Source organism: uncultured Amaricoccus sp., from assembly GCF_937891315.1.
Lineage (GTDB): Bacteria > Pseudomonadota > Alphaproteobacteria > Rhodobacterales > Rhodobacteraceae > Amaricoccus.
Window position 1 is genome coordinate 1 of record NZ_CALAGI010000053.1, and the last position, 51,089, is coordinate 51,089.

Below are 51,089 nucleotides of genomic sequence, written 5' to 3' on the forward strand. Positions count from 1 at the left end.
CGAAGTGCGACCGCGTGCTGGCCGGACACGCCAGGACCGGGGTGGCGGTGGCCGAACTGTGCTTCAATACCGCGATGACCGGCTATCAGGAGATCATGACCGACCCGTCCTATGCCGGGCAGATCGTGACCTTCACCTTTCCGCATGTCGGCAATGTCGGCGTGAACTCCGAGGACGACGAGACCGCCGATCCCTTCGCCGCGGGCATGGTGGTCAAATGGGACCCGACCGAGCCCTCGAACTGGCGGGCGACCGGTGACCTGCCGGACTGGCTGTCGCGACGGGGCCGAATCGGCGTCGGTGGCGTCGATACCCGGCGGCTGACCCGGGCGATCCGGTTGCAGGGCGCGCCGCATGTGGCGATTGCGCACGATCCCGATGGCCATTTCGATCTCGATGCGCTGCGGGCGAAAGCGCGCGCCTTTCCGGGCCTGAAGGGCATGGATCTGGCGCGGGATGTCACTTGCGCCCAGAGCTATCGCTGGGACGAAATGCGCTGGGCCTGGCCCGCGGGCTATGTCCGGCGCGAGCGGCCGGGGCGGCGGGTGGTCGCGATCGACTACGGTGCCAAGCGCAACATCCTGCGCTGCCTCGCGAGCGCCGGCTGCGACGTCACCGTGCTGCCGGCGACCGCGACGGCCGAGGATGTGTTCGCGCATGATCCCGAGGGACTGTTCCTGTCGAACGGGCCCGGCGATCCGGCCGCGACCGGCGAATACGCCGTGCCGATGATCCGCGAGGTGCTGGAGCGGTCCGACATGCCGATCTTCGGCATCTGCCTCGGCCATCAGATGCTGGCCCTCGCGGTCGGCGCGCGGACGATCAAGATGAACCACGGCCATCACGGGGCGAACCATCCGGTGAAGGAACTGGCCACCGGCAAGGTCGAGATCACCTCGATGAACCATGGCTTCACCGTGGACAGCCAGACCTTGCCGCCGGGGGTGATCGAGACGCATGTCTCGCTGTTCGACGGATCGAACTGCGGCATCGCGCTCGCCGACCGGCCGGTCTTCTCGGTGCAGCACCATCCGGAGGCCAGTCCGGGACCACAGGACAGCTTCTACCTCTTCGAAAGGTTTGTCGGCTCGATGCGCGACGGCGCGAGGCGCGAGAGTCAAGACTGACGAGACATTAATGGTTACATTTCAATAACCTTAAACTTTTCTTAAACTGAACGTACAAAGCTCGCATCAGTTGTATGCGAGTTTTTCATGGCCCGTGTTCTGCCATTCGTTCCCACCGTTTTCGCGAAGGCGGCGATTCCACGCCCCCAACGCGCCCTACTCGGCGATGTCCTCGTCAAAGCCGGGGCGCTCGACGCCCGGCGCCTCGCCCAGGCGCTGGAACAGCAGCGCGCGCAGGACCAGCGGCTCGGTCATATCCTCGTGGTCAACGGTGCGATCTCGGCCGAGGATCTCGGCGCGGCGCTGTCGCATCAGTCGGGGCTCGGGCGGATCGACCTCGCGGCGAGCCCGGTCGACAGCGCGCTGCTCGCCGATCTCGATCCCTACCGTTGCCTCGAACTCGAAGCCGTGCCGTGGCGCCAGATCGGCGGCGCCCGGGTGGTGGCGATCAGCAATCCCGACAGCGCCACCGCCGCCGAGGCGCTATGCGGGGCCGGCGCCGAGAACGTCGCCTTTGCCATCGCCTCGCCCGACGACATCCGGCGCGCGATCAGCGATGGTTTCAGGCGGCGGCTGCGCGACGACGCCCGCGATCGCTGCCCCGAGAGCCTCAGCTGCCGCGGCTGGGGACAGGCGAGCCGGCGCTGGCGGCTGCTCGGCGCGGGCTGCGTCGCGCTACTCGGCATCGCCTGTGCGCCGCTGCTCGCGCTTCAGGCGCTGATGGCCTGGATCCTGCTCGCCAACGCGATGACCATGGGCCTGCGACTCGTCGCCTTGTTCGCGCGGGTCAAGTCGGGGCGCCGCGTCATCGCCGGCGACGCGGCGCGGCTCGCGGACTACAAGAAGCTGCCCTGCGTCTCGATCCTGGTGCCGCTCCTGCGCGAGGAGAAAGTGGCGCAGAAGCTGATGGAGGGGCTCGCGGCGCTCGACTATCCCGCCGCGCTGCTCGACATCAAGCTGGTGCTCGAGGAGCATGACACCGTCACCCGCGCCGCGATCGAGCGGATGGGTCTGCCGGCGAATATGGAGATCATCAGTGTGCCGGCGGACGGGCTGCGCACCAAGCCGCGCGCGATGAACTATGCCCTGCCCTTCTGCCGGGGCGAGATCGTCGGGGTCTACGACGCCGAGGATCGCCCCGAAGCCTCGCAGATCCGTATGGTGGTCGAGCGGCTGCGCGACGCGCCGCCGGACGTCGCCTGCGTTCAGGGTTACCTCGATTTCTACAATTCCGACCGCAACTGGCTCGCTCGCTGCTTCACCCTGGAATATGCGATCTGGTTCCGGGTGATCCTGATGGGGGTGCAGCGGCTGCGCCTGCCGATCCCGCTCGGCGGCACGACGGTCTTTTTCCGGCGCCGGGTGCTGGACCAGATCGGCGGATGGGACGCGCATAACGTCACCGAGGATGCCGATCTCGGCATGCGCCTGGCGCGGTTCGGCTATCGTTGCGAAATGATCCCGACCACGACGCTGGAGGAGGCGAATTTCCGCGCCATGCCCTGGATCAAGCAGCGGTCGCGCTGGCTGAAGGGCTATGCGATCACCTGGGCCACGCATATGCGCGATCCCCGCCAGCTGTTGCGCGATCTCGGGGTGCGCGGCTTTGTCGGCTTTCAGGTGCTGTTTCTCGGGGCGCTGACCTCCTATCTGTCGCTGCCGCTGTTCTGGCTGCTCTGGGCGGGGACGGCGGGTTTTGATTTCGCCTTCTGGGAGACCTTTCCGGACGGGCTGCGCCGCGCCTTCTTCGCCTCAATGCTGCTCGGGCAGGCGGTGATGCTGACGATCGCCTTCATCGCGGCGCGGGATTCGGGACGGCGCGGGCTCTGGCCCTGGATGTTCGCCTTGCCCTTCTACTGGCCGATGGGCGCGGTCGCGGCCTATCGCGCGATCGCCGAGATCTTCTACGCGCCCTTCTACTGGCACAAGACCGAGCATGGGATCGCCACCCGCGAAGACGGGGACCGCGAAAGCGGGCACCGCGACCCGGCCACCTGACGCCCGTTCAACGCTCGGCCTCGATCTTCAGCCGGGTCTCGAAGGCCCGGCTGATATGCTGGCGGATGGCGGCGTCCGCCGCTTGACCGTCGCGGGCCTCGATCGCCCGCACGATCGCCTCGTGCTCCTCCACCGCCAGGACGCCGCGACCTTCGGCGGCGAGCGAGGTGGTCGCGATCAGCGCCATCGTGCGATGCACCATGTCGAGTTGTTGAACCAGATAGCGATTGTGGCTCGCCATGTGGATCTGGCGGTGAAAGCGCTTGTTTGCCCGGGCGAGCAGGTCCGGCCGGCCGACGAGGTCGCCGTCCTTGCGCACCATGTCCCAGAGCACGCGAACCTCCTCGGGCGCCGCGTGCTGGGCGGCGAGCCGCGCCGCGAGCCCTTCCAGCTCGGCCCGCACGACATAGAGCTCGCCCAGCTGATCGTGGTCGAGGCTCGATACGACGAGGCTGCGGCCGTCCCGCGCCAGCACGCCCTGGGTCTCCAGCCGCTGCAGCGCCTCTCGGATCGGCGTGCGCGACACGCCGAAACGCTCGGCGAGCTCGGATTCCACCAGCCGGTCGCCAGGCCGGAAATCGCCCTGATCGATGGCTTCGAGAACGAGATAGAAGGCGTCCTTCTGGTTCAGCGTGCTGGCGGCCATCGACATCTTCCAAGGGGCGGCTCGCCGCGACCCTAGCCCGCGCCGGGCCTGGAATCGAGGGGTGCCGCGCGCGCCATTTCTGGTCGCGAGCGCGCCGGGCCTGCCCGACTTGCCGGCGTCGGCCCGCGACGGTAGATTGCCGCCATGCCGCGCACCGCTTTCGCCCATGTCGAGACCTGGGTCTTCGACCTCGACAACACGCTTTATCCGCCCGAGATCCGGTTGTTCGACCAGATCGAGGCGCGGATGACCGCCTATGTGATGCGGGTGCTCGGCGTCGAGCGCGACCATGCCAATACGCTGCGCCAGGATTATTGGCGCAACCACGGCACAACGCTCGCCGGGCTGATGCGCGAGCACGGGCTCGAGCCCGAACCCTATCTGGCGGAGGTGCATGACATCGACCTCTCCATGGTGCCCGAGGCGCCGGAGCTTCGCGCCGCGATCGGCCGGCTGCCAGGGCGGCGGGTGGTCTATACCAACGGCTCGCGCGAGCATGCGCGGCGGGTGACGCGGGCGCTCGGGCTCGAAGGCGCCTTCGACGCGCTCTACGGCTTCGAGGACGCCGGCCATGTGCCGAAGCCCCACGCCGCCGCCTTCGCCGCCGTCTTCACGCTCGACGGGCTGGATGGACGGCGCGCCGCGATGTTCGAGGACGATCCGCGCAATCTCGCGGTGCCGCACGGACTAGGCATGCGCACAGTGCTCGTCGGCGACGCCGAGAACGCGCCGCATGTCCAATACCGGACCGACGACCTCGTCGGGTTCCTCGGGCGGATCGGCGGCTGAGGATGGAGCGGATCGAGACCGATATCCTGATCGCCGGTGGCGGCGTCGCGGGCCTCGGCGCCGCGGCCGCGCTCGCCGCGCGGGGCTTCGACGTGACCTGTGTCGATCCGGTGCCGCCGGTGACGAGCGCCGAGGCGGAAGGCTCCGACCTGCGCTCCACCGCCTTCCTCGGTCCCGCCGTCGCGCTCCTGACCGCCGCCGGGCTTTGGCAACGGCTGGCACCGCATGCCGCGCCGCTGCGGCTGATGCGGATCGCGGACGCCGGCGGCGCCGAGATGGCGATCCGCGAGACGGCGGATTTCACGCCGGAGGAAGTCGGGGCGGAGGTGTTCGGCTGGAACCTGCCCAACTGGCTGCTGCGGCGCGAGATGGTGGCGCATATCGCCGAGTTGCCGAACGCGCGGCTGATCGCGCCGGCCGCGGTGGCGCAGGTGACGCCGCGCGCGCGCGAGGCGCTGGCGCGACTGTCGGACGGGCGGATGGCGCGGGCGACGTTGGTGATCGCCGCCGACGGCCGCGACAGCGGCCTGCGCGCGGCGGCCGGGATCGGCGTCCGGCGCTGGGGCTATGGCCAGAAGGCGCTGGTCTTCACCGTCACCCACGGCCTTCCGCACGACGGGATCTCGACCGAGATCCACCGGACGGGCGGGCCCTTCACGCTGGTGCCCCTGCCCGACCGCGACGGAACGCACCGTTCGGCCGTGGTCTGGATGGAGACGGGGCCGAAGGCGGCCGATCTGGCGGCGCTGGGGTCGCAGGCGTTCGACGCGGCGCTGAACGCGCGGGCCTGCGGCGCGCTGGGCGAGTTGCGGCTTGAAGGCCCGCGCCGGCTCTGGCCGATCGTCAGCCAGGTGGCGGACCGACTCGACGGGCCGCGGCTGGCGCTCGTCGCCGAGGCCGCGCATGTGATCCCGCCGATCGGGGCGCAGGGGCTGAACATGAGCCTCGCCGATATCGGCGCGCTGACCGATCTCGCCGCCGAGGCGCGCGACGCGGGCCACGATTTCGGCGGGCCGGAGATGCTCGGCCGCTACCATCGCGCGCGGCACGCCGAAGTCGCGGCGCGCGTGCTGGCGGTGGACGCGCTGAACCGCGCCGCGATGGCCGAGCCGATGATGCTGCGCGATCTGCGCCGCGCGGGGCTGCGGCTCCTGAGCGGCGCGCCGCCGCTTCGGCGAGCTGCGATGCGGCTGGGGCTCGGCGCGTCGATGGCGGACCAGATCGGAAGCCGATCCGGCGGAGCCGGCTCGTCCACTCCAGAGTCTTGATTTAGCGCAATATCTTAACCACCAGACGATTCCATCTGGTTGGATATTGCTCTAGATCGGCGGGCCGGCGGCTTTTTCCTCCGACAGCATCACGTTCGATTCGACAGCGCCGACGCCGGGCAGCGTCATGACGCGGCGGCGCAGGATGCGCTCGAAATCGGCGAGGTCGCGAGCCACGACCTTCAGCCGGTAGTCGTAGACGCCAAGGACATGCTGGACCAGCTGCACCTCGGGGATCGCCTGGACCGCGCGCTCGAAGGCCTCGAGATCGAGCCGGCCGCGAGCGGCGAGCTTGACCCCGAGAAACACCACCACCGCGAAGCCGAGCTTCTCGCGATCGAGCACCAGCCGCCGGCCGCGGATCACCCCCGCCTCCTCCAGCCGGCGGACGCGGCGCCAGGCGGCGGGCTGACTGAGGCCGACGGCGAGGCCGACGTCCTTGGCGCTCAGCCCGCCGTCGGCGATCAGCGCGCGCAGGATGGCGCGGTCGGTATCGTCGAGATCCATCACAACGGCAGTCGATCGGAATTCTTGAGCTCCGAGACCAGCATCAGCGCGTCGATCTCGGCGATATGCGGCAGGGCGAGGATGCGCTCGCGATAGATCTGGCGATAATGCGCGAGGTCGCGGGCGACGACATCCATGCGGATATCGACGCGGCCGAGCAGCGTCTCGATGGCGATCACCTCGGGCAGCGCGCGGGCGGCGGCGAGGAAGGCGTCGAAGGCATGGGTCGCCGTCTTGTCGAGCGTGACGCGCAGGAACACCCGAACCTCGTAGCCAAGGGCGCGCAGATCGATGTCGATCCGGCGCCCGAGGATGACGCCCGCCCGCTCCAGCCGCTCGACCCGGCGGGCGCAAGGGCCAGGCGAGAGGCCGCAGCGTGACGCAAGCTCGGACACCGGCAGGTCGGGATCGTCCTGCAGGAGCCGGAGGACGCGGCGGTCAGTGTCGTCGAGGCTTTGCATGGATCTTGCGATTATCGCATCATCCACGCATTAAAAAGGCGAAATGTTGCGAATATCACTACTTCGTAACGATGGCGCGCCGTGTCTCCGTCCGTATGCTCCGCCAACCAAAACGGAGGGGAAAACCCAATGCGGGTCTATTACGATCGTGATTGCGACATTAACCTGATCAAGGACAAGAAGGTCGCCATCGTCGGCTATGGCAGCCAGGGCCACGCCCATGCGCTGAACCTGCGGGATTCCGGCGTCAGGAACGTCGCCGTCGCACTGCGCGAGGGCTCGCCGTCGGCGAAGAAGGCCGAGGCCGAGGGGCTGGAGGTCAAGGGCATCGCCGAGGCGGCGGCCTGGGCCGACGTCATCATGATGACCATGCCCGACGAGCTGCAGGCCGAAACCTACAGGAAATACATCCACGACAACCTGCGCGAAGGCGCGGCGATCGCCTTCGCCCATGGCCTCAACATCCACTTCGGCCTGATCGAGCCGAAGAAGGGCGTCGATGTCATCATGATGGCGCCGAAGGGCCCGGGCCACACGGTGCGCGGCGAATTCGTCAAGGGCGGCGGCGTGCCCTGCCTCGTCGCGGTCGAGAACGACGCCTCCGGCAACGCCATGGAGATCGCCAAGAGCTACTGCTCGGGCATCGGCGGCGGCCGGTCGGGCATCATCGAGACCAACTTCCGCCAGGAATGCGAGACCGACCTGTTCGGCGAGCAGGCGGTGCTCTGCGGCGGCCTCGTCGAACTGATCCGCATGGGATTCGAGACCCTGGTCGAGGCCGGATACGAGCCGGAAATGGCGTATTTCGAATGCCTGCACGAGGTGAAGCTGATCGTGGACCTGATCTACGAAGGCGGCATCGCCAACATGAACTACTCGATCTCGAACACGGCGGAATACGGCGAATACGTCTCCGGCCCGCGCATCCTGCCCTATGACGAGACCAAGGCGCGGATGAAGGCGGTGCTGCGCGACATCCAGACCGGCAAGTTCGTTCGCGACTTCATGCAGGAGAACGCGGTCGGCCAGCCGTTCTTCAAGGCGACCCGGCGGCTCAACGACGAGCACCAGATCGAGAAGATCGGCGAGAAGCTGCGCGGCATGATGCCCTGGATCAGCGCCGGCAAGATGGTGGACAAGAGCCGGAACTGATCCGGGCGCCCTTCCGCGTTCCGCGGCGGCGAAATCGGTCGCGACCGCCCCACCCGGGACGGTCGCGCAAGCCGCGGGACGCCGGCGAGTCGCGCCGTCGCCTCGCACGCGCTGGAGCAATATCCAACCGGACGGAATCGTTCGGTGATTGAGATACCGCGGAAAATCAAAATGCCGGAGCGGGCGAGCCGGCTCGGGCTCCGCTCTGGAAAGGTGCCATGGTGACCTTGGAGGACCTCAGGGCGATGGTTCTGGCGCTGCCGGACACGGTGGAGAGCACCTCCTGGGACGCCATCTCCTTCAAGGTGAACGGCAAGGTCATCCTCTATTGGCGCCCCGCGCTTGATTGCGCGATCTTCAAGGTGCCGATCGAGGAGCGGGACTTCCTGATCGAAGTCGATCCCGAGACGTTCTTCACCACCGACCATCACCGCCCGCACGGTCTGGTTCTCGCCCGGCCGGAGCGGCTGGACCCGGGCTGGGCACGGGCGAATATCGAGCGGGTGTGGCGGGCCCAGGCGAAGAAATCCACCCTGAAGGCCTATGAAACCTCGCGGGGTGGATGAGCTGGCGCGGGCCCTCGCCGCGGTTTTGGAACCGGCTCGACCGGCACCTGACCGACGAGGAGGAACGGGTGGCGCCGGTGATCCCGTCGCACCCCGGCGCCGGGCTTGACCGAGGCCGGCGCATCCTCCTCCGAAATCCCGCACCATTGACCATCGACATCCCGACGGTGAGGGGCTAGAGAGCGCGGCGACCCCGCATCGAGAACCCGGCATGCAGAACATCATCCTGACCATCCACCTGATCCTGGCGCTGGCGCTGATCGTGGTGGTGCTGCTGCAACGCTCGGAGGGCGGCGGCCTCGGGATCGGCGGCGGCGGTGGCGGCGGCATCATGACCGGGCGCGGCGCCGCGACCGCGCTCGCCAAGACCACCTGGCTGCTCGGCACGGCCTTCGTCATCACCAGCATCACGCTGACCATCCTCGCCGCGCGTGACGGGGGCGGCGGATCCGTGCTCGACCGCCTGGGAATCGACGCGCCGCTCGGCGATACCGAACTGCCCGGCATCGACACGCTCGCCCCTGCGCCCGCGCCGGCCCCCGCGACCAGTGGCGACGGTCCCGCGACTCCACCGCCGGCGCAGTGACATCCGGCAACTTCTGGCGGCAACTTCTGGTTGCCATTGACCGGTGAGCTACAGGATATAGCGCGGATGGCCTTGCCGCCCGCGCAAAGTTCCCGTATAGATTGAATCCCGTGAAGCCTCGGCTTTCAGTGACTCAGAATTGAACCAAGGCGCGGGGACAGCACGGCATGGCGCGTTACGTTTTCATCACCGGCGGCGTGGTTTCATCGCTCGGCAAGGGTCTGGCTTCGGCCGCGCTCGGCGCACTGCTGCAGGCGCGAGGCTACTCGGTGCGGCTGCGCAAGCTCGATCCGTATCTCAATGTCGACCCCGGGACCATGTCGCCTTTCGAGCATGGCGAGGTCTTCGTCACCGACGACGGCGCCGAGACCGACCTCGACCTCGGCCATTACGAGCGTTTCACCGGCGTCGCGGCGCGGCGCACGGATTCGGTCTCGGCCGGGCGGATCTATTCCAACGTGCTGGAGAAGGAACGCCGCGGCGACTACCTCGGCAAGACCATCCAGGTGATCCCGCACGTCACCAACGAGATCAAGGCCTTCCTCGACATCGGCGCCGACGAGGTCGATTTCATGCTCTGCGAGATCGGCGGCACGGTCGGCGATATCGAGGGCCTGCCGTTCTTCGAGGCGATCCGCCAGTACGGCCAGGACAAGCCGCGGGGGATGTGCATCTACATGCATCTCACCCTGCTGCCCTTCATCGCGGCCAGCGGCGAGCTCAAGACCAAGCCGACCCAGCATTCGGTCAAGGAATTGCGCGCCATCGGCATCGCGCCCGACGTGCTGGTCTGCCGCTCCGAGATGCCGATCCCGCAGAAGGAACGCGACAAGCTGGCGCTGTTCTGCAACGTCCGGCCGGAGGCGGTGATCGCGGCGCAGGATCTGAAGTCGATCTACGAGGCGCCGCTCGCCTACCACGCGGAAGGGCTGGACCAGGCGGTACTCGATGCCTTCGGCATCTCGCCGGCGCCGAAGCCCAATCTCGCCAAATGGGAGGACGTGGTCGACCGGATCCACAATCCCGAAGGCACGGTGAAGATCGGCATCGTCGGCAAGTACACCCAGCTCGAGGATGCCTACAAATCGATCGCCGAGGCGCTGACCCATGGCGGGATCGCCAATCGGGTGCGGGTCGAGACCCAGTGGCTCGACAGCGAACTCTTCGAGAAGGACGAGGAGATCGCACCGCTGCTCGAAGGCTACCACGCGATCCTGGTGCCGGGCGGCTTCGGCGTGCGCGGCACCGAGGGGATGGTCCACGCCGCCCGTTTCGCCCGCCACCGCAAGGTGCCCTATCTCGGCATCTGCCTCGGCATGCAGATGGCGGTGATCGAGGCCTCGCGCGACCTGCTCGGCCTTGTCAACGCCGGGTCGGAGGAATTCGACCACGAGGCCGGGGCCCGACGCTTCACCCCGGTGATCTATCACCTCAAGGAATGGGTCGAGGGCAATCGCACGATCCAGCGTCAGGTCACCGACGACAAGGGCGGCACCATGCGCCTCGGCGCCTATGACGCGGTGCTGGCCGGCGGCAGTCAGGTCGCGGACATCTACGGCGGCACCACGATCTCGGAGCGGCACCGGCATCGCTACGAAGTCAATCTCGCCTATCGCGACAAGCTCGAGGGCTGCGGGTTGCGCTTTTCGGGCCTGTCGCCGGACGGACGGCTACCGGAGATCGTCGAGATTCCGGGACATCCCTGGTATATCGGTGTGCAGTTTCACCCCGAATTGAAGTCGAAACCCTTCGCGCCGCATCCCCTGTTCGCCGATTTCATTCGGGCGGCGCTGGAACAATCGCGGCTGGTCTGATAAGCGAGGAACGACGCTCCCGCATCCATTGTGGCGCGCAAGGCATTGTTCAGAGGCGACATAGTGGCGAGGTCGGAATGATCGCGGAACTGATCCGGCGGCTGACCGTGCCGACCGACATGTCGCCGCTGTCGCACACCGACAGCCGCCTCGCCTACGCCGCGCTGATGGTGCGGCTGGCGCGCAGCGACGATCAGTATAGCGACCGCGAGCGGGCCCGGATCGACGCGCTTCTCGGCGAGCACTTTGGCCTGCCAACCGCCGCCGCCCAGGCGCTGCGCCATGAGGCCGAGGTCACGGAGGAAGCGGCGCCGGACACGGTGCAGTTCACCCGCCTGATCAAGCAGGCCGTGCCCTACGACGAGCGCGCGGCGGTGATCGAGGCGCTCTGGCGCCTCGCCACCGCCGATGGGATCGACGCCGACGAGCGCGCCTTCCTGCGCCTCGTCGCGAATCTGCTCGGCGTCTCCGACAAGGACAGCGGTCTTGCCCGCCAGCGCGCCGAGCGCGACCGCTAGGGGCGCCCGGAGACTGATCTTCCCAACCTGCCGCCCGACGGCGTGAACGCCGCGGGCACGGCGAAATCGGTCTTGCTCAACAGTTCCTTAGCTCACCCGCTCCACCCTCTGCTTCACCCCGACACCTGGGCGCCGCTCCGCCGTTTTGCGCGGAAAACGGCCATCACTCGTAATGCGATGGACGCCGTGTGGACATTCGGGACGAGTTCACCCTTTCTCGGGGAGGGATCAACGGGGTTGAGGGACGGGATGCGGGAAATGGGAGGGCTGGTCAGAGCCATATTGCCGAAATCACTGCTACTCGGGATTCGGGCGCGCCGTGAAATTCGGGATGGAGAACCGGCGCTGCGGCTGCTTCCGGCACTGCTCGGGGACGGTGGAACCTTCGTCGATATTGGCGGCAACCTCGGGCTTTACTCCTCTCATGCCTGCCGCTACGCGAGCGATGTCCATATCTTCGAGCCCAATCCCGACCTGTCGGAAAAGTTGCGGAGCGCCTTCGGCGACCGCGCGCGCGTCCATGAGATCGCGCTATCCGATCAGGCGGGGCGGGTGACGTTTCGTATCCCCCGACGCAATCGCCGCGATCTGCACCGGCGTGGCAGCATCGAGCCCTGCGACGCGGCGGAATTCGACGAGGTGCGGACGCTGGAGGTCAACCGCCGGCCGCTCGACGATTTCGCCTTCCCCGAGATCGCGGCGATCAAGATCGATGTCGCGGGACACGAACTCTCGGTGCTGCGCGGCGCCGAGGGCACGCTGTCGCGGCTTAGCCCGGCGATCATTGTCGAGGTCGAGGAATTTCGCCAGCCCGGCCGCTTCGCGCGGATCCGGGGCTTTCTGCGCGACCGCGGGTACGACGGCTTTCAGGTGCTGCGCGACGAATTGCGCCCCCTTGGCGCGCTCGCACCCGAGCGGGATCCGCGGCGCATGACCAACTTCCTCTTCGCCCATCCGCGGCGGAAGTACGGTCTGGCCGCGGGATCGTAGGGCGGACATCCGCGGATCCGGACCCTGCCCGGACCGAAGGGTCAGAAATCCAGGCTGATCTGGCGGGTGACGCCGAGCATGACGCCGAACTGGTCAGCGGATCCACGTTCGGTGATCGGTGAGCCGGCGGCCTCGCCGACGAGGCGGTCGTAGGTCGCCGCCGCCTGCAGGCCCCAGCGCGAGGTGAAGGCATATTCGGCGTTGAGCACCACCCCGACCGAGGCGAGGCCGCCGGTCGGATCGTAGGGTGCCATGCCGGACGCGACCGACTCCTCGCCGGTCACGCCGAAATAGGTCGACATGAAGCGCTGATCACCGAACTGCAAGCGTGGTCCCATATTCAGGATCAGCGAGTCGCTCGGGCGGCTGATCGCATCGGCGCCAAGTGTTCCGGTCCAGGAATTGTAGCCGAGCACCGCGTAGCGCACGCTGCCGAAGGCCCGCCAGGATTCCTGCTCGTAGCCCGCGCCGAAGCCGAGTTCGAGCGCGCGATCGACATTCTCGAGCCCTTGGATTTCCTTGTAGCTCGACGAAGTGCGGGGACGGATGTAGCGAGCGGAGCCGACCAGTCCGAAGCCTTGGGTGAAGCCCACCGAGCGGGTCGAACCGAATTCAAGCCCGCCGGGGAGCCGGAGAAAGTCGACCCGCAAATCCACGGCCGGGCCGAATCGCCGGTCCGTCGCGCCGAAATAGGCAGGCTTGTTCCGGACACCGAGCATGATGGTGCCGATGAAATCGCGGCCGTCCACCTCGGCGACCTCGGGCTTCGACTTCGACTCCTCCTCCTCCTGCGCCGCCGCGGGAGAGGCCCCGAGTGGTCCCGCGCAGAGCAGCGCCGCCGCGAGGAGCGCGAAGGATCGAAGGGGAGCGGACATGCGTTGCCTGACGTCAACGGCGATGGGGTCGAGCCTATGCCGGTTGTGGTTAATTGTCTGTTTAGAGATCGCCCCCGCGATGGCAACCCTCGCCGTGCGCCGCGCGATCACGGTGGCGAAATTTCGTAATATCGTCACGGAGTTCCGCCGCGCATGCCCCGGTCACGCCTGTGCGATCAGCACATCGCGCACCGCGCCGAGATCGACATCGCGGGCGACGAAGGCCGCCCCGACGCCGCGGGTGAGGACGAAGACCAGCTTGCCGTCGCGCACCTTCTTGTCCTGGCCCATCAACCCGATCAGCGCGTCCGCGCCCGGCAGATCGCCGGAAATATCGCACAGCCGGTGACGCATGCCCATGGCGGCGAAATGCCTTGCGACCCGCGTCGGCGCCTCGGGCGGGCAGAGGTTCAGCGCAGCGCTGAGCTCGAAGGCGAGCTGGCATCCGATCGACACCGCCTCGCCATGCAGAAGCCGGTCGGAATAACCGGTCGCCGCCTCCAGCGCATGGCCGAAGGTATGGCCGAGATTGAGCAGCGCGCGGTCGCCCTGCTCGGTCTCGTCGCGGACCACGATCTCGGCCTTCATCTCGCATGAACGGCGGACGGCGTGGAGCCGCGCCTCCGCGTCGCCGGCCGCGAGCCGCGGGCCGTTCTGTTCGAGCCAGGCGAAGAATGCCGCGTCGCCAAGCAGACCATATTTCGCGACCTCCGCGTAGCCGGCGAGCAGGTCGCGCTCCGGCAGGCTGTCGAGCAGCGCGGTGTCGGCGAGCACGAGGCGCGGCTGGTGAAAGGCGCCGACCAGATTCTTGCCAAGCGGCGAATTGATGCCGGTCTTGCCGCCAACCGAACTGTCGACCTGCGCGAGCAGCGTGGTCGGGATCTGCACGAAGCCGACGCCGCGGCGGAGGATGGCGGCCGCGAAGCCGGCGAGATCGCCGATCACCCCGCCACCGAAGGCGATGACCATGTCGTCGCGCGCGACCTCGCGCGCGATCAGCCATTCGACGCAACGCTCCAGCCCCTGCCAGCCCTTGGTGCCCTCGCCCGGAGCGAGCTCCAGCGCGGCGGCGTCGATCCCGGCCGCGCCGAGCGAGGCGGTCAGGCTCGGAAGATGCAGCGCGGCGACCCGGCTCTCGGTGACGATCGCGACCCGCGGCCGGCGCAGGAGCGGCGCGATCTCGGCACCGGCGCGCGCGAGCAGGCCGGCGCCGACGCGGATGTCATAGGCGCGCGAGCCCAAGGGGACGGCGACAGTCTCGCCGGCGGTGGTCAGGGTCATCGCGCCTCCAGCGTCGGTTGCCGGCCCGCTTGCGTGGCGTCCCAGGCGTGGACGGCCTCGACGATCGCGCGGGCCATGGCTTCGTGGCTGGCGCCGCGCTGGCTGTCAACGACCACGTCGGCCGACGCATAGATCGGATAGCGCCGGTCGAGCAGGTCGGACAGCACCGCGCGCGGATCCGGCGCCTGCAGGAGCGGGCGGCCGGGGCGGTCCCGCACCCGATCCCAGAGCAGCGCGAGGTCGGCGCGCAGCCAGACCGACGTGCCATGGACCGCGATCTCCTCCCGGGTGCGTGGCTCGAGGAAGGCGCCGCCGCCGGTGGCGAGCACGCCCGGCCGCTCGGCCAGCAGGCGGGAGATCACCCGCCGCTCGCCGTCGCGAAACGCCGCTTCGCCGAGACGGGCGAAGATCTCCGGCACTGTCATGCCGGCGGCGCGTTCGATCTCGGCGTCGGAATCGGTGAAATCGACCTCCAGCAGCTGCGCGAGGCGCTTGCCGACGCTGGTCTTGCCGGCGCCCATCAGTCCTACGAGGACCAGTGTCCGGGTCAGACGCGGCGCGCAGGTCACGGGCAGGGGTGCGGGTCGCTCGATCATGCCAATTGCTGCGCCGGTCCGGGCAAGGTATGGTCGTGATCGGGCGATCACGGCTTGGGCACGTGATTGAACAGCACAAGACACGGCGGTCAAGCCGGCACGGACAAGAGCAGGGCGATATGCGAATTTTGATGAGGGCTGTCCTTTTTCTCGTTGTAGTGGCCGGCGTCGGCCTCGTGGGCTATGCGATCTTTTCGGATCTGCCGGCCCCGACCCGGGAAGTCGTGCTGCCGATCGAGGCGAAGTGACGCGAGACGGCGCGCGGGCCGGCGCCCTCCTGCTCGGGCTGGCGCTCTGCGCTCAGCCGCTGGCGGCGGCCGAGCCGCGCAGTGCGATCCCGTGGCTGTCGGAGAGCATCGTGCTGATCGCGGCGCCGCCGCCGGCGCGGGGTGGCGCGACGCCGCCCGCCGCCGGCGACCCCGACGCGATTACCGTGACGCCGCTCGGTGAGGTCAGCCGCGACGCGGTCGGGCTGCTCGCCCCCGCCGCTACCGGATTCGCGCGCAACCTCTGGGGCCCGGCGACCGCGCCCGAGGTGCGCGACCTGATCCTCGAGGACGGCGGCGCAGGCGTGCCGGAAGCGATCGCGCTCTTCAAGCGGCTGATGCTGGCCGAGGCGGATCCGCCCGAGGGGTCGGACGCCGGCTCGACGGTGCTTGTCGCGCGCGTCGACCGCCTGTTGGAGATGGGCGCGCTCGACGAGGCAAATGCGATGATCGGGGTGGCCGGACCGGATTCGGCCGAGCTCTACCGCCGCTGGTTCGACATCGGCCTGCTGCTCGACCAGGCAAAGCCGCCATGCCAGGCGCTGCGCGAGAATCCGACGCTGTCCCCTACCCTGCCCGCCCGGGTCTTCTGCCTCGCACGGGGCGGCGACTGGAGCGCGGCCGAGATCACGCTGACGCTCGGCAAGGGAGTCGGCTCGATCACGCCGGAGCAGGAGCGGCTGCTCGCGCGCTTCCTCGACCCGGATCTCTTCGAGGGCGAGGAGGATCCGCCGGTGCCCGATCCGCTGACGCCGCTCGACTTCCTGCTGCGCGAGGCGGTCGGGCTGCCGCGGCCGCCGGGCGCGCTGCCGCTCGCCTTCCTGCGCGGCGATCTCGGCGAGCATGTGCCGATGCGAACGCGGGTCGAGGCGGCGGAGCGGCTGTGGCTGTCCGGCGCGCTCGACCATGGCGAGCTCTTCGCCGCCTACCGCTCCGGAGCGCCGGCGGCGTCGGGCGGCGTCTGGGACCGGGCCAAGGCCGCGCAGGATCTCGACACGGCGCTTGGGACGGGCGCCGACATCGGGCCGGCGCTGGCGGCGGCCGACGCCGCCTTCTCGGCCAGGGGCTTGCGCGTGGCGCTCGCGCGGGAATACGGCGGGCGGCTCGCCGCGCTCCCCCCGACCGCCGGGACGCGCGAGACGCTGGTCGAACTCCTGCTCCTCGCGGGTGACATCCGCGCGGCCCGCTCCGCGGCGGGACCGCGGCCGGAGGCGCGAACCGCGGCGCTGCTCGCCATCGCCGGCGACGGGGCCTTGCCGGCGAGCGCCGATGATGACCGCCTGCGCGCGGCGATCGAGGGGCTGCGCATCCGGACGCCGTCGGACGAGCGCGAACAGCGCCTCGCGACCGACGTGGCGGAGGGGCGGCAGGGCGAGGCGGTTCTCGCCGCGCTCGAACTCGTCACCCAGGGCGCGGCGGTCGATCCGCCGGCGCTGCGCGCCGCGCTCTTCACGCTGCGCGAGGCCGGACAGGCGCCGGCCGCGCGGGCGATCGCGCTGCAGACCCTGCTGCCGGGCGACGCGGGTTGAGCGCGCCCGCCGCGAGCTGGCTGCCGCGGTTTCTGGAGGCGATCCAGGCCGAGCGCGACGCCGCGCGCAACACTATCCTGTCCTATTCCCGCGATCTCAACGATTTCTCCGGGTTTCTTGGCGAGTTGGCGCAGGATTTCACCACCGCCGGCCGGGCGGAGATCGAAGCCTATCTCGTCGATCAGCACGACCGGGGTATGGCGCAGGCGACGCGCGCGCGGCGGCTATCCGCGATCCGCCAGCTCTATCGCTTCGCCTTCCTCGAAGGCTGGCGGACCGACGATCCCGGCGCGCTCATCAAGGGACCGAAGCGCGTCCGCGCCTTGCCCGGCACACTGACCGAGGAGGAGGTCGACCGCTTGCTCGGCGCCGCCGAGAGTTTCGCCGCGAACGAGGCGGAACGGCGGCGCGACAGCTGTCTTCTGCAGTTACTCTATGCCACCGGCCTGCGGGTCAGCGAACTCGTCTCGCTGCCAGCGGCGGCGGTCCGCGGCGACCCGCGGATGATCCTGGTGCGCGGCAAGGGCGGGCGCGAGCGGATGGTGCCGCTCAGCGCCCCGGCGCGCGACGCCCTGGTGCTGTGGCTCGCCGCGCGCGACGCGGCCGAAGCGGCGGCGGCGCGGGCCGGCAAGCCGCGCTCGACCTTCCTCTTTCCCGCGCGTGGCCGGCGCGGTCACATGACGCGGGAGCGCTTCTTTCTCCTGATCAAGGATCTCGCCCGGGGCGCCGGCCTCGACGCCGCCAAGGTCTCGCCTCACACTTTGCGCCACGCCTTCGCGACGCATCTGCTAGCGCATGGCGCGGATTTGCGCGTCATCCAGACGCTGCTCGGCCATGCCAGCATCGCGACGACCGAGATCTATACCCATGTGCTCGATGCCCGCCTGCGCGAGCTGGTGCTGTCAAAGCACCCGCTCGCCGACGAAAACACCCTGCTGGAGGAAAAGGCGCCCTGACGCCGCGCGCCGGTGTCAGGCGCGGGCGGCGCGCATGCGGCCCGCCGCGAGCAGGCCGCCGAGGCCGGCGCAGAGCAAAAGGCCGGTCGCCGGCAACGGGATCGGCGCGACCTGGGCGACGGTCAGGTCGTCGATGCCGAAACCGTCGTTGACGTTGCTGGTCATCGTCACCGTCGCCTGATCGACGAAGCCGTCCAGCAGGATGCGCACGAGGTTGATCGCGCCGTTCGCCTGCCGCGCGATGTGCGTCGTCGCCTCGGTGCCGCCAGCGGCGACCGTGACGGTGAAGTCGGTGCCGCGAATGTCGCCGACGTCGGTCAGGAAATAGCTCATCCGGTCGAACTTGCCAAAGCCGCTGTCGGCGTCGACGGTCCAGACCATCTGCTTCAGGTCGTTGCTGTCGAGCCAGTTCTTGCCGCCCGCGCTCATGTTCTGGCGGCCCCATTTCGCGGTGAAATCGGCCGCGCTGCTCAGCTCGGTATCTCGCACCTGCAGCCCCTCGCCACCGTTGATCGCGGTGCGGCCGCCGCCCGGCTCCGGGCTGACGCCATTGATCTTCCCCGCGCTGGTCTGGACCGCGTTCTCCGTGCCGTGCCGGCCATCCCAGCTCGGGAAGCTCTCGAAATCCTCGGCCTTGCGCCAGGCGGCCCCGGCCACGTGCGCCTCGTAGGCCGACCGCGCGGCGTCGGCCGCGTCGAGATCGAAGCTGTCGAAGGCGATCGAAACGGTCGCCGCGGCGGAGGGAAGCGCCCCGGCGAGAGTGACGCCAAGGGCGCCGAGCGCGACGATTGAAACGCGGAACATGACCTATCTCCTGCTGCTCGTTGAGCGAGCATATACATCAGGAGGAGTATTGGTGCAACTTTAATCAACCTAAGGAAGATCTGCCCGGCGAGAACCGCGCCCCGGTGCTGCGATCATGTGAAAGCCTGGCCGCTCGGCCGCGTGCCCTACCGCGACCTGAAGAGCCCGCCGAGGATGCCACGCACCAGGCGCTGCCCCTCGCGCGTGCTCAGCTGTTTCACCACGCCGCGCGCCAGATCGGCGCCGAGCGAGGACTGGCGCGCCGACGCGGGGGCATGACCCGCCGGCTCGTAACGCCGGCCGATGCCGGGGGCGGCGGCGGACTTGCCGCCCTGCGCCGCCTTCAGCATTTCCTCCGCCATCGCCGCTTCCTTCGCCTGCTTGTCGGCGCGGCCAGACAGGATCTCGGCGGCCGATTCCCGATCGACGGCGGTTTCGTATTTGCCCGCGACCGGCGAGGCGGCGAGGGTCTCTGCGCGCTCGGCCGCGGTGATCGGGCCGAGGCGCGATTCCGGCGGGCGGATCAGCGTTCGGCTGACCATCGCGGGAACGCCCTTCTCTTCAAGCAGCGAGACCACCGCCTCACCGGTGCCGACCTCGCGGATCGCGGTCTCGGTGTCGAAATCCGGATTCGGGCGGAAGGTCTGGGCCGCGGCCTTCAGCGCCTTGGCGTCGCGTGGGGTGAAGGCGCGCAGCGCGTGCTGGACCCGGTTGCCGAGTTGGCCCAGCACCTCGGCCGGAACGTCGTCCGGGTTCTGGGTGATGAAGAACACGCCGACGCCCTTGGAGCGGATCAGCCGCACCACCTGCGCCACCTTGTCGACCAGCGCCTTCGGCGCGTCGCCGAACAGCAGATGCGCCTCGTCAAAGAAGAAGACCATCACCGGCTTGTCCGGATCGCCGACCTCGGGAAGTTCCTCGAACAGCTCGGACAGCAGCCAGAGCAGGAATATCGCATAGAGCCGGGGCGCCTGGATCAGCTTGTCGGCCATCAGAATATTGACCCGACCCATGCCGCCATCGACCGCCATCAGATCCTTGAGATCGAGCCGCGGCTCGCCCATGAAGCCGGCCGCGCCCTGGTTCTCGAGCACCAGCAGCGCGCGCTGGATCGCGCCGAGCGAGGCGATGGCGATATTGCCGTAGGTCCGGCCGACCTCGGCGGCATTGTCGCCGAGCCAGACCAGCATCGCCTGCAGGTCCTTCAGATCGAGCAGCGCCAACCCCTGCTCGTCGGCCACGCGGAAGGCGATGTTGAGCACGCCTTCCTGCGCCTCGGTCAGTTCCATTATCCGAGCGAGGAGCAGCGGTCCCATCTCGCTGATCGTGGCGCGAACCGGGTGACCCTCCTTGCCGAAAAGATCCCAGATCACCACCGGATAGGCGCGATAGGCGAAGTCGGCCATGCCGACCTGGGCCGCCCGCTTGCGCAAGCTCTCGTCCATCTTGCCGGTGGGATCGCCCGGCCGCGACAGGCCGGAAACGTCGCCCTTCACATCCTGGACGAAGACCGGAACACCGGCGGCGGACAAGCCCTCGACCAGCACCTGAAGGGTGACAGTCTTGCCGGTGCCGGTGGCGCCGGTGATCAGCCCGTGACGGTTGGCATAGCGCAGGAGAAGCTCGCGCGGCTCGGCATAGTCCTTGCCACCGCCTCCGACCAGGATCGTGCCCTCGCCCATGTTTGGTCCTCGGTGAAAGCGTTGATTTCGAACCGGATATTAATGGTTGTCCTTCAGAGTGCAATGCGTCCCGGAGGTCTTCGGATCGTCGGGCGCACGACTTCCTCCCTGTTGGACTGGCCGCGGAGCTTGCTCCGCGGCCTTTTTTATTTACCGTTTAGGTTACCGCGTGTTGCGCGGCGTACTTGACCGTTTTTCTTATCCGCGCTAGCCTCGATGCCAGAGTGATCGGCCAGTCCGATTTTCGGCCAGTCCGACAGGGAAAGCGCGCAAGCGGGGAAAGGGGTGCCGAAAGGCGCCCTTTTCACCTTCAAGGCGCTCCCGACCGGCGAAACCGCCACACGCTCGATTGACCTCCGCGCCGTTGACAGGCCGAGCGACTAGTGACAAGCCCCGGCGGACGCAATCAAAGGGGAATGCGAGCAGAAAATGCAGTTTGATCGTCTTCGTGTGATCCTCGCCGCGACCATGGGCCTCGGCCTCGCCGCGGCCGCGTTCGCCCAGGAAGCCCCGGCGCCCGCCGCGACCCCGGAAGCCGCCCCTGAAACCGCTCCCGCGACCCCGGCCACCGAGGCGCCCGCGACACCGTCCGCCACCGCGGCGGAGCCCGGCGCGGCCGCGCCCACCGACGGCAACCCGGCCGCGCCGGAGGTGACGGAGTTCGTGCGCGACACGTTCGGCGACTGGCAGGTACGCTGCTTCACCCAGACCGACGAATGTTTCATGTATCAACTGGCGGTCGATACCGGCAAGAACCCGGTGGCCGAGGTGAGTGTCCTGAAACTGCCGGCGGGCGGCGAGGCGGCGGCCGGCATGACCGTGGTGAGCCCGCTCGGCACGCTGCTCACCTCCGGCGTCGTGGTCCAGGTCGATACCGACGAGGCGCGCCAGTATCCGTTCAACTGGTGCAGCCAAGCGGGTTGCTTCTCGCGCTTCGGTCTGACCGGACAGTCGATCACCTCGATGAAGCGCGGCAAGGCCGGGAAGATGACGCTGATCTCGGTCGCCGCGCCGCAAAACCCGATCTCGCTCAACCTGTCGCTGACCGGCTTCACAGACGCCTTCGACTCGCTGAAGACTCCTCCCGGTCGCACCGCGCCGCCCGCCCCGGCGCCGACGCTTGCCCCGAAGACCCTGCCGTCGCTCGCGCCCCGGAACTGATCGCTTTCCCGGATCGCGCCCAGCGTGATCCGGGATTTGGCCGTCGACTGACTATTGTCGTCTGGCTATCTCCGCCGCCTCACTCGAAGGCGCGCAAGACCAGCACCGCGTTCAGCCCGCCGAACGCGAAGGCGTTTGACATCACCGCGCCGACCCGCCGCTCGCGCGCGACGTTCGGCACCACGTCGAGATCGCATTCGGGATCCGGCGTGTCATGATTGATCGTCGGCGCGATCACCCCCTCGCGCAGCGCCATGACGCAGGCGAGCAGTTCGACCGCGCCGGTTCCGCCGATCAGATGTCCGTGCATCGATTTGGTCGAGGAAATCATCAGCGCGTCCGCCGCCGTACCGAAGACCTCCCGCACGGCGGCGCATTCGGTGCGGTCGTTCGCCGTGGTGCCGGTGCCATGGGCGTTGATGTAGCCGATGGCCTCCGGTGTCAGCCCCGCGTCGCGCAGCGCGCCGCGCATCGCCCGGACCGCGCCCATCTTGTTCGGCGTCACGATGTCGGACGCGTCGGACGTCATGGCAAAGCCCGAAATCTCGGCCAGAATCTCAGCGCCCCGCGCACGCGCATGCTCGTATTCCTCGAAGACGAAGACCGCCGCGCCCTCGCCCTGTACCATGCCGTTGCGGTTGAGCGAAAACGGGCGGCAGCCGTCCTTCGACATCACCCGAAGCCCCTCCCAGGCCTTGATGCCGCCGAAGCAGAGCATGCTCTCGCTTCCCCCGGTCAGCACCACGTCCGCCTGGCCGGCCCGGATCAGGTTCAACGCCTGTCCCATCGCATGGTTCGACGAGGCGCAGGCGGTCGCCACGGTATAGGTCGGCCCCTGAAGGTCGTGCGCCATGGAGACATGGCTGGCGGCGGCGTTGTTCATCAATCGCGGCACCACGAAGGGATGCACCCGATTCTTGCCCTCCTGATAGACCAGCCGGTAGTTCTCGTCCTGGGTCTGAAGCCCGCCGCCCGACGTGCCGAGCACCACCCCCGACCGCTCGGACAGTTCCTCGGTGATCTCGAGCCCCGATTGCGCCATCGCCTCGCGCGCGGCGAGCAGGGCGAACTGGGTGAAGGGATCATAGAGCACCAGCTCCTGCCGGCCGAAATGCTCCTCCGGCGCATAGCCCCGGATCTGGCCGCCGATGGCGATCGACAGCCGGTCCACGTCCTGGAACTCCAGAGGCCCGATGCCCGAGCGCCCCTCGCGCATCGCCGCCATGATTTCCGGCGCGCCGCGCCCGAGCGCGCAGATCGCGCCCTGACCAGTCAGGACAACGCGTCGCATCGTCACCGCTAGTGCTTGGTTGCGATCAGTTTCTCGACCGCGTCGACGATGCTGGCGACGCTGCTGACATCGAAGTCGGACTCCCGCGGCTCGTTCGCATTGAACGGAACCTGGATGTCGAAGGCCTCCTCGATCGAGAAGATCGTCTCGACCAGCCCGAGGGAATCGATGCCGAGTTCCTCCAGCGTCGCCTCCATCCGGACGGCGCCGGGCTCGATCAGGGACTGTTCGGCAAGGATCGCGACGACCTTGTCCCTGACGGAGTCTTTGACGTTTCCGGACATGCTGCCCTCCGCGATCAATCCGAGGGAAGCTCTAATCGCTCCCACCCGGATTGGAAACCGATTTCTGCGCCGAATCCAGCTTGGCAAGCAGCCGCGGTAACCGCCGCAGCGCCTTGAACATGCCGATGAACTCGTCGCGCCGCACCCCGGGATAACCCATCATGATCCGGCCGTCCGGCACATGGCCCGAGACCGCGGCGTTGCCCGTGATGATGACATTCGAGCCCAGAACCGCGTGGTCGGCGATCGAGGCGCGCCCGCCGAGCACCGAGCGGTCGCCGATCACCGCCGAGCCGGCGATCCCGGTATGGCCGCAGAGCAGGCAGCCCTTTCCCACCCGCACGTTGTGGCCGACCATCACCAGATTGTCGATCTTGGTGCCATCGCCGATCAACGTGTCGGCGATGGTGCCGCGGTCGATACAGGCATTCGCACCGATCTCGACATCGTCGCCGATCATCACCGCGCCGAGCGAATTGATCCGCACATAGGCGGCGCGCTCGCGCGGGGTGATGTTGCCGGTGGCGCGCGCCTCGTCCACCACGCCGGGCGTCGGGCTGACATAGGAAAAGCCGTCGCCACCGATCACCGCGCCGGGCTGGGCGATGAAGCCATCGCCGATCCGCACCCGCGCGCCGATCCAGACCCGCGCCTGGATGAGGGCGCCGGTTCCGATCACCACGTCCTCGGCGATCACCACATGGCTGAAGATCCGCGCGCCGGCGCCGATCCGGACATTCGCACCGATGACGACGAAGGGGCCGATGCGCGCATCCTCGCCGATCTCGGCGGTCGCGTCGATCACGGCGCTCGGATGGATGCCGGGGGCGAGGCGTGGCGGCGTGTCGAAGGCGCGCGTGACACCGGCGAGGACATAGCGCGGCCGGGGCGCGATAATCGCCGCCTCGAGTCCGAAGCCGCGCCAGTCGGCCCCCTCCCACAGGATCGCCGCCCGCGCCTTGCCGACCTTGAGCCCCTCGGCGAAGGCCGGGGCCATGGCGAGGGCGATCTGATCAGGCCGCGCCACCGCCGGCTCCGCCGCGCCGGAGACGCCGAGATCGAGCGCGCCCTCGGCCTCGGCCCCCAGCGCCTCGGCCAGTTCCGCGACGGTGATCATCCCCTGCCCTCCCGCGAGATTTCCGCCGTCGCTATAGCCGAGCTTTCGCGGGAGCGCAAAACCGCCGCACCGCCTGGATCGCCCGCCTAGCCCCGCGCCTCGGGCAGGGTCACGCCGGCGGCTTCCAGCGCACCGAGCACCTCGGCGTCGCGGCCATAGACGTCGTCGCGATACCGGACCACGCCCGCGTCATCGACGAAGGCGGTGCGATAGACGATATGAACCGGGATCGGGTTGTCCAAGGTCACCGTCCGCTCCGACTTCGCCGCGACCCAGGCGTCGAACCGCGCCTCCGGATCGTCGACCTGTCCGCGCAGCAGCAGCGCCGCCAGCTCGTCCGGATCCTCTACCCTGACGCAGCCGTTCGAGAAGGCGCGCGCGTCCTTGGCGAAAAGCTCGCGATGCGGCGTGTCATGAAGATAGATCGAGAAGTCGTTCGGGAAGATGAACTTCACCTTGCCGAGCGCGTTGCCGTCGCTCGGGCTCTGCCGGATGCGAAACGGGAAGCTGCCCTCCAGCGCGGCGAAGTCCACCAGCGCCGGATTGATCACGGTCCCCGCCGGCGTCATCAGCTGCATGTTGCTGCGCGCCAGAACCCCCGGATCCTTGCGCAATTTCGGCAGATAGACGCGCTTGGCGATACTGCTCGGCACGTGCCAGCTCGGGTTGATGACCATGTAGCTCATCACGTCCGAGAATTCGGCGGTCTGGGTCTTGTGGGCTTCGCCGACCACCGCCTTGGTGCGCCAGACCGGGGCGTCGCCCTCGTAGACCACCACCGAATAGTCCGGGATATTGACGATCACGTAGCGCGAGCCGAAGCCCGCGCCCTGCCAGCGCATGCGTTCGAGATTGACCAGCACCTGCGACAGGCGATCGCGGGCGCTGGTATTGATCTCGCTCAGCGTATGCTGGCCAACCGCGCCGTCCTCGTTCAGGCCATGGTCGCGCTGGAAGGCCCGCACCGACCCGACAAGGCTCCGGTCGAACATCGCCTGCGCGACTTCGCCGCTCGGCGCGCCATAGCCGAGCCGTGCCAGCCGGGCGCGCAGCGCCGCGACCCGCGGACCCGTCTCGCCCTCGTGCAGCGTCGGACCGGACGCGACCGCCGGTCCCCAGGCGTCGGACAGCGCCAGCGCCTCCAGCCGCCCACGTTCGGCGATCAGCGCGCCATAGCGCGGGTCACGCGGCGCAAGCTCGACCAGCACCGCGTCGAGCGGCTGGTCCTGGAGCTTGGCGAGCAAGGCCTCGGCCGGCGGCCGGCTGGGCCGCACGGCGATTTCGGGATCGATCTTCGAGGGCCGCAGCACCCCGGCGCCGAGATCGCCGCCATAAAGCAGGTAGGCGCGGGTCGCGGCCACTTCGGCACGTCCCGGCGGCGTCCCCTCCGCCGAGAAGAGCACGGCGAGGCCAGCGGCGTCATAGCGGGCGGACGGCAGACCCTGACCGGCGCTCGCCTCCAGCGCCGCGATCAGCACTCGCGGACTCGCCGAGCCGGCGGCTGTCCAATAGGGCTGGAAGTCGCGGTCGGCATAGAAGCCTTCGACAGCGACCCGATCGGCATCGCTCAGGCCGCCCATCTCGGCGCGGAGCGCGGCGCGAAAGGCGGCGGCCTCCGCGGAGAGCACCGGCTCCGGCGCGGGCGGCGCGGCGTAGGGCGGCGTTTCGACCAGCGGCGCGAGCCCTGGCGCGGCGTTCGTCGCCACCACGGCGATGCCGTCGGTGGTCTGGGCGAGCGCCTCGGAACCGGAAGAGGATACACCACCGGCCAGTCCGCCAGCCAAGAGGGCACAGAAAATCCGCGATGTTCTCTGAAAACGCATGCCTGCCTCTTGCCTCGATTATGTTTTGTCGATGAGGGTACCCCGCCCGCGCCTCCGATACAAGCGAGCGGCCACGCCGGGCGAAAAGCCCGTTCAAACCCAGACAGTTTAACAAAAAATTATCGGCGTCTTTCCGCCGAGCGAAGCGGGCGCCCCGCGCGGCCGGCGGACGCCGCGCTTGGAAATTCGCGAGGCCTGTGGCATCAAAAGGGGAAGGGGCACAGGCAAAAATGCTCCGCGGGCAGATATCGAGGCAGTGAACCATGGAAACGGACGATTTTCGACCGACTCGTCGGGCCGTGCTGGGCGTATTCGCCAGCCTTTGCGCGGTCACCGCGGCGCCGGTCTATGCCAAGGCGCCGGGCTTCCTGCGCCGGGCGGGCGACATGCGGCAGATCCGCATGTACAGCCAGCGCACCGGCGAATCGATCAACACGATCTATTACGTCGACGGGAAGTACATCCCGGAGGCGATCACCGAGATCAGCTATTTCATGCGGGACTGGCGCCAGAACGAAGTCCGCAAGTATGATCCCGACAATATCGACAATCTCGCCGCCACGCTCGTCATGATGGAAACATCCGAGCCCTACCTGATGATCTCGGGCTACCGTACGCCCAAGACCAACCGGATGCTGCGCGGCGCGGCCAGCAATTCCTTCCATCTGCGGGCGATGGCGGCCGACATCCGGCTGAAGAGCCGCGATGTCCGCACGATCCAGCGGGCCGGCGTCGCCTGCGGCGGCGGCGGAGTCGGCTACTACGGCCGCTCGAACTTCGTCCATCTCGACTGTGGTCCGATCCGCACCTGGAACGGCTGATCCCGGGCCGGGCTTAACGCCCGCCGAAGAACTGGGCATCCCGGGTTCCGCCCCGGGCGCCCCCCAAGGCCAATCAGGCGCGGATCGCGCCGTCGCCCTCCACCAGATACTTGAAGCTGGTCAGTTGCTCCGCCCCCACCGGCCCGCGGGCGTGGAGCTTGCCGGTGGCGATGCCGATCTCGGCGCCCATGCCGAACTCGCCGCCATCGGCGAACTGGGTCGAGGCGTTGCGCATCAGGATCGCACTGTCCAGCCGCTCGAAGAAGCGCGCGGCCACCGCGTCGTCCTCGGTCAGCACGCAGTCGGTATGGTTCGAGCCATAGCGGCGGATATGGGCGATCGCCCCGTCGACGCCTTCGACCAGCCGCGCCGCGACGATCATGTCGAGATATTCGCGGCCCCAGTCCGCGTCATCGGCCGGCACCACGCCGGGCAACCCCTGCAGCGCATCGTCGCCCCGCACCTCGACCCCGGCCTCGACGAGGTCGGTGATGAAGGGCGCGCCACAGGCTTCGAAGAAGGCGCGATCGATCAGCAGGCATTCCGCCGCGCCGCAGATGCCGGTCCGCCGGGTCTTGGCGTTCAGGATCACCTTGCGCGCCTTGGCGAGATCCGCCGCGCGATCGACATAGACATGCACGATGCCTTCGAGATGGGCGAATACCGGCACCCGCGCCTCGGCCCGCACCCGGCCGACGAGGCCCTTGCCGCCGCGTGGCACGATCACGTCGATGAAATCCGTCATGGTCAGCATGGCGCCCACCGCCGCGCGGTCGGAGGTCGGCACCAGCTGGATCGCCGCCTCCGGCAGGCCGGCGGCGCGCAGCCCCTCGACCAGCGCGGCGTGGATCGCGCGGGCGCTGCGCAGGCTCTCGGAGCCGCCGCGCAGGATCGCCGCGTTGCCGGCCTTCAGGCACAGCGCCCCGGCGTCGGCGGTGACGTTCGGCCGGCTCTCGAAGATGACGCCGATCACGCCGATCGGGGTTCGCACGCGACGGATGTGGAGGCCGTTCGGCTGGCGCCAATCGGCGAGCACCTGCCCCACCGGATCGGCCTGCGCCGCGACCGCGCGCAGCCCCTCGGCCATCGCCGCCACCCGATCATCGGTCAGCAGCAGTCGGTCGAGCATCGCCCCGCTCAGGCCCGCGGCCGTCGCGACCGCCATGTCCTCGGCGTTCGCGGCCAGGATCGCGTCGCGCGTCTCGGTGATCGCCGCCGCCGCCGCCCGCAAGGCCGCGTCCTTTTGCGCGGACCGCGCATAGGCGAGCTCGCGCGAGGCCTCGCGCGCCCGCGCGCCGAGGCCGGTCATCAGCTCCGCGATCCCGAGGTTTCCGTCCATTTCCGCCCCCTCACAGCGCCATGTCGTCGCGATGCACCAGAGCGGCCCGACCGGGATGCCCGAGCAGATCGGCGATCCGGTCCGAGCGATGCCCCATGATCACCCGCGCCTCATGCGCGTCATAGCCCGCCAGCGCCTTGGCCACCACCAGGCCGTCAGGCCCCGCGATCTCCACCGGATCGCCGCGCGAGAAGGCGCCGTCGATGGCGCGCACCCCGGCGGGCAAGAGCGACTTGCCGCGGGCGAGCGCCGCGATCGCGCCCTCGTCCACCGTCAGTCGGCCGCGCGGCTTCATGCCCGAGATCCAGCGCTTGCGCGCCGCGCGCGGATCGCCCTCCGGTTCAAACCAGGTGCAGCGCGCACCCTCGACCAGTGCGCTGAGCGGCCGCTCCACCGCGCCGAAGCTGATCGCCATGGCGCAGCCGGCCCGGGTCGCCACCTGCGCCGCGAGGAGCTTTGTCTTCATCCCGCCGCGCGACAGGGTGGAGCCGACGCCGCCCGCCATCGCCATCACGGAAGGCGTGATCCGCGCCACCACATCAAGCCGACACGCGCCCGCGTCGGCGCGGGGATCGGCGGTATAGAGCCCGTCGACGTCCGAGAGCAGCGCCAGAATATCGGCGCCCGCCATGCTCGCCACCTGCGCGGCCAGCCGGTCGTTGTCGCCGTAGCGGATCTCGTCGGTCGCCACCGTGTCGTTCTCATTGACGATCGGCACCACGCCGAGCTCGAGCAGCGTGCCGAGCGTGCGGCGGGTATTGAGATAGCGCCGGCGGTTCTCGCTGTCCTCCAGCGTCACCAGCACCTGCGCCGTGGTGATGCCGCGCGGCGCCAGCACGGTCTCGTATGCCTGGGCGAGGCGGATCTGGCCAACCGCCGCCGCCGCCTGATTGTGCTCCAGCGACCGCGCCTCGGCCGGCAGGCCGAGCACGCGGCGGCCGAGCGCGATCGAGCCCGAAGAAACGAGGATCACGTCCTTGCCGCGGGCGCGGAGGTCGGCGACATCGGCCGCGAGCCCCTCCAGCCAGTCGAGCCGCAGCCGCCCGGTCTCGGCCGAGACCAGCAGGGCGGAGCCGATCTTCACCACGACCCGCCGCGCCGCCGAGATCCGGTCGGCTGAGGTCACGGTCGGCACGCTCAGGGCGTCCATGACCCTGTCTCCTCCCGCGCCGGCTTCCCCTCGCCGGAGCGCGCCGCGCGGATGATCGCGCGCAGGCCGCGCAATACCTCGGGGACGCCCTGCCCGGTCACGCCGGACAGGGCGAGGATTTGCTCGCCCCCCGCCGCCTCGGTCAGCACCGCCATCGCCTCGGCGAGTTCCTCGGCATCGAGCGCGTCGATCTTGTTGAGCCCGGTCAGCCGCGGCTTGTCGGCGAGGCCGGCGCCATAGGCTTCCAGCTCGCCAAGGATGACACGATAGTCTTCGGCCAGCGTCGGCGAGGTCGCATCAACCAGGTGGAGCAGCGCGGCGCAGCGCTCGACATGGCCGAGAAACATGTCGCCGAGCCCCTTGCCCTCATGCGCGCCCTCGATCAATCCGGGAATATCGGCCAGCACGAATTCGGCCCCATCGACCCCGACCACGCCGAGATTGGGGTGCAAGGTGGTGAAGGGATAGTCGGCGATCTTCGGCTTGGCATTGCTCGTCGCGGCGAGGAAGGTCGATTTTCCCGCGTTCGGCAGCCCGACGAGCCCCGCGTCGGCGATCAGCTTCAGCCGCAGCCAGAGCGTGCGCTCCACGCCCTCCTGACCGGGATTGGCGTTGCGCGGCGCCTGGTTGGTCGAGCTCTTGAAACGCAGGTTGCCCCAGCCGCCGTTGCCACCCTTGGCGAGCAGCACGCGCTGGCCGGGCCGCGTGAGGTCCGTGACCAGCGTCTCCTCGTCCTCCTCAAGGATCTCGGTACCGACCGGCACCTTCAGCACCACCGTCTCGCCGCTCTTGCCGGTACGCTGGGCCCCCATGCCGCCCTGGCCGTTCCTGGCGAAGAAATGCTGCTGGTAGCGATAGTCGATCAGCGTATTGAGCCCGTCCACCGCCTCGGCCCAGACATCGCCGCCATTGCCGCCGTCGCCGCCGTCCGGCCCGCCGAACTCGACGAACTTCTCGCGGCGAAAGCCGACGCAGCCGTTGCCGCCGGAGCCCGAGCGGATATGGACCCGCGCGATGTCGAGAAATTTCATGACGCGGCCGCAAGGTCGAGGCGATAGCGGAAGGTCGGCACCATGGCGCCGCGCGCGACGCTGTGCAACTCGCCTTCGCCGACATAGCCGAACCCGGCGCGGCTCAGCACCTTGATCGAGGCGGCGTTGTCCTGGAACGCCTGGGCCACCAGCGCCGAGAAGCCAAGCCTGGTCGCATGGGCGACGACGGCCTCCACCGCCTCGGAAGCGTAGCCGGTGCCCCAGAAGGCCGGCGCCACCCAATAGCCGATGGCGCCCGTCACCTCGCCCTCGATCACGCGCCGACACAGGCTGATGAGGCCGACGAGGCCGTTCTCCTGATCGGCGCCGGCGTCCAGCGCCCAGACGGTCTTGTCGCCCGGGCGTGTCCGCGTCCGCTCGACGAAGGCCTCGGCGGTGCCGGGCGGATAGGGATGCGGGATCGCGGTCGTCATCCGCGCCACCCGCGCGTCACTGGCATAGAGCCCGATCAGCGCCGCGTCGGACGGATTGAACGGGCGCAGCCGCAGACGCTCGGTGACCAGGACGGGCTGGCGGGCGACGGGCTGGCGGTCGGCGATGACTTCGGACATGGCCGCGAAATCCTGGCTCGAAACGAAAAAAGGCCGGCGGGGCCGCCGGCCTTGTCGTGGCTCGGAATGCCCCTTTGGCCGGTGCTTACTCGGCGGCCGCCGGTCGTGGCAGCACCGAAATGAAGGTCCGGCCCTTGATGCCCTTGTGGAACGTGACCTGGCCTTCCGAAACCGAGAAGATCGTGTGGTCGCGGCCGATGCCGACGCCCTCGCCCGGCCACCATTTGGTGCCGCGCTGGCGCACGAGGATATTGCCCGGGATCACGACCTCGCCGCCGAACTTCTTCACGCCGAGACGACGGCCCTTGCTGTCGCGGCCGTTGCGGGACGACCCGCCTGCCTTCTTGTGTGCCATGGCGTCTGTCTCCTCAGTTGGCGGCTTCGACGGCCGGCTCGGCGGCCTCGGCGGTGGCGGCTGTCTCGGCGCCGGACGCCAGGATGTCGGTGATCCGAATCCGGGTCAGCTGCTGGCGATGGCCCCGCCGGCGCTGCGACGAGTGCTTGCGCCGCCGCTTGACGTAGGAGATCACCTTCGGCCCCTTGGTCTGCTCAAGCACCTCGGCGACCACGGCCGCGCCGGCGACGAAGGGCGCGCCGATCGTCACCGTGTCGCCACCGAGCATCAGCACCTCGGTGAAGCGGACCGTCTCGCCCGCCTCGGCGGACAGCTTTTCCACCAGAAAGATATCATTGGCGGCGACCTTGTATTGCTTGCCGCCTGTTTTCAGCACCGCGAACATTCGCGTCTTCCTCTTCGTTCCCCGCGTCCTTTGGCCCCGTTCACAACGGCGTTTCGCAGGCTTCCCCGCGCCTTCGGACTGCGCGCTTTCGCAGATCAATGGCCCGCGCGCCCCTTGGGGGAGCGCGCGGAGCCGGCTATATCGCGGAACCGTTTCGCGGAGTCAAGATTGCTTCGCGGCCGGAGGGGGTGGCGCCTCCTCGGCGGCGGAACGTGGTGCGAATTCATCCGACGCGCCCGTCGCGGGGGGCGGATCGGCCGGGCGCGTGTCGCGCTGCCAGAAGTGGGTGCGGATGCCTTCGCCGTGCATCCGCTCGGCGATCTCGAAATTCATGTCCGACCGCGCCGACAGCGAGAAATTCACGTCGCGCAGCACGCAGCGCACCTCGAAATCGATCGAATCCGGGCCGAGCGACATCAGCAGCACGCGCGGTGCCGGCTCCTCCAGCACCAGCGGGTGACCCTCGGCGATCTCGAGCAGGATGTCGGCGACCTTGCGCGGGTCGGCATCGTAGGTGACGCTGACCGGGATCTGGATGCGCCCCGACATGCCGGAATGCGTGCGGTTGAGCACTGTGCCGGCGATCAGGTCGGAATTCGGCAGGATGACACTCGCCCGGTCGAAGGTCTCGATCTCGGTCGAGCGCACCGAAATCCGCCGGACATAGCCGGTAAAGCCGCCGACCTCGATCCAGTCGCCCTGCTTGATCGGCCGCTCGACCAGGAGGATGATGCCCGAGACGAAGTTCGAAACGATGTTCTGCAGGCCGAAGCCGATGCCGACCGACAGCGCGCCGGCGACGATGGCGATGTTTGAGAGGTCGATCCCGGTGGCCGAGATCGCCGCCAGCGTCGCGAGCGCCGTGCCGAAATAGCCGATCCCCGCCAGCACCGCGTTCTTGCCGCCCGCGTCCATCCGCGTTCGCGGCAGCACCGAGTTGCGCAGCACCGATTGCAGCATCCGGGTCAGGGCATAGCCGATGCCGAAGACGAGGATCAGCGTGAAGATGTCACCCGCCGAGATGCGGATGCCGCCGAGACTGCCCCCCTCGCTGACGAGCAGCCAGAAGCTGGCGAGATCGGAGGGACGCGCGCCCCAGATCAGCGCGAGCGGCGCCAGCGAGACGAGCCCGAGCAGCGTCACCGCGACGACCGGCCCGAGCCCCTCGTTCGTGCTGTGCGCCCCGGATCGCCGCCCGATCGTCAGCACCGTCTTGCTGATGAGATCGAACAGGACGAGATTCGCGCCGAACAAGGCCAGCGTCAGGATCATCGGATAGAGCAGGCCGCGCGAGGCCGCGTAATAACCGATCGCCGCCAGGACCGGTGCCAGCACCGCGACGATGGCGACCGCCCGTTCGAGGAACACCATAAGCCCGACGCCGAGCGTGCTCACATGCTGTTCCGGCGGCAGGCCCGCCTGGCTCTTGGCAATGTTGCGCAGCACGCGCCGCCACAGGCGGGCCGCCTGCCAGAGCCCGTAGCTGCCGAGCAGCGTCAGCGGGAACTGCAGCGTCGCATTGACCGCCGGCGACATCTGCCAGTTGTCGAGATGATTGACGATGAAGAGATTGGCGGCCAGCACCCCGCCGAGCAGATAGACGATGGCCGCGCCCTTCAGCGCGTCCACGTCATTGACCAGAACCAGCCGGTATTGCGGCAAACGCGGCGCGAAGAGACTGTTTCCGAGCCATTGCGCGGCGATCAGGACCAGAACGAAGGGCGGCAGATTGAGGAGGTGGAAGGATTCCGAACCCTCCAGCAGCAGCACGGGCTCAAGCGCCGTGAAGACGAGGCTCGCGCCCAGCACCGGAAGGATCAGCCGCGTGACGTTGCGCAAGGCGACCAGCCACGCGACCGCGCGCGGTGAACTCGCGGCGCCAAGCGCGGTTTCGACCCGGGGGATCACCCAGCGCCTCAACAGGAACGCGATGGTGACGCCGATCGCGAAGAGCGCGAGGCTCTGTGGTACCCGGGTCTTCAGCCTCGCCCGATACTCCCGGTCGGCATAGGTCGCCCGCGTCGACTGAATGGCTTCGGTCAGGCGTTGCCGCGTCAGCGCCGCGGTCGCGGTCCAGTTCTCCGGCAGCGTCGGGCTCGGGCCGAGCGTCGTCATTTCGAGCCGTACCCGGGACCAGACTTCCCTGTCGAGTTCGGCGATCATCTCGCTGATCTGGCGCGCGGCGTCCTGTGTCTCGATCACCGGGACCTGCTTTTCCGCGACGGCCTTGTTCAGCTCTTGGCGCCGGGCGTTCACCTCCGGCGGCTCGGTCGCGCCCTCGGCCGGCGGCGGGCCGAGCGGCTCCAGCCGCGCCTTCGCCTCCGAGAGCGCATCGTTCGCCGTCGCCTGGATCTGCCCGACCTGCCCGCGCAGGACGAGCAGCTTCTCGCGCATGTTCTCGAGATCCTGGGCGCTCGACTCCGGCGCGTCGATCACCAGCCGCGCCGCCTGCAACGTCGGATCGAGCGTGACGAAGAAATCCTGACTCGGATCCGGCGTCTGCGCGCCGCCGTGGCCGGGCGCGAGGAGGAGCAGCGCCGCGATCAGGAGCGGCCGCGCGAGGCGCATGGCTCAGGCGATCCGCGCGTCGGGCAGCGCCCGGCCGGGGCCTTCGAGCCATTCGGGCGTCGGCAGACCCTTTTCGCGCAGGAAGGCGGGATTGAAGAGCTTCGACTGGTAACGGGTGCCATAGTCGCAGAGCATGGTCACGATCGTGTGGCCCGGCCCCATTTCGCGCGCCATGCGGATAGCCCCCGCGACATTGACCCCCGTCGAAGACCCCATGCAGAGCCCCTCGCTGGTCAGCAGGTCAAAGAGGACGGGCAGCGCCTCGGCATCCGGAATATTGTAGGGCAGATCGACCACCAGCCCCTCGAGATTCGCCGTGATCCGGCCCTGGCCGATGCCCTCGGTGATCGAACTGCCCTCGGCCTTCAACTCGCCGTGCTTGTAATAGTGATAGAGCGCGGCGCCATCCGGGTCGGCGAGGCCGATCTTCACGTCGCGCTTGCGCGCGCGCAACCCCTCGGCGACGCCCGCCAGCGTGCCGCCGGTGCCGACCGCGCAGATGAACCCGTCCACGGAACCGCCGGTCTGCTCCCAGATCTCGGGCGCGGTCGTCTCCACATGCGCCCGACGGTTCGCGATATTGTCGAACTGGTTCGCCCAGATCGCACCGGCCGGCTCGGTCTTCGCCAGCGCCTCGGCGAGGCGGCCGGAATAGCGGACGTAATTGTTCGGATCACGATACGGCACCGCCGGCACCTCGACCAGCTCGGCCCCGGCGATGCGCAGCATGTCCTTCTTTTCCTGGCTCTGCGTGTCCGGGATCACGATCACCGTGCGAAATCCCATGGCCGCGCCGACAAGTGCGAGGCCGATGCCGGTATTGCCCGCCGTGCCCTCGACGATGGTGCCGCCCGGCGCCAGCGTACCCCGCGCCACCTCGTCGGTGATGATCGCGAGCGCGGCGCGGTCCTTCACCGACTGGCCCGGGTTCATGAACTCGGCCTTGGCCCAGATCTCGCACCCGGTGATCTCCGAGGCCCGTCGCAGACGGATCAGCGGCGTGTTCCCCACCGCGCCCGGCAGATCCTTCGCGGTATTCAGCATGCCCTCTCCGATCGGCGCCGTCGCTTCCCCGGTGCCATATCGTCTCCGACCGGTCGCTTCAAGTTGCGGGGGCGACCCTCAGCCCCAGGCGGCGGACAGCCGCGCCCGGTGCTTCTCGAGCCAGAGCAGGGTGATGAGCAGGGGCGAATTGTTGATCTCGCCGCTCGCGATCGCCGCCAGCGCCTCGTCGAGCGGCACCACCAGCGCGCGGATATCCTCGTCCTCGGATGCGAGCCCGTGCCGGCCGCCCGCGCCGGAGAGATCGGCCTCGGCGACGAAGGCGGTGATATATTCCGACATCACGCCGGGCGAGGGATAGTAGCGCGCCACCTGCTCGACGCGTCCGATCTCCAGCCCCGCCTCCTCGCGCGCTTCCCGCCGGGCCGTCGCCTCCGGGCTCTCGCGCGGATCGCAGCGCCCGGCGACGGTTTCGAGGCACCAGGGCCTCGGGTCGCGGCGGGCGAGCGGGCCGGCGCGGAACTGCTCGATGAGGAGTATGCAACCCGTGCGCGGATCGAAGGGAAGCACGGTCACCGCGTCGCCGCTGGTGAAAGCCGCGCGCAGGATCGGCGCCGACATCGCCCCGTCGAAGCGGCGATGCCGCAGGTGATGCTCCTCGACGCAGAAATAGTTCGCGTAAGGCAGGTCCAACCGCAGCGGCTCCACGTCCCCCGCCGCCGCGAGGCCCGAGCGCAGGCGCGAGGGCGTCGCATCGGCCGCGCCGCGCGCCCGGGCAAGCGCGCGATAGCCGACGCCGAGCAACAGCTCGCCGACATGGTCCGGATCGACGAGACCGAGGTGCCGCAGGATCTCCTCGATCGCCTCGGCGAGCGTCGCGCACCATTCGGCGGTCCAGTCCTCGGACCGCCAGTCCAGCTTCGCCACGCCGGGCGGCGGGAGGAAGGTATCGACCACCTCCCCCACCCCGTCCGCGCGACGCGCCTTGGCGACGAGCGGCTTCGCACCGATCGCCGTCATCCAGAAACCGATCCGCGCGCGCTCCGCCTCGGTCGGGTTCAGAATCCAGCCCGGCGCCTCGGCGCCCGCGCGCCGTGCCGGGCCCAGGCGGAGGCCGGTCGCGTCGGCGCCGATCGCATGGCCGGGCAGCGTCGCGGGGTCCGGCGCCATGTCCGGACCGGTCCCGAGCAGGGCGGCGAATGGTCGGGGGTAGCCAAAGGGCTCGACAAGAAATACGGGACGCATGACATCCTTGGCGCAATCGTCGCCGCGTCGTGGCCGGAAGGTGATCCGGTGGCGGCGCGGGCTCGTAGCACTGGTACCGATATTTTGACAGGTTCGGCAATGACCCCCGGGCATGCTTCCGTCGAAACGCTGGCGAGCTACGCCGCGGGCGCCCTGCCGGACGGGATGGATCTGCTGGTCCTTGGCCATGTCGCGCGGTGTGGCCGCTGCCGCGCCCTGCTCTCGCGCATCGAGACGCTCTGCGGCGCGCTGCTCGCCGAATGCGCCGAACCCTGCCCCCCGCTCGACTGCGCCCGCGCCCTCGCCCGCCTCGACGCGACCCCTGACGCGACCGCCCGCGAGATGCCCGCCGGCGTGCCCCGCGCGCTGCCGCCCGCGCTGACCGAGGCGCTCGCGGGTCGCGTCCCCGAGGTCGCCTGGCACCCGCTGGCGCCCGGTCTCGACGAATATCGTTTCGAAGACGTTGCCCCGGGCGGGCTTCTGCTGGTGCGCGGCGCGCCCGGTCGACGCGTTCCCGCCCATCGCCACCGCGGTCAGGAAGCGGTTCTCGTGCTTCAGGGCGCGATGGACGACGGAGGTATCGTGCTCCGCGCCGGCGATTTCGCGCTGAACGACGAGGAGGCCCACGCGCCCGAAATCCTGGGCGACGAGCCTTGCGTCTGCCTCATCCTCCTCACCGCCCCGATCGAATTCACCGAGGCCGGCTGAGACGCCCTACGCCGGACGCCGCATCGTCACCTGCGACACGTCCGTCGTGCCGGTGCGAAACGCGGCGGCGCAGGAGGTGAGGTAGAAGTTCCACATCCGCCGGAAACTGTCATCGAAGCCGAGCGGCTGGATCTCGGACCAGGCGGCGTTGAACGTGGCATGCCAGCGCCGGAGCGTCTCCGAGTAGCTCTCGCCGAACTGGAGCGACCCGACCGGGCGCAAGCCCGCCCGTTCGATCTCGCCGCGCAAGGCCGACGGGCTCGGCAGCATGCCGCCCGGAAAGATGTATTTCTGGACGAAATCCACCGTCCTGCGATAGGTCGGGAACAGCACGTCCGGCACGGTGATGACCTGGATCGTCGCCCGCGCGCCCGGCTCCAGCCGCTCGCGCACCGTGTCGAAATAGGCCGGCCAGTATTTCTCGCCCACCGCCTCGAACATCTCGATCGAGGCGATGCCGTCGAACCGGCCCCGCTCCTCGCGATAGTCGCGCATCACGATCTCGACCCTCTCGTTCAGGCCGGCGCGGAACATCCGTTCCCTGGCGAAGCCGTACTGCTCGTGGCTGATGGTCAGGCCGGTTACGCGCGCGCCCCGTTCCTTCGCCGCGTATTCGGCGAAGCCACCCCAGCCGCAGCCGATCTCCAGCAACCGCGCCTCCGGTGTCACGCCGATCCGGTCGCAGACCGAGGCGTATTTCCGGGTCTGCGCGGCGGCCAGATCCTCGACCGGACTGGCGAAGAGCGCCGATGAATAGGTCATCGTCTCGTCGAGCCACCGGCCGTAGAAGGCGTTCCCGAGGTCGTAGTGATAGGAGATGTTCTTGCGCGACTGACGCCGCGTGTTGCGGTTCAGCCAGTGGCGCAGTCGCTGATAGGCTCGCGCGGCCGCGGCCGCCGGATGCGACCGCTTGACCCAGTTCTTGCTCGACAGCAGGACATCGAGCAGCGCCTGCAAATCGGGCGTGTCCCACCAGTCGTCGAGATAGGCCTCGCAGAAACCGAGCTCGCCCTCGCGGGCCACCCGCGAGAAGAGGGCGGGGTTCTTCACGTCGAGCCGCGCGGCCGGGCCGTCCGCGGCCCCCTCGATCCGGAACACCCGCCCGTCGGGCAGCGCGATATCGACCCGGCCGGTCTCAAGTCCCTTCAGCAGTTCGTAGGAGGCGGCGAACCAGGGGGGAAGATCCTTCTGTCCCTTGAGCGTCGCGATGACCCGCATCGTGTTCCCCCGGTGGTCGTCCAAACCCGCACTATGCACCGAATTCGAGCCAACTCAATCCGGCCGTCGCGCCGCGCCACAGGCCTCGAACGCGCGCCGGCGGCCTTCGGCGAGGTCGAGCAGGAAGACGGGTGTCACCGGACCGGCCGTGGCGGCGGCGGTCAGGCCCTCATGATCGGCGAGGCGCCGGTCGCGGCGGAACCGGAAGATGCGCGGGGTCGATCCCTCATGTTTCCACTACGCCGGAAAGGGGTCTTTGGTTCCCGTTCAGAGAACCGCGTCGAGCGCCCGGACCAGCTGGTTGATCTCATCCTCGCTGGTGTAATGCACGAAGCTCACCCGCAGCACGCCATGGGCGGGGTCGATCCCGAGGCCGCGGAGCAGGCGCACCGCGTAGAAATCGCCGCCGCTCGCCATGATACCATGCGGGACCAGCGCCGCCGCCACCTCCGCGCCCGGCCGCGCGAGATGGAGCGCCACGGTCGGCACCCGCCCCTCCGGCCGGTCCGGCCCGATCAGCCGCGCGTCGTTCCGCCCGCGCAGATAGTCGAGCAGCGGCGCGAGCAGCCGCGCCTCGCGCGCGCTCTGCAAGGCCAGCACCCGCCGCGCCCGTTCGACCGGGGGGGCCTCGTCGGTGTGATGATGCGCGTGAACCGCGTCGATATAGTCCACGATGCCGGCGCAGGCGGCGACCTGCGCGTGATCCGGTCCGGCCGGCGTCAGACGCTTGGCGGGTACCTCCGCGTTGAAGAAATGCCCCTGGTTCGGCAGCGCGTCGGCCAGCGCGCGGCGCACGACCATCACCCCCTGGTGCGGCCCATAGGTCTTGTAGGTCGAGAAGAGATAGATGTCGGTCCCGAGCGCCGCGACATCCGGAAGCCCATGCGGCGCGAAGGAAACGCCGTCGACGCAGGTCACCGCGCCGACGGCATGGGCCATGGCGACGATCTCGGCTACCGGATTGATCTCGCCGACGATATTCGAGCAGTGCGGAAAGCACACCAGTCGGACCCGTTCGTCGAGCAGGCCAGCGAGGTCCGCGGGATCGAGATGCCCGCTCACCGGATCGACCGCCCATTCGCGGATTTCGATCCCGGCGTTCTCCAACCGGCGCCAGACACCCGAATTCGCCTCGTGATCCTGGCCGGTGACGACCACCGCGTCGCCGGGCCGCAGCCAGTCGCGGAACGCCTGAGCCAGCACATAGGTGTTCTGGCTGGTCGAGGGGCCGAACATCACCTCGTCGGTCTCGACACCCATCAGCGCGGCGAGTCGCGCCCGCGCCTCGTCCATCCCCTCGCCCGCGATCCGGCTCGCCGCGTAGGGAGCGTAGGGCTGGACCTTCCGCGCGACGTAAGCGCGGTTCAACCGGTCGATCACCTGCCGGCAGGCATAGGAGCCGCCGGCGTTCTCGAAAAAGGCCTGACCGGCGAGGCTCGGCTCCTCGAAGGCCGGGAACTGCGCGCGGACGAAGTCGATATCGAGTTCTGGCACTACGGCACCTCGCAAATGGACGGGCGGACCCTGCCCCAAGCGCCGCCGCCACCGCAAGGCCCGCCATCAAGGCGCCGCCGCCGTTCGAGCCGACACTAAAATTCGTCGCATTCTAGCCATGGGCTTCTTTCGAACGGGACAGCCGGCCCGGTCGATTCAGCGCGATTGCCATCCTCGATCCGTCCGCGAAGGCGGTCGGGTCACTCGCGGCGGAAATAGTCCGAGAAATATTTCAGCATTTTCATTCTGTTACTGGAATTCATCGGTGTGGATCGGACAAAATTGACCGTCGCCGACAGCCCGACCGCCATATCTGTTTCATGGACCGTGTTGGCGTGCGCTTCGGGCGACAAAATTCACGGAACCACAACCATAGATTGATGATTTCGAGAAACTGTGCGAAGCGTGGACCGGACTTCTTTCGCAGCGGCGTTGACCGCCGGATCATGGCGCACGGGACACGGAGGGACGGAACCCATCCGAGGGGGAGAGCTTGGCGATACCGGAAACAGGGCAGGCCGCGCATCGCCAGGCGTCGATGATCTCCACCTTCGCGACCATGTTCCTCGCGGTCGCGGTGATCCTCGGCGCCGGCATCTTCGCCGACCTCGGGACCCGGGACGCGGCGCGGCGGAACCACCGCGCCGAAACCCTCTCCCGGCTCGACACCCACGCCGTCGCCATCGGCGGCGCGCTCCGCGCCGAAACCCGCGACCTCCGCGAGCTCGGCTTCGCTTTCGTCGGCCCGACCGCCGCCGGCGATCTCGCCACCGAGGACTTCGCGGCCGTGGCAAAGCCGCTGGTCGATGGCCCGAACGCGGTGCGCGGCGTCGCCGTCACCCGGGCCGGTGGGTCGAGCTTCGTCCATCCCGACACGCCGGAGATGGCCGCGCTGCTCCGCGTGCCCGACGACGCGCCGCGGGACCGGGCCGGCACGCGCATGGCCGAGGTCGGCGGCCGGCGCATGCTCGTCCTCTGGCTGCCGCTGCGCGAGCCGCTTGCCGAAGGGGCGACCCGCGTCCTCGGCCTCGCGGCCGGGGCGGTCGATTTCACGGCGCTTCTCGCGGACGCGGGTCTGCCCAGTCTCCAGCTTGACCTCGCGATCACGGGGGTCGCGGGCGAACCCGGCGATCAGGCGATCCCGGTCAGTCGTACCGGCCGAAACGTGCTCGCCGCCGATCCGGTGACCGTGCCGCTGACGCTCCTCGACCAGAACTGGACCCTCGCCGCCGTGCCGGCCGCCGGCTGGACCAGCGGCGGCGCCGTCGTCTGGCCGATCTGGCTGCTGACGCTGGTCGCCACCCTGCTCAACGTCGGCCTCGTACTGCGCGCCCGCCATCTCAATGACGAGCGCCAGCGCAACATCGACGCGCTGCGCGATCGCGAGACGCAGCTCGATCGTCTGTCCCGTCGGCTCGGTCTCGCGCTCGACGCATCCAAGGTTGGCGTCTGGGACTATCACATCGACAAGGGCACACTGGTCTGGGACGACCGGATGGACGAGCTCTATGCCCTGCCCGCCGACGGTCGGACTCGCACCTACCACGACTGGAGCGGCGCGCTGCATCCCGACGATCTCGCCCGGGCCGAGGCCGAGTTCGACGAGGCGATCAATGTCACGGGGCGCTACAATTCGGACTACCGCCTGCTGCTGCCGGACCGGACGGTGCGCCACATCCGGGCGATCGGCGCGGTCTATCGCGAAGCGGACGGCACCTCCAAGATCGTCGGCGTGAACTGGGACGTCACCGCAGACGTGCGCCGAAGCTCGGAACTCGAAGCAAAGCGCCGCGAGGCGGAAGCCGCCTCGGTGGCGAAGTCGCAATTCCTCGCCACCATGAGCCACGAGATCCGCACACCGATGAACGGCGTGATCGGCATGCTCGACCTGCTCCTGCGAACCGATCTCGACCCGACCCAGCTCGACCGCGCCCGCGTCGCATCGACCTCGGCCCGCCAACTGCTTTCGCTGCTGAACGACGTGCTCGACTTCTCGAAGCTCGAGGCGAACCGCGTGACGCTCGACCGGACCGACACGGATGTCGCCGCTCTCGCGCGGGACGTGGTGGCGCTGATGTCCGCGACGGCCGAGGAGCGCCAGATCCGGCTGAACGTGCGAGTCGCGCCACGCGTCCCGCGATACCTCGTCTGCGACCCGATGCGTCTGCGCCAGGTGCTGATCAACCTCGTCGGCAACGCGGTGAAATTCACCGAAGTCGGTAGCGTCGAGGTCGAACTCGACCATGTGGCGGGCGAAACGCCCAGCCTCGAGGTCGCCGTGCGCGACAGCGGCGTCGGCATCACCGAAGAGGCCAAGGCGAACCTGTTCCAGCGTTTCGCTCAAGTTGATTCCTCCAGTACCCGCCAGCGCGGCGGCACCGGGCTGGGCCTTGCCATCAGCAAGCAGCTCGTCGAACTGATGGGCGGCGAGATCAGCGTCCAGAGTACTCCGGGCCTCGGCAGCACATTCCGTTTCGGCATTCCCGCCGAGATCGGCGCGGCGCCGCCCGAGGCGTCCGACAAACCGGCGACCGGCCTGTGCGCCGAGACAGCCGGCGCGCGGCCCTCGCGCATCCTCGTCGCCGAGGACAATGCGACCAACCAGCAGGTGCTCGCCGCCTATCTCGCACTGGAAGGGCATGTGGCGCATATCGTCGGCGGCGGCGCCGAGGCGGTGGCCGAGGCGCAGAGTGGCGTCTTCGACCTCGTGCTGATGGATATCCAGATGCCTGGGATGGACGGGATCACCGCCGCGCGCCGCATCCGCGCGCTCGATGGGCCGGTATCGCGGATCCCGATCATCGCGCTGACCGCGAACGCAATGGCCGGTGACAAGGAGACCTATTTCGCCGCCGGCATGACCGACTATGTCGCAAAGCCCGTGTCGGCGGCCGAACTCAGCGCCGCCATCGCGCGCGTCATCGCCCCGTCCCAGTTCACGCCCCCACCACGACCTGTTCCGGGTGGCGCGAAATTGTCGCTCGCCGTCGGCGGGCGAAGGATGGGCGCGCCGAGATCACCCTCCTGATCCGGTTCAGCGCGGCTCGAGAATTTGAATCCGCGCGGTTCCTGTCCACCAGACCCATTCGGGCTGATCGGACGTGGCCCTAGGCCCAGTCGAGGACAGGACCGGCTGGCACGATTCCGGTGGGATTGAGCGCCTTGATCGAATAGTAGCCGCGCTTGATATGGTCGATGCTGACCGTCTCGCGCACCCCGGGCAGCGCCAGGATCCGCCGCGAGTAGGCTTCGAGCCGCGGATAGTCGGCGAGACGCCGGAGGTTGCACTTGAAGATGCCGTGATAGGCGGCGTCGAACCGGACCAGCGTCACGAACAGCCGGATGTCCGCCTCGGTGAAGCGCGCTCCGGTCAGGAAGGGCCCCGCCGCCAGCCGTTGCTCCAGCGCGTCGAGGCTGGCGAAGACGCCCGCCACGGCCTCGTCATAGGCGATCTGGGTCGTGGCGAAGCCCGCTCGATACACACCATTGTTGAGCGTCGGATAGATCTCGGCGTTCAGCGCGTCGATCCTGGCCCGCAGGTCGACGGGATAGAGGTCGATCTCCCCGCTCGCCAGCGCGCCGAAGCCGTCGTTCATCATGCGCAGGATATCGGCGCTTTCATTGTTGACGATGGTCCGCCGCCGCTTGTCCCAGAGCACAGGAACCGTCGCCCGGCCGGAATAGGCCGGATCGGCGCGGGTATATATCTCGTGCATATAGGTCGCGCCGTTGACCATGTCCCGGGTCGATCCCGGATAGTCACCGAAGCGCCAGCCCTGCTCGCCCAGCGCCGGCTCGACGATGGAAACCGGGATGGCTTCGTCGAGGCCCTTCAACGCGCGGCCGATCAGGGTGCGCGACGCCCAGGGGCAGATCAGCGCGACATAGAGATGATAGCGTCCGGCCTCGGCCTCGAACCCGCCGGTGCCCGTCGGACCGGGGGCGCCATCCGGCGTCACCCAGTTCCGAAAGCTCGATACCTGGCGGACAAAGCCGCCCTTCTCGTCCTTCGCCTGGACCGGATGCCAGTCGGTGGTCCATTTTCCGTCCACGAGCACGCTATTTCCTCCATCCGGGTGACGAAGAGTCCGGGCGGGCCGGACCCTTCGAGGGCTCAGCGCGACCGGCCAATCGCCCAGGCGCCGTCGCCGAGCAAGGCCTGAACGATCAACGCGACGGACCAGAAGGCCGGATATTCCCAGCCGCCACCGGCGTTGGAGAAGAAGAATCCGGCCGCGCCATGCACCGTCACGATCGTCCCGAGCAGCACCGGCACCAGCGCCAGCGCGACCCACCGGGTCTGATAACCGACGATCAGCGCGATGCCGCCGAGGAGTTCCATCGCGATCACGACATAGGCGAGAAAGCCCGGCAGGCCGATGCTCTGGAAGAAGCCCGCGGTGCCGGAGGGCGTGAAGACAAAGAGCTTCAGGCTCACATGTGCGAGAAAGAGCAGTCCGAGCGTCACCCGGAGCACGAATGCCGCGAGGTCGGGACGATCGAGCGCGGCGGCGCCGGGAGAATGGAAGGTGGAGGCCATGGATGTGATCCTGTGTGGAGGACGCCGGCGGCGCCGATGACCGCACCCTGCCTCATTTCCTTCTGGATTGTTATTCCGTCGCTTCGCGTTTCACTGATTCCGATTCGGATATAAATCCCTCCGCCGCGAGCGGCCGAAATCGCTCGACCAGAAAATCGACCAGCACGCGCACCTTCGCCGCGAGATGCCGCCCCGGCGGATAGAGCACATAGAGACCATATGGCTCATCGTCATAACTCGCGAACAGGCGGCGCAACCGGCCGGCGCGCAGGCTGTGCGCCACCACGAAATCCGGAAGTTTCGCGAGGCCGAAACCCGCTTCCGCCGCGGCGAGGCTGACGGAAGCGTCGGAGAACCTCAGTCGACCGCTCACCGTGACCGAGAGTTTCGAGCCATCGGGCGCGCGGAACCGCCAGAGCGCCGGATCGCGCGGATTGGTGTCGATGACGCATTCATGGTCGGCGAGCGCGGCGGGCGTTTCCGGGATTCCGGCCCGTTCGAGATAGGCCGGCGCACCGACCACGGCGAGCCGCACATCGGCGAGCTTGCGCGCGATCAGGCTGGCATCCGCCGGCCGCCCGACGCGGATCGCCGCGTCGAACCCCTCCTCCACCAGACTGACCACCCGGTCCGAGAAGCCGACATCGAGTTCGATCGCCGGATACAGCGCGGCGAATTCGAGCAGGATCGGCGCGAGATGACCGACGCCGAAGGTGAGCGGCGCGGTGAGGCGCAGGCGCCCCGACGGCTTGCTCATCGCCTGCTTCACCTGCGCGTCCAGGCTCTCGTATTCGGTCAGGATATCGCGGACCCGCTCGTGATAGGCACGGCCGACCTCGGTCGGCGCCAGCGCGCGCGTCGTCCGGTTGAGCAGCCGGGCACCGAGATCCTGTTCCAGCCGCGCGACCATCTTCGAGGCCTGGCCGGCGCTGGTGCCCAGTCGCTCCGCCGCGCGGGCGAAGCTGCCGAGTTCCATCACCGCCACGAACATCCGGTCGCAATCGAGGCGATCCATCCCGCGCTCCCCTGTCAGGCCTTGACGCGCAATTAGCCCCAATCCTTCGACGCCGACGAGTCCCTGGATGCGCGATGGCCACGCATCGCGCCTGGACCAGACCTGACAAAAGAGTGATGGGGAGCCGATCCAGCTCCCCATTCCGGATAGTCCAGCCACACGGGCGAGTTGCAGGGCTTCGCCCACCGGCGGCTCCGGGCGCGGAGTTCGCGCCGGGTCGACAGGTGCCAGAGACCCGTCCAGTATGGTTTCTTGATCTCGATCATTGGCACGGGTGTCGCCGTCGGCACACTCGCGACCCGGAAACAAGGCAAGGAGAATCCGATGACCGACGCCCCCACGGCGACCAAAACCGTCCTGCCCACCCTGATCGACGCCCAGCGCAAGACGACCGAGCAGTTCGGACGGCTCTGCGAGGAGGGGTTGCGGTTCGCCTCGCTGCGGACCGAGGAAAACAGCCGCGTCCTGCGCGAATTCGCCGCGAGCCACGGCCTGCCCGAACGGGTTTCGGCCTGGACAGACTATATCACCCGCGCGACCCAGCAATATACCGAGGAATTCAAGCTCCTCGCTGCGATCTGCGCGGAACCGGCCAGGGCGCTCATCGGCGAAGAGCCGGCCGTTCTGGCCGACCTCCCGCTGGCGCCCGCGCCTGCCGATCCCGAATCAGCGCTCTCGGAACCGCTCGCGGAAGAGGCCGCCCCCGTCGGGGAAGTCGCGGCGGCCGATTCCGCGCGCGAGGACTGAGCACCCGCGGCGTTGCGTTGGCCGCGAAGGGTGTCCGGCTTCGCGTCATGGCGACGCGGAAGTTCGAACCCCGCCGCGGCGAGCGGGACTTCGCCCGGACCACCGAGCCGCGCGGCACCATGTCGGGCGGCGCGGCTATCGGCCGAAGGTCGTCCGGCATGTCCAGGAAGAGGTGAGGCTGATCCGCGGCTTCATCATCGCGCGGAGGCACCGGCCGAACAGGCCTGAGGTGACGCGCGAACCGGTCGAAGAATGGGACCGGGACCGGGCCCACATCAAGTTCCCGGAGAGGATAGAAATCTTCTCAATCTCCTCCCGGATCCCGAGGCATTCCGGTCGAAGGGCCTCGTCGTGCGTCAGACCCGGCAGAGGTGGGGAGCCATGTCACCGGCCGGTCGCCCGCGGCTCAATCGCCGCCTGGTCCCTGCCCCCATGGACGCCATCGACTACGTCACCCACGAGCCCTGTCACATCCCGGAACCGCGCCGGAGCTTGCGCAAGTCAAGGCATGCGGTAGGGTGCGACGCAATCGAACCTTGCGAGTTGATTTCCCCGGCGCGGCGAAACAGGTCGCGGCGGCCCCCGGCGGCTCATGAGCCTCGCCGCGCGGAGTGAGGCAATGGACGACGATCTTCTCGCGCAGGGCCGCCCGGGCGACCGCCGGGGAGAGGCGCGGTTCATGGTTCTGGCCCTGCTGGCCGGGTCGATCACGGGTCTTGTCGGCCCGCTTTTCCACAAGGCGATCGACCGCGCCGTCGGGTGGCCGGACTGGCTCGCCCTCCGGCTCGACGGCTGGGCGCTGGTCTGCGCGGCGGCCGGGATCGCCATGACCGGCGCGGTGATCGCGGTCGCCATCGTCCGCGGGTTCGCGCCGGAGGCCGGGGGCAGCGGCGTGCAGGAGATCGAGGGCGCCATGGAGGGCCTGCGCGAGGTGCGCTGGCGGCGCGTCCTGCCGGTGAAATTCGTCGCCGGCGTGATCGCCATCGGCTCGGGCCTGGTGCTCGGGCGGGAGGGGCCGACGATCCATATCGGCGCCTCGGCCTCGGCGGCGGTGGCCGAGACCTTCCGCACGAGCGAGCTGGAGCGGCGGGGGTTGCTCGCCTCGGGCGCGGCGGCGGGGCTCGCCTGCGCGTTCAACGCGCCGCTCGCCTCGGTGCTTTTCGTCATCGAGGAGACCCACAAGGAGTTCCCCTATACTTTCCGCACCTATCTCGGGGTGATCCTCGCCACGATCGCCTCGACGGTGGTGACCGAGATCATGGGCGGCACACGGCCCGACCTGCCGCTCGCGGCGAGCGCCGCGCCGCTCGTCTTCCTGCCGGCCTTCCTGCTGCTCGGGATCCTGATCGGGGTGGTCGGACGCGTGCTCAACGCCGCCATCCTCCACGCGGTCGCCTTCGCTGCCTGGAGCCAGCGGCGGCTGCCCTACGCCTATCCCGCCGTCGTGGGGGCCGCGGTCGGCGCGCTGTTCATCCTGCTGCCGCGGGCGGTGACGGGAGGCGAGGACGTGATCCCGCGGCTCGTGGCCTCGAATCCCGGGCTGACCGTGCTGCTCGGGCTCGGGGCGATCCGCTTCATCACCATGGTGGGCAGCTATTCGAGCGGCGTTCCGGGCGGGATCTTCGCACCGATCCTGTCGCTGGCGGTCTGCCTCGGCCTCGCGTTCGGAGAGGGCGCGCGCTTGCTCGCCCCGGCGGCCGGCTTCGACGCCACGGCCTTCGCCATCGTCGCCATGGGCGCGCTCTTCACCGCATCGGTGCGGGCGCCGATCGTCGGCGTCGCCCTGACCCTGGAGCTGACCGGGTCCTACGCCCTCGCGCTGCCGCTGATGGTCGCCTGCTTCGCCGCGGACCTGACCGCGCAGTGGTGCGGCGGACGGCCGATCTACACCCAGCTTCTGGAGCGCACCCTGGCGCAGGCCGGCGTCCAGGCGCCGCCGCGCCCGCGCTCGGAAGATACGGGGCTGGCATGACGGGGGACGTCACAGGCGGCGGCGATCCTCGTATGCGCCGAGGCCGGAGCGCTCGCCCGCGGGCCGCGCGCCGCCGCCCACGCCACCGAGCGCCGAGAGCCGGAGCGCCAGCTCCGCCTGGCGGTGGCAGAGGAGCGCCGGTTGGAGTGGCGCCTGTTCCGGCTCTGGAACTTTTCACGCGAGCCGAAGGCGTTCAAACTGCGCCCGCCGCTCGATGCTCATGTCTCGCTGACCGCGATGAGCTTTCAGGCGAGTTTTCACTGAACCTCCGTCGAACACCCGCTCCGGCTGTTCGCCCCATGGCAGGGCTGCCACATCGGTCAGTTTCGTCAGGGTCACGGCGGACGCCTCGCGCTTGTAGACCAAGCGCTTGGATTCCGCCGGACCTTGACGGGGTCCCGCGCGGCCCGGCGGAATCCAGCGTGGTGGCGTCCACCTCCGGGTACCCGGGCCGATTCCGTCAGCGCGGGAGGAGCGCGCCAGCGTCCCGCGCAAGCTCCCTGGTGAGTTGCCCGGCGGAGACCGCTCGTCCGAAGCTGGCGGACTGACCGGCCCAGAGCGACATGAACTCGCCCGAGCCGGCCGGCTCGGTGGCTGCGCGAAGTGGCGCAAGGGCGCCGCCGGCCAGCGGAAAGGCCGGAGCCAGCGGGGCCATCGGTCCGACCTCGCGGACGATGCGGTTGACGAAGCCGCGCGCCGGCCGGCCGGTGAAGACGTTGGTCAGGGCGGTCTCGCGCGCATCGGCCGCCAGCAGAGCGCGCCGATGCGGCGCGGCAATCATCGACTCCGGGCAGAACAGGTAGGCCGTGCCGATCTGCGCGGCGGCGGCGCCGAGCATGAAGGCGGCGGCGATGCCGCGGCCGTCGCCGATGCCGCCGGCGGCGATGACGGGCACCTTCACCGCGTCCGCCACCTGCGGAACGAGGGAGAAGGTACCGACCTGGGTCGCGATGTCCTCGGTCAGGAACATGCCGCGATGTCCGCCCGCTTCCGCCCCCTGGGCGATGACGGCATCGCATCCTTCCGACTCCAGCCAGCGCGCCTCGGCCACCGTCGTCGCGGAGGAGACGATCTTCGCGCCGGTTGCGACGACGCGGTCGAGCAGGCGCCGCTCGGGCAGGCCGAAGTGGAAGCTGACGACCTCGGGACGGAATTCCTCGACGAGACCGCAGAACGCGTCGTCGAACGGGGCACGGGACGAGGCGGGTATCGGCGCCTCCGGATCGAGGCCGAACTCCCGATAGTAGGGTTCCAGCCGGCGACGCCACGCCGCTTCCCGCCCGGGATCCATGTCGGGGGTCCGATGGCAGAAGAAGTTCATGTTGATCGGCTTGGCCGTCCTCTGGCGAAAGAGCTGCGTCTGGTCGCGGAGCTGATCCGGGCTGAGCAGCGCGCACGGCAGAGATCCGAGGCCGCCTGCCTCGGCGACCGCGACAGCCAGATCGGCGAGCCCGGCGCCGGCCATGGGTGCCTGGATGATGGGAAGCTCGATGCCGAACAGATCGAGGATTCGGCCGTCTGGCCACATGACGCAGTCCTCCGGGTTCTCCGCCTGGTCTCACCGACGATCGCCGATTTGACGGCCATCGGAAAGCCTGTCGATGCTTCCCACGCGCGTCGGCGTTCCGCGCCCCCCGTAGCGGATCTCGTCAGGATCGACCATGACCCTGAGCTTCGCTCTGGGGCGCATCGAGCGCTGGGTGGCGGATCATGGCCGGCATGGCCGAGGAACACCTCGGGGAGCGGCGGCGGCCGGGCGGTCAGGAGCCTTGGCATGACCCGCGGAAAGGGTGGCTCGTCAGCGTTGCCAGAAGCTCCGGTGCGGGGCGAGGAGCTCGTCTTCGACCTCGGCGACCGGGCCAATGACCTCGATCGGCTTCTGGCCGGAGGCGAGGATCGTCCGCGCCGGGAGGTTCAATGTCGGGTTGCCGGCGTGGTCGCCGGTTTCCGCGAGGAGCTTCGTCTCCTCGAAGCCATAGACCAAGCGGCCGATATTCGCCCAATAGAGCGTACCGGTGCACATGGCACAGGGCTCACCGGTCGAGACCAGCGTGCAGGTCCACAGGAAATCCGCTGGATAGGCCGCCGCGGCGCGCCGGCTGAGTTCGGTCTCGGCGTGACGCAGCGTGTCGATATTGCCCTGACGCATGAGGATGCGGTTGTCGGGCCCGACCAGCACGGCGCCGAAGGGATGATGCCCATGCGCCGCCGCCTCGCGCGCGACTTCACCGGCGACGAGGAGGTGAGCTATCATCTCGGCGCGGGTCATGGTCGGTCGCGCTCCTGTGCGTCGTGAACGACGCTGCGAACAACTCGGCTGGATTCAGATGTCACTGTTCGTGCCGTAGAGTGCGACGAAACACATCGAAAAGCACCCCTGGTAGCGCCTGCCGCGTCATCTTTCCCACCTAAACGTCCGACGCGCCTGTGGCCCGCGCCGCTTTCGATCCCTCGATCATCGTGAAAGGTTCGGCGAGAGCCACGCTGGGAACGAGCCGATGAAGCTCGTCCAGGGCGGAACAGACGTCATACCGCGCCGCGTTCTGACACGCCCCGCCTCATCTCATGTTGATCAGCCGGTGAGCGCCGCGATCGCCAGGTCGTTGATGACCAGCAATCTCTTCGGATGGGCGAAGCCCTCAACCAGTCCGGCCGACAGGAAGATCACCGTGAGGTCGCGGGCAGGATCATACATCCAGCCGGTCGAACCACCACCGACGGCGACGAGCGCGCCCGGCGAAGCCGTGGAACCCGCGGGACTGAAGATGTCGCCTTCGCCGCGGGTATAGCCGAGATCGGAAGAGCGTCGTGTAGGGAAAGAGTGTCTTCGCCTGTGTAGA

The 51,089-nt window shown here is 68.9% G+C and carries 49 protein-coding genes; 19 read left to right on the forward strand and 30 right to left on the reverse strand.

Annotated elements, in window-relative coordinates; translation table 11 throughout:
• Positions 1 to 14 precede the first annotated feature (14 nt).
• A complete protein-coding gene (carA, locus tag Q0480_RS04550; RefSeq protein WP_299131191.1) occupies positions 15 to 1,127 on the forward strand; it encodes a glutamine-hydrolyzing carbamoyl-phosphate synthase small subunit in 1,113 nt (370 codons plus the stop codon).
• Positions 1,128 to 1,214: 87 nt separating this feature from the next.
• Positions 1,215 to 3,125: a glycosyltransferase gene (locus Q0480_RS04555; RefSeq protein ID WP_299131132.1), complete on the forward strand. Its 1,911-nt coding sequence runs from the start codon at positions 1,215 to 1,217 to the stop codon at positions 3,123 to 3,125.
• A 7-nt stretch (positions 3,126 to 3,132) separates the two neighbouring features.
• Here Q0480_RS04555 and Q0480_RS04560 read toward each other — a convergent pair whose 3' ends face one another.
• Complete coding sequence (locus Q0480_RS04560) at positions 3,133 to 3,771, reverse strand: GntR family transcriptional regulator (protein WP_299131134.1); 639 nt, start codon at positions 3,769 to 3,771, stop codon at positions 3,133 to 3,135.
• A 144-nt stretch (positions 3,772 to 3,915) separates the two neighbouring features.
• Between Q0480_RS04560 and Q0480_RS04565 the strand changes: the two genes are divergently transcribed.
• Both Q0480_RS04565 and Q0480_RS04570 read left to right on the forward strand, forming a co-directional pair.
• Positions 3,916 to 4,560 carry a pyrimidine 5'-nucleotidase gene (locus Q0480_RS04565; RefSeq protein WP_299131136.1) on the forward strand — a complete coding sequence of 215 codons (645 nt, stop codon included), beginning with the start codon at positions 3,916 to 3,918 and terminating at the stop codon, positions 4,558 to 4,560.
• A 2-nt stretch (positions 4,561 to 4,562) separates the two neighbouring features.
• Entirely contained in the window at positions 4,563 to 5,828 is a 1,266-nt protein-coding gene (locus tag Q0480_RS04570) for an FAD-dependent monooxygenase (RefSeq protein ID WP_299131138.1), read from the forward strand.
• Between the two features lie 51 nt (positions 5,829 to 5,879).
• Here the strand turns inward: Q0480_RS04570 and Q0480_RS04575 are convergent, their stop codons facing one another.
• Together Q0480_RS04575 and Q0480_RS04580 are read right to left on the reverse strand one after the other, a co-directional pair.
• The gene (locus Q0480_RS04575; RefSeq protein WP_299131140.1) at positions 5,880 to 6,338 is read right to left on the reverse strand and encodes an Lrp/AsnC family transcriptional regulator; all 459 of its coding nucleotides are present in this window, start codon (positions 6,336 to 6,338) and stop codon (positions 5,880 to 5,882) included.
• Entirely contained in the window at positions 6,335 to 6,796 is a 462-nt protein-coding gene (locus tag Q0480_RS04580; protein ID WP_299131142.1) for an Lrp/AsnC family transcriptional regulator, read from the reverse strand. Before Q0480_RS04580 ends, Q0480_RS04575 begins: the two co-directional genes overlap by 4 nt.
• Before the next feature lie 129 nt (positions 6,797 to 6,925).
• Between Q0480_RS04580 and ilvC the strand changes: the two genes are divergently transcribed.
• The 6 genes from ilvC to Q0480_RS04610 all read left to right on the forward strand — a co-directional run bounded on the left by ilvC (position 6,926) and on the right by Q0480_RS04610 (position 12,422).
• Positions 6,926 to 7,948: a ketol-acid reductoisomerase gene (ilvC, locus tag Q0480_RS04585; RefSeq protein ID WP_299131144.1), complete on the forward strand. Its 1,023-nt coding sequence runs from the start codon at positions 6,926 to 6,928 to the stop codon at positions 7,946 to 7,948.
• 218 nt (positions 7,949 to 8,166) lie between these two features.
• Positions 8,167 to 8,514, forward strand: a complete 348-nt coding sequence (locus Q0480_RS04590) for an MmcQ/YjbR family DNA-binding protein (protein WP_299131147.1) — start codon at positions 8,167 to 8,169, stop codon at positions 8,512 to 8,514.
• 211 nt (positions 8,515 to 8,725) lie between these two features.
• Positions 8,726 to 9,100 (forward strand): preprotein translocase subunit SecG, encoded by a 375-nt coding sequence (gene secG, locus Q0480_RS04595; RefSeq protein ID WP_299131148.1) that lies wholly within the window; start codon positions 8,726 to 8,728, stop codon positions 9,098 to 9,100.
• A 167-nt stretch (positions 9,101 to 9,267) separates the two neighbouring features.
• On the forward strand, positions 9,268 to 10,914 hold the full coding sequence (locus Q0480_RS04600) for a CTP synthase (RefSeq protein WP_299131149.1): 1,647 nt from the start codon (positions 9,268 to 9,270) through the stop codon (positions 10,912 to 10,914).
• A 77-nt stretch (positions 10,915 to 10,991) separates the two neighbouring features.
• Positions 10,992 to 11,432, forward strand: a complete 441-nt coding sequence (locus Q0480_RS04605) for a TerB family tellurite resistance protein (protein ID WP_299131150.1) — start codon at positions 10,992 to 10,994, stop codon at positions 11,430 to 11,432.
• 42 nt (positions 11,433 to 11,474) lie between these two features.
• Positions 11,475 to 12,422 (forward strand): FkbM family methyltransferase, encoded by a 948-nt coding sequence (locus Q0480_RS04610; protein WP_299131151.1) that lies wholly within the window; start codon positions 11,475 to 11,477, stop codon positions 12,420 to 12,422.
• A 41-nt stretch (positions 12,423 to 12,463) separates the two neighbouring features.
• On the opposite strand, the gene Q0480_RS04615 is transcribed toward Q0480_RS04610, so the two are convergent.
• The 3 genes from Q0480_RS04615 to Q0480_RS04625 all read right to left on the reverse strand — a co-directional run bounded on the left by Q0480_RS04615 (position 12,464) and on the right by Q0480_RS04625 (position 15,174).
• The gene (locus Q0480_RS04615; RefSeq protein WP_299131152.1) at positions 12,464 to 13,297 is read right to left on the reverse strand and encodes a MipA/OmpV family protein; all 834 of its coding nucleotides are present in this window, start codon (positions 13,295 to 13,297) and stop codon (positions 12,464 to 12,466) included.
• A gap of 162 nt (positions 13,298 to 13,459) precedes the next feature.
• Positions 13,460 to 14,578 (reverse strand): 3-dehydroquinate synthase, encoded by a 1,119-nt coding sequence (aroB, locus tag Q0480_RS04620; protein WP_299131153.1) that lies wholly within the window; start codon positions 14,576 to 14,578, stop codon positions 13,460 to 13,462.
• Entirely contained in the window at positions 14,575 to 15,174 is a 600-nt protein-coding gene (locus Q0480_RS04625) for a shikimate kinase (protein WP_299131154.1), read from the reverse strand. The genes aroB and Q0480_RS04625 overlap by 4 nt, the downstream gene beginning before the upstream one ends.
• Before the next feature lie 244 nt (positions 15,175 to 15,418).
• Between Q0480_RS04625 and Q0480_RS04630 the strand changes: the two genes are divergently transcribed.
• Both Q0480_RS04630 and Q0480_RS04635 read left to right on the forward strand, forming a co-directional pair.
• A complete protein-coding gene (locus Q0480_RS04630; protein WP_299131155.1) occupies positions 15,419 to 16,969 on the forward strand; it encodes a hypothetical protein in 1,551 nt (516 codons plus the stop codon).
• The gene (locus Q0480_RS04635) at positions 16,966 to 17,925 is read left to right on the forward strand and encodes a site-specific tyrosine recombinase XerD (RefSeq protein WP_299131156.1); all 960 of its coding nucleotides are present in this window, start codon (positions 16,966 to 16,968) and stop codon (positions 17,923 to 17,925) included. Before Q0480_RS04630 ends, Q0480_RS04635 begins: the two co-directional genes overlap by 4 nt.
• 15 nt (positions 17,926 to 17,940) lie before the next feature.
• On the opposite strand, the gene Q0480_RS04640 is transcribed toward Q0480_RS04635, so the two are convergent.
• Positions 17,941 to 18,729 (reverse strand): hypothetical protein, encoded by a 789-nt coding sequence (locus tag Q0480_RS04640; RefSeq protein ID WP_299131157.1) that lies wholly within the window; start codon positions 18,727 to 18,729, stop codon positions 17,941 to 17,943.
• Between the two features lie 146 nt (positions 18,730 to 18,875).
• A complete protein-coding gene (locus tag Q0480_RS04645; RefSeq protein WP_299131158.1) occupies positions 18,876 to 20,411 on the reverse strand; it encodes a helicase HerA-like domain-containing protein in 1,536 nt (511 codons plus the stop codon).
• Between the two features lie 429 nt (positions 20,412 to 20,840).
• On the opposite strand from Q0480_RS04645, the gene Q0480_RS04650 reads away from it, so the two are divergent.
• Positions 20,841 to 21,572, forward strand: coding sequence for an invasion associated locus B family protein (locus tag Q0480_RS04650; RefSeq protein ID WP_299131159.1), 732 nt, complete (start codon positions 20,841 to 20,843; stop codon positions 21,570 to 21,572).
• A gap of 79 nt (positions 21,573 to 21,651) precedes the next feature.
• Here Q0480_RS04650 and Q0480_RS04655 read toward each other — a convergent pair whose 3' ends face one another.
• The 4 genes from Q0480_RS04655 to Q0480_RS04670 form a co-directional block, all read right to left on the reverse strand.
• Positions 21,652 to 22,863: a beta-ketoacyl synthase gene (locus tag Q0480_RS04655; RefSeq protein ID WP_299131160.1), complete on the reverse strand. Its 1,212-nt coding sequence runs from the start codon at positions 22,861 to 22,863 to the stop codon at positions 21,652 to 21,654.
• An 8-nt stretch (positions 22,864 to 22,871) separates the two neighbouring features.
• A complete protein-coding gene (locus tag Q0480_RS04660; RefSeq protein ID WP_299131161.1) occupies positions 22,872 to 23,147 on the reverse strand; it encodes an acyl carrier protein in 276 nt (91 codons plus the stop codon).
• A gap of 31 nt (positions 23,148 to 23,178) precedes the next feature.
• Positions 23,179 to 24,264 (reverse strand): UDP-3-O-(3-hydroxymyristoyl)glucosamine N-acyltransferase, encoded by a 1,086-nt coding sequence (gene lpxD, locus Q0480_RS04665; RefSeq protein WP_299131163.1) that lies wholly within the window; start codon positions 24,262 to 24,264, stop codon positions 23,179 to 23,181.
• Between the two features lie 86 nt (positions 24,265 to 24,350).
• Complete coding sequence (locus tag Q0480_RS04670; protein ID WP_299131165.1) at positions 24,351 to 26,048, reverse strand: L,D-transpeptidase family protein; 1,698 nt, start codon at positions 26,046 to 26,048, stop codon at positions 24,351 to 24,353.
• 302 nt (positions 26,049 to 26,350) lie between these two features.
• Between Q0480_RS04670 and Q0480_RS04675 the strand changes: the two genes are divergently transcribed.
• Positions 26,351 to 26,908, forward strand: a complete 558-nt coding sequence (locus Q0480_RS04675) for a DUF882 domain-containing protein (protein ID WP_299131167.1) — start codon at positions 26,351 to 26,353, stop codon at positions 26,906 to 26,908.
• Positions 26,909 to 26,981: 73 nt separating this feature from the next.
• Here Q0480_RS04675 and Q0480_RS04680 read toward each other — a convergent pair whose 3' ends face one another.
• The 9 genes from Q0480_RS04680 to Q0480_RS04720 all read right to left on the reverse strand — a co-directional run bounded on the left by Q0480_RS04680 (position 26,982) and on the right by Q0480_RS04720 (position 36,555).
• On the reverse strand, positions 26,982 to 28,247 hold the full coding sequence (locus Q0480_RS04680) for a glutamate-5-semialdehyde dehydrogenase (protein WP_299131168.1): 1,266 nt from the start codon (positions 28,245 to 28,247) through the stop codon (positions 26,982 to 26,984).
• Positions 28,248 to 28,257: 10 nt separating this feature from the next.
• Entirely contained in the window at positions 28,258 to 29,397 is a 1,140-nt protein-coding gene (gene proB / locus Q0480_RS04685) for a glutamate 5-kinase (protein ID WP_299131170.1), read from the reverse strand.
• Positions 29,385 to 30,428: a GTPase ObgE gene (obgE, locus tag Q0480_RS04690; protein WP_299131172.1), complete on the reverse strand. Its 1,044-nt coding sequence runs from the start codon at positions 30,426 to 30,428 to the stop codon at positions 29,385 to 29,387. Before obgE ends, proB begins: the two co-directional genes overlap by 13 nt.
• The gene (locus Q0480_RS04695; RefSeq protein ID WP_299131173.1) at positions 30,425 to 31,000 is read right to left on the reverse strand and encodes a GNAT family protein; all 576 of its coding nucleotides are present in this window, start codon (positions 30,998 to 31,000) and stop codon (positions 30,425 to 30,427) included. The genes obgE and Q0480_RS04695 overlap by 4 nt, the downstream gene beginning before the upstream one ends.
• 85 nt (positions 31,001 to 31,085) lie before the next feature.
• Positions 31,086 to 31,355, reverse strand: coding sequence for a 50S ribosomal protein L27 (rpmA, locus tag Q0480_RS04700; protein ID WP_299131174.1), 270 nt, complete (start codon positions 31,353 to 31,355; stop codon positions 31,086 to 31,088).
• Between the two features lie 13 nt (positions 31,356 to 31,368).
• Positions 31,369 to 31,740, reverse strand: coding sequence for a 50S ribosomal protein L21 (gene rplU, locus Q0480_RS04705; protein WP_366940818.1), 372 nt, complete (start codon positions 31,738 to 31,740; stop codon positions 31,369 to 31,371).
• Between the two features lie 162 nt (positions 31,741 to 31,902).
• A complete protein-coding gene (locus tag Q0480_RS04710; RefSeq protein WP_299131175.1) occupies positions 31,903 to 34,308 on the reverse strand; it encodes a mechanosensitive ion channel domain-containing protein in 2,406 nt (801 codons plus the stop codon).
• 3 nt (positions 34,309 to 34,311) lie between these two features.
• A complete protein-coding gene (locus Q0480_RS04715) occupies positions 34,312 to 35,349 on the reverse strand; it encodes a cysteine synthase A (RefSeq protein WP_299131192.1) in 1,038 nt (345 codons plus the stop codon).
• A gap of 81 nt (positions 35,350 to 35,430) precedes the next feature.
• A complete protein-coding gene (locus tag Q0480_RS04720) occupies positions 35,431 to 36,555 on the reverse strand; it encodes an NUDIX domain-containing protein (protein WP_299131176.1) in 1,125 nt (374 codons plus the stop codon).
• A 99-nt stretch (positions 36,556 to 36,654) separates the two neighbouring features.
• On the opposite strand from Q0480_RS04720, the gene Q0480_RS04725 reads away from it, so the two are divergent.
• A complete protein-coding gene (locus Q0480_RS04725) occupies positions 36,655 to 37,263 on the forward strand; it encodes a cupin domain-containing protein (RefSeq protein WP_299131177.1) in 609 nt (202 codons plus the stop codon).
• Positions 37,264 to 37,269: 6 nt separating this feature from the next.
• Here Q0480_RS04725 and Q0480_RS04730 read toward each other — a convergent pair whose 3' ends face one another.
• Genes Q0480_RS04730 through Q0480_RS04740 form a run of 3 tightly spaced genes read right to left on the reverse strand, consistent with a single transcriptional unit; the run spans position 37,270 to position 39,975 of the window.
• Positions 37,270 to 38,481 (reverse strand): cyclopropane-fatty-acyl-phospholipid synthase family protein, encoded by a 1,212-nt coding sequence (locus Q0480_RS04730; protein WP_299131178.1) that lies wholly within the window; start codon positions 38,479 to 38,481, stop codon positions 37,270 to 37,272.
• Between the two features lie 54 nt (positions 38,482 to 38,535).
• On the reverse strand, positions 38,536 to 38,691 hold the full coding sequence (locus Q0480_RS04735) for a deoxyribodipyrimidine photo-lyase (protein WP_299131193.1): 156 nt from the start codon (positions 38,689 to 38,691) through the stop codon (positions 38,536 to 38,538).
• Positions 38,692 to 38,748: 57 nt separating this feature from the next.
• A complete protein-coding gene (locus Q0480_RS04740; protein ID WP_299131179.1) occupies positions 38,749 to 39,975 on the reverse strand; it encodes an aminotransferase class V-fold PLP-dependent enzyme in 1,227 nt (408 codons plus the stop codon).
• Between the two features lie 493 nt (positions 39,976 to 40,468).
• Here Q0480_RS04740 and Q0480_RS04745 point away from each other — a divergent pair, with 493 nt between their 5' ends.
• Complete coding sequence (locus Q0480_RS04745; protein ID WP_299131180.1) at positions 40,469 to 43,003, forward strand: ATP-binding protein; 2,535 nt, start codon at positions 40,469 to 40,471, stop codon at positions 43,001 to 43,003.
• A gap of 79 nt (positions 43,004 to 43,082) precedes the next feature.
• On the opposite strand, the gene Q0480_RS04750 is transcribed toward Q0480_RS04745, so the two are convergent.
• The 3 genes from Q0480_RS04750 to Q0480_RS04760 all read right to left on the reverse strand — a co-directional run bounded on the left by Q0480_RS04750 (position 43,083) and on the right by Q0480_RS04760 (position 45,530).
• A complete protein-coding gene (locus Q0480_RS04750) occupies positions 43,083 to 44,033 on the reverse strand; it encodes a glutathione S-transferase family protein (protein WP_299131181.1) in 951 nt (316 codons plus the stop codon).
• Between the two features lie 56 nt (positions 44,034 to 44,089).
• Complete coding sequence (locus Q0480_RS04755) at positions 44,090 to 44,515, reverse strand: DoxX family protein (protein ID WP_299131182.1); 426 nt, start codon at positions 44,513 to 44,515, stop codon at positions 44,090 to 44,092.
• A 70-nt stretch (positions 44,516 to 44,585) separates the two neighbouring features.
• On the reverse strand, positions 44,586 to 45,530 hold the full coding sequence (locus tag Q0480_RS04760; protein ID WP_299131183.1) for a LysR family transcriptional regulator: 945 nt from the start codon (positions 45,528 to 45,530) through the stop codon (positions 44,586 to 44,588).
• Between the two features lie 324 nt (positions 45,531 to 45,854).
• Between Q0480_RS04760 and Q0480_RS04765 the strand changes: the two genes are divergently transcribed.
• From Q0480_RS04765 to clcA, 3 genes are all read left to right on the forward strand, one after another.
• Complete coding sequence (locus tag Q0480_RS04765) at positions 45,855 to 46,277, forward strand: phasin family protein (protein ID WP_299131184.1); 423 nt, start codon at positions 45,855 to 45,857, stop codon at positions 46,275 to 46,277.
• Positions 46,278 to 46,658: 381 nt separating this feature from the next.
• Entirely contained in the window at positions 46,659 to 46,892 is a 234-nt protein-coding gene (locus Q0480_RS04770) for a hypothetical protein (RefSeq protein WP_299131185.1), read from the forward strand.
• Between the two features lie 4 nt (positions 46,893 to 46,896).
• Positions 46,897 to 48,249, forward strand: a complete 1,353-nt coding sequence (clcA, locus tag Q0480_RS04775) for a H(+)/Cl(-) exchange transporter ClcA (RefSeq protein WP_299131186.1) — start codon at positions 46,897 to 46,899, stop codon at positions 48,247 to 48,249.
• A gap of 174 nt (positions 48,250 to 48,423) precedes the next feature.
• Here clcA and Q0480_RS04780 read toward each other — a convergent pair whose 3' ends face one another.
• From Q0480_RS04780 to Q0480_RS04790, 3 genes are all read right to left on the reverse strand, one after another.
• Positions 48,424 to 48,615, reverse strand: coding sequence for a hypothetical protein (locus Q0480_RS04780; RefSeq protein WP_299131187.1), 192 nt, complete (start codon positions 48,613 to 48,615; stop codon positions 48,424 to 48,426).
• Between the two features lie 94 nt (positions 48,616 to 48,709).
• The gene (locus Q0480_RS04785; RefSeq protein WP_299131188.1) at positions 48,710 to 49,777 is read right to left on the reverse strand and encodes a nitronate monooxygenase; all 1,068 of its coding nucleotides are present in this window, start codon (positions 49,775 to 49,777) and stop codon (positions 48,710 to 48,712) included.
• 270 nt (positions 49,778 to 50,047) lie between these two features.
• Positions 50,048 to 50,518, reverse strand: coding sequence for a nucleoside deaminase (locus tag Q0480_RS04790; RefSeq protein ID WP_299131189.1), 471 nt, complete (start codon positions 50,516 to 50,518; stop codon positions 50,048 to 50,050).
• Positions 50,519 to 51,089: the final 571 nt, after the last annotated feature.

What these genes read in the sequence shown, in the direction of transcription:
- Q0480_RS04615 (WP_299131152.1), bottom strand. Translation starts at nt 13,297, where the DNA reads ATGTCCGCTCCCCTTCGATCCTTCGCGCTCCTCGCGGCGGCGCTGCTC.
- Q0480_RS04680 (WP_299131168.1), bottom strand. Translation starts at nt 28,247, where the DNA reads ATGGACGGAAACCTCGGGATCGCGGAGCTGATGACCGGCCTCGGCGCG.
- Q0480_RS04660 (WP_299131161.1), bottom strand. Translation starts at nt 23,147, where the DNA reads ATGTCCGGAAACGTCAAAGACTCCGTCAGGGACAAGGTCGTCGCGATC.
- Q0480_RS04645 (WP_299131158.1), bottom strand. Translation starts at nt 20,411, where the DNA reads ATGGGCGAGGGCACGATCCTGGTCGGAGGCGGTGGCAAGGACTATGCC.
- ilvC (WP_299131144.1), top strand. Translation starts at nt 6,926, where the DNA reads ATGCGGGTCTATTACGATCGTGATTGCGACATTAACCTGATCAAGGAC.
- secG (WP_299131148.1), top strand. Translation starts at nt 8,726, where the DNA reads ATGCAGAACATCATCCTGACCATCCACCTGATCCTGGCGCTGGCGCTG.
- Q0480_RS04565 (WP_299131136.1), top strand. Translation starts at nt 3,916, where the DNA reads ATGCCGCGCACCGCTTTCGCCCATGTCGAGACCTGGGTCTTCGACCTC.
- Q0480_RS04760 (WP_299131183.1), bottom strand. Translation starts at nt 45,530, where the DNA reads ATGGATCGCCTCGATTGCGACCGGATGTTCGTGGCGGTGATGGAACTC.
- Q0480_RS04650 (WP_299131159.1), top strand. Translation starts at nt 20,841, where the DNA reads ATGCAGTTTGATCGTCTTCGTGTGATCCTCGCCGCGACCATGGGCCTC.
- Q0480_RS04655 (WP_299131160.1), bottom strand. Translation starts at nt 22,863, where the DNA reads ATGCGACGCGTTGTCCTGACTGGTCAGGGCGCGATCTGCGCGCTCGGG.
- Q0480_RS04555 (WP_299131132.1), top strand. Translation starts at nt 1,215, where the DNA reads ATGGCCCGTGTTCTGCCATTCGTTCCCACCGTTTTCGCGAAGGCGGCG.
- clcA (WP_299131186.1), top strand. Translation starts at nt 46,897, where the DNA reads ATGGACGACGATCTTCTCGCGCAGGGCCGCCCGGGCGACCGCCGGGGA.
- Q0480_RS04605 (WP_299131150.1), top strand. Translation starts at nt 10,992, where the DNA reads ATGATCGCGGAACTGATCCGGCGGCTGACCGTGCCGACCGACATGTCG.
- Q0480_RS04770 (WP_299131185.1), top strand. Translation starts at nt 46,659, where the DNA reads ATGTCACCGGCCGGTCGCCCGCGGCTCAATCGCCGCCTGGTCCCTGCC.
- Q0480_RS04730 (WP_299131178.1), bottom strand. Translation starts at nt 38,481, where the DNA reads ATGCGGGTCATCGCGACGCTCAAGGGACAGAAGGATCTTCCCCCCTGG.
- proB (WP_299131170.1), bottom strand. Translation starts at nt 29,397, where the DNA reads ATGGACGCCCTGAGCGTGCCGACCGTGACCTCAGCCGACCGGATCTCG.
- Q0480_RS04560 (WP_299131134.1), bottom strand. Translation starts at nt 3,771, where the DNA reads ATGGCCGCCAGCACGCTGAACCAGAAGGACGCCTTCTATCTCGTTCTC.
- Q0480_RS04785 (WP_299131188.1), bottom strand. Translation starts at nt 49,777, where the DNA reads ATGTGGCCAGACGGCCGAATCCTCGATCTGTTCGGCATCGAGCTTCCC.
- Q0480_RS04765 (WP_299131184.1), top strand. Translation starts at nt 45,855, where the DNA reads ATGACCGACGCCCCCACGGCGACCAAAACCGTCCTGCCCACCCTGATC.
- Q0480_RS04695 (WP_299131173.1), bottom strand. Translation starts at nt 31,000, where the DNA reads ATGTCCGAAGTCATCGCCGACCGCCAGCCCGTCGCCCGCCAGCCCGTC.
- Q0480_RS04710 (WP_299131175.1), bottom strand. Translation starts at nt 34,308, where the DNA reads ATGCGCCTCGCGCGGCCGCTCCTGATCGCGGCGCTGCTCCTCCTCGCG.
- rpmA (WP_299131174.1), bottom strand. Translation starts at nt 31,355, where the DNA reads ATGGCACACAAGAAGGCAGGCGGGTCGTCCCGCAACGGCCGCGACAGC.
- Q0480_RS04790 (WP_299131189.1), bottom strand. Translation starts at nt 50,518, where the DNA reads ATGACCCGCGCCGAGATGATAGCTCACCTCCTCGTCGCCGGTGAAGTC.
- Q0480_RS04580 (WP_299131142.1), bottom strand. Translation starts at nt 6,796, where the DNA reads ATGCAAAGCCTCGACGACACTGACCGCCGCGTCCTCCGGCTCCTGCAG.
- lpxD (WP_299131163.1), bottom strand. Translation starts at nt 24,264, where the DNA reads ATGATCACCGTCGCGGAACTGGCCGAGGCGCTGGGGGCCGAGGCCGAG.
- rplU (WP_366940818.1), bottom strand. Translation starts at nt 31,740, where the DNA reads ATGTTCGCGGTGCTGAAAACAGGCGGCAAGCAATACAAGGTCGCCGCC.
- Q0480_RS04600 (WP_299131149.1), top strand. Translation starts at nt 9,268, where the DNA reads ATGGCGCGTTACGTTTTCATCACCGGCGGCGTGGTTTCATCGCTCGGC.
- Q0480_RS04720 (WP_299131176.1), bottom strand. Translation starts at nt 36,555, where the DNA reads ATGCGTCCCGTATTTCTTGTCGAGCCCTTTGGCTACCCCCGACCATTC.
- Q0480_RS04725 (WP_299131177.1), top strand. Translation starts at nt 36,655, where the DNA reads ATGACCCCCGGGCATGCTTCCGTCGAAACGCTGGCGAGCTACGCCGCG.
- Q0480_RS04590 (WP_299131147.1), top strand. Translation starts at nt 8,167, where the DNA reads ATGGTGACCTTGGAGGACCTCAGGGCGATGGTTCTGGCGCTGCCGGAC.
- Q0480_RS04755 (WP_299131182.1), bottom strand. Translation starts at nt 44,515, where the DNA reads ATGGCCTCCACCTTCCATTCTCCCGGCGCCGCCGCGCTCGATCGTCCC.
- obgE (WP_299131172.1), bottom strand. Translation starts at nt 30,428, where the DNA reads ATGAAATTTCTCGACATCGCGCGGGTCCATATCCGCTCGGGCTCCGGC.
- Q0480_RS04570 (WP_299131138.1), top strand. Translation starts at nt 4,563, where the DNA reads ATGGAGCGGATCGAGACCGATATCCTGATCGCCGGTGGCGGCGTCGCG.
- Q0480_RS04625 (WP_299131154.1), bottom strand. Translation starts at nt 15,174, where the DNA reads ATGATCGAGCGACCCGCACCCCTGCCCGTGACCTGCGCGCCGCGTCTG.
- Q0480_RS04640 (WP_299131157.1), bottom strand. Translation starts at nt 18,729, where the DNA reads ATGTTCCGCGTTTCAATCGTCGCGCTCGGCGCCCTTGGCGTCACTCTC.
- Q0480_RS04675 (WP_299131167.1), top strand. Translation starts at nt 26,351, where the DNA reads ATGGAAACGGACGATTTTCGACCGACTCGTCGGGCCGTGCTGGGCGTA.
- aroB (WP_299131153.1), bottom strand. Translation starts at nt 14,578, where the DNA reads ATGACCCTGACCACCGCCGGCGAGACTGTCGCCGTCCCCTTGGGCTCG.